Annotated in this window: 47 protein-coding genes and 2 pseudogenes (2 of these 49 running past the window's edge); 7 read left to right on the top strand and 42 right to left on the bottom strand. The window is 49.5% G+C overall.

The genetic code is table 11. The features are described 5' to 3' along the window. The 11 genes from AC0YNW_RS21605 to AC0YNW_RS21555 form a co-directional block, all read right to left on the bottom strand. Positions 1-1,815: the 5' portion of a hypothetical protein gene (locus tag AC0YNW_RS21605; RefSeq protein ID WP_475833709.1), read on the bottom strand. Its footprint begins 405 nt before the window's first position; the window shows 1,815 of its 2,220 coding nt (coding positions 1-1,815); its start codon is at positions 1,813-1,815; its stop codon lies off the left edge, out of view. A gap of 19 nt (positions 1,816-1,834) precedes the next feature. Then, positions 1,835-2,572 (bottom strand): TadE/TadG family type IV pilus assembly protein, encoded by a 738-nt coding sequence (locus AC0YNW_RS21600; protein WP_475833708.1) that lies wholly within the window; start codon positions 2,570-2,572, stop codon positions 1,835-1,837. Then, on the bottom strand, positions 2,544-2,732 hold the full coding sequence (locus AC0YNW_RS21595; RefSeq protein ID WP_475833707.1) for a Flp1 family type IVb pilin: 189 nt from the start codon (positions 2,730-2,732) through the stop codon (positions 2,544-2,546). Before AC0YNW_RS21595 ends, AC0YNW_RS21600 begins: the two co-directional genes overlap by 29 nt. 25 nt (positions 2,733-2,757) lie before the next feature. Continuing rightward, a complete protein-coding gene (locus AC0YNW_RS21590) occupies positions 2,758-3,633 on the bottom strand; it encodes a type II secretion system F family protein (RefSeq protein WP_475833706.1) in 876 nt (291 codons plus the stop codon). Between the two features lie 91 nt (positions 3,634-3,724). Next, a complete protein-coding gene (locus AC0YNW_RS21585; RefSeq protein ID WP_475833705.1) occupies positions 3,725-4,579 on the bottom strand; it encodes a type II secretion system F family protein in 855 nt (284 codons plus the stop codon). Beyond that, entirely contained in the window at positions 4,563-5,798 is a 1,236-nt protein-coding gene (locus AC0YNW_RS21580) for a CpaF family protein (RefSeq protein WP_475833704.1), read from the bottom strand. The genes AC0YNW_RS21585 and AC0YNW_RS21580 overlap by 17 nt, the downstream gene beginning before the upstream one ends. Next, positions 5,785-6,936 (bottom strand): nucleotide-binding protein, encoded by a 1,152-nt coding sequence (locus tag AC0YNW_RS21575; RefSeq protein WP_475833703.1) that lies wholly within the window; start codon positions 6,934-6,936, stop codon positions 5,785-5,787. The genes AC0YNW_RS21580 and AC0YNW_RS21575 overlap by 14 nt, the downstream gene beginning before the upstream one ends. Before the next feature lie 175 nt (positions 6,937-7,111). Then, positions 7,112-7,510, bottom strand: coding sequence for a nucleoside-diphosphate kinase (gene ndk, locus AC0YNW_RS21570; protein WP_387476637.1), 399 nt, complete (start codon positions 7,508-7,510; stop codon positions 7,112-7,114). A gap of 35 nt (positions 7,511-7,545) precedes the next feature. Continuing rightward, positions 7,546-8,346: a pyruvate, water dikinase regulatory protein gene (locus AC0YNW_RS21565; protein WP_387476639.1), complete on the bottom strand. Its 801-nt coding sequence runs from the start codon at positions 8,344-8,346 to the stop codon at positions 7,546-7,548. 5 nt (positions 8,347-8,351) lie between these two features. Continuing rightward, positions 8,352-9,056 (bottom strand): helix-turn-helix transcriptional regulator, encoded by a 705-nt coding sequence (locus AC0YNW_RS21560; protein WP_475833702.1) that lies wholly within the window; start codon positions 9,054-9,056, stop codon positions 8,352-8,354. Between the two features lie 192 nt (positions 9,057-9,248). Continuing rightward, entirely contained in the window at positions 9,249-11,033 is a 1,785-nt protein-coding gene (locus AC0YNW_RS21555) for a M3 family oligoendopeptidase (RefSeq protein WP_475833701.1), read from the bottom strand. 140 nt (positions 11,034-11,173) lie between these two features. On the opposite strand from AC0YNW_RS21555, the gene AC0YNW_RS21550 reads away from it, so the two are divergent. Both AC0YNW_RS21550 and AC0YNW_RS21545 read left to right on the top strand, forming a co-directional pair. Then, the gene (locus AC0YNW_RS21550; RefSeq protein ID WP_119798818.1) at positions 11,174-11,338 is read left to right on the top strand and encodes a YycC family protein; all 165 of its coding nucleotides are present in this window, start codon (positions 11,174-11,176) and stop codon (positions 11,336-11,338) included. Continuing rightward, a complete protein-coding gene (locus AC0YNW_RS21545) occupies positions 11,338-11,568 on the top strand; it encodes a hypothetical protein (RefSeq protein ID WP_475833748.1) in 231 nt (76 codons plus the stop codon). The genes AC0YNW_RS21550 and AC0YNW_RS21545 overlap by 1 nt, the downstream gene beginning before the upstream one ends. A gap of 18 nt (positions 11,569-11,586) precedes the next feature. Here the strand turns inward: AC0YNW_RS21545 and AC0YNW_RS21540 are convergent, their stop codons facing one another. Both AC0YNW_RS21540 and AC0YNW_RS21535 read right to left on the bottom strand, forming a co-directional pair. After that, a complete protein-coding gene (locus AC0YNW_RS21540; RefSeq protein ID WP_475833700.1) occupies positions 11,587-12,297 on the bottom strand; it encodes a DUF2225 domain-containing protein in 711 nt (236 codons plus the stop codon). 14 nt (positions 12,298-12,311) lie between these two features. Further along, a complete protein-coding gene (locus AC0YNW_RS21535; RefSeq protein ID WP_387476647.1) occupies positions 12,312-12,689 on the bottom strand; it encodes a globin domain-containing protein in 378 nt (125 codons plus the stop codon). Between the two features lie 398 nt (positions 12,690-13,087). Here AC0YNW_RS21535 and ylbJ point away from each other — a divergent pair, with 398 nt between their 5' ends. Both ylbJ and AC0YNW_RS21525 read left to right on the top strand, forming a co-directional pair. After that, complete coding sequence (ylbJ, locus tag AC0YNW_RS21530; RefSeq protein ID WP_475833699.1) at positions 13,088-14,185, top strand: sporulation integral membrane protein YlbJ; 1,098 nt, start codon at positions 13,088-13,090, stop codon at positions 14,183-14,185. 90 nt (positions 14,186-14,275) lie between these two features. Beyond that, on the top strand, positions 14,276-15,073 hold the full coding sequence (locus tag AC0YNW_RS21525; RefSeq protein WP_475833747.1) for an NAD kinase: 798 nt from the start codon (positions 14,276-14,278) through the stop codon (positions 15,071-15,073). Between the two features lie 37 nt (positions 15,074-15,110). Here the strand turns inward: AC0YNW_RS21525 and AC0YNW_RS21520 are convergent, their stop codons facing one another. The 4 genes and pseudogenes from AC0YNW_RS21520 to AC0YNW_RS21505 form a co-directional block, all read right to left on the bottom strand. Continuing rightward, on the bottom strand, positions 15,111-15,812 hold the full coding sequence (locus AC0YNW_RS21520; protein WP_475833698.1) for a YutD family protein: 702 nt from the start codon (positions 15,810-15,812) through the stop codon (positions 15,111-15,113). 28 nt (positions 15,813-15,840) lie between these two features. After that, the gene (lipA, locus tag AC0YNW_RS21515; RefSeq protein ID WP_475833697.1) at positions 15,841-16,797 is read right to left on the bottom strand and encodes a lipoyl synthase; all 957 of its coding nucleotides are present in this window, start codon (positions 16,795-16,797) and stop codon (positions 15,841-15,843) included. Between the two features lie 382 nt (positions 16,798-17,179). Further along, positions 17,180-17,431, bottom strand: coding sequence for a hypothetical protein (locus AC0YNW_RS21510; RefSeq protein ID WP_475833696.1), 252 nt, complete (start codon positions 17,429-17,431; stop codon positions 17,180-17,182). 11 nt (positions 17,432-17,442) lie between these two features. Beyond that, positions 17,443-18,209, bottom strand: a pseudogene (locus tag AC0YNW_RS21505) (recombinase family protein). A 207-nt stretch (positions 18,210-18,416) separates the two neighbouring features. On the opposite strand from AC0YNW_RS21505, the gene AC0YNW_RS21500 reads away from it, so the two are divergent. Beyond that, positions 18,417-18,629, top strand: coding sequence for a helix-turn-helix domain-containing protein (locus AC0YNW_RS21500; RefSeq protein WP_475833695.1), 213 nt, complete (start codon positions 18,417-18,419; stop codon positions 18,627-18,629). Positions 18,630-19,648: 1,019 nt separating this feature from the next. On the opposite strand, the gene AC0YNW_RS21495 is transcribed toward AC0YNW_RS21500, so the two are convergent. From AC0YNW_RS21495 to AC0YNW_RS21465, 7 genes are all read right to left on the bottom strand, one after another. Next, positions 19,649-20,014 carry an Imm8 family immunity protein gene (locus AC0YNW_RS21495; protein ID WP_475833694.1) on the bottom strand — a complete coding sequence of 122 codons (366 nt, stop codon included), beginning with the start codon at positions 20,012-20,014 and terminating at the stop codon, positions 19,649-19,651. Positions 20,015-20,288: 274 nt separating this feature from the next. Further along, positions 20,289-20,381, bottom strand: a complete 93-nt coding sequence (locus AC0YNW_RS21490) for a polymorphic toxin-type HINT domain-containing protein (RefSeq protein WP_475833693.1) — start codon at positions 20,379-20,381, stop codon at positions 20,289-20,291. A gap of 181 nt (positions 20,382-20,562) precedes the next feature. Continuing rightward, positions 20,563-20,721 carry a hypothetical protein gene (locus AC0YNW_RS21485; RefSeq protein ID WP_475833692.1) on the bottom strand — a complete coding sequence of 53 codons (159 nt, stop codon included), beginning with the start codon at positions 20,719-20,721 and terminating at the stop codon, positions 20,563-20,565. A gap of 34 nt (positions 20,722-20,755) precedes the next feature. After that, on the bottom strand, positions 20,756-20,947 hold the full coding sequence (locus tag AC0YNW_RS21480) for an RNA polymerase sigma factor (RefSeq protein WP_475833691.1): 192 nt from the start codon (positions 20,945-20,947) through the stop codon (positions 20,756-20,758). A 340-nt stretch (positions 20,948-21,287) separates the two neighbouring features. Further along, positions 21,288-21,746 (bottom strand): hypothetical protein, encoded by a 459-nt coding sequence (locus tag AC0YNW_RS21475; RefSeq protein ID WP_475833690.1) that lies wholly within the window; start codon positions 21,744-21,746, stop codon positions 21,288-21,290. A 10-nt stretch (positions 21,747-21,756) separates the two neighbouring features. Further along, a complete protein-coding gene (locus tag AC0YNW_RS21470) occupies positions 21,757-28,014 on the bottom strand; it encodes a S8 family serine peptidase (protein WP_475833689.1) in 6,258 nt (2,085 codons plus the stop codon). A gap of 22 nt (positions 28,015-28,036) precedes the next feature. Further along, positions 28,037-29,587, bottom strand: coding sequence for an RHS repeat domain-containing protein (locus tag AC0YNW_RS21465; protein ID WP_475833688.1), 1,551 nt, complete (start codon positions 29,585-29,587; stop codon positions 28,037-28,039). 284 nt (positions 29,588-29,871) lie between these two features. On the opposite strand from AC0YNW_RS21465, the gene AC0YNW_RS21460 reads away from it, so the two are divergent. Next, on the top strand, positions 29,872-30,903 hold the full coding sequence (locus AC0YNW_RS21460) for a M23 family metallopeptidase (RefSeq protein ID WP_475833746.1): 1,032 nt from the start codon (positions 29,872-29,874) through the stop codon (positions 30,901-30,903). Between the two features lie 122 nt (positions 30,904-31,025). Here AC0YNW_RS21460 and yunB read toward each other — a convergent pair whose 3' ends face one another. Continuing rightward, positions 31,026-32,099 (bottom strand): sporulation protein YunB, encoded by a 1,074-nt coding sequence (yunB, locus tag AC0YNW_RS21455; protein WP_475833687.1) that lies wholly within the window; start codon positions 32,097-32,099, stop codon positions 31,026-31,028. Positions 32,100-32,331: 232 nt separating this feature from the next. Between yunB and AC0YNW_RS21450 the strand changes: the two genes are divergently transcribed. After that, positions 32,332-32,547 (top strand): hypothetical protein, encoded by a 216-nt coding sequence (locus AC0YNW_RS21450; RefSeq protein WP_475833686.1) that lies wholly within the window; start codon positions 32,332-32,334, stop codon positions 32,545-32,547. A 64-nt stretch (positions 32,548-32,611) separates the two neighbouring features. Here the strand turns inward: AC0YNW_RS21450 and AC0YNW_RS21445 are convergent, their stop codons facing one another. The 17 genes and pseudogenes from AC0YNW_RS21445 to AC0YNW_RS21365 form a co-directional block, all read right to left on the bottom strand. Beyond that, positions 32,612-34,531, bottom strand: coding sequence for an FtsX-like permease family protein (locus tag AC0YNW_RS21445; RefSeq protein WP_475833685.1), 1,920 nt, complete (start codon positions 34,529-34,531; stop codon positions 32,612-32,614). Further along, positions 34,506-35,276 (bottom strand): ABC transporter ATP-binding protein, encoded by a 771-nt coding sequence (locus AC0YNW_RS21440; protein WP_387476669.1) that lies wholly within the window; start codon positions 35,274-35,276, stop codon positions 34,506-34,508. The genes AC0YNW_RS21445 and AC0YNW_RS21440 overlap by 26 nt, the downstream gene beginning before the upstream one ends. A 177-nt stretch (positions 35,277-35,453) precedes the next feature. Further along, positions 35,454-36,431: a sensor histidine kinase gene (locus tag AC0YNW_RS21435; protein ID WP_475833684.1), complete on the bottom strand. Its 978-nt coding sequence runs from the start codon at positions 36,429-36,431 to the stop codon at positions 35,454-35,456. After that, entirely contained in the window at positions 36,431-37,138 is a 708-nt protein-coding gene (locus AC0YNW_RS21430; protein WP_475833683.1) for a response regulator, read from the bottom strand. The genes AC0YNW_RS21435 and AC0YNW_RS21430 overlap by 1 nt, the downstream gene beginning before the upstream one ends. Before the next feature lie 45 nt (positions 37,139-37,183). After that, the gene (locus tag AC0YNW_RS21425) at positions 37,184-37,942 is read right to left on the bottom strand and encodes an ABC transporter permease (RefSeq protein WP_475833682.1); all 759 of its coding nucleotides are present in this window, start codon (positions 37,940-37,942) and stop codon (positions 37,184-37,186) included. Further along, positions 37,939-38,673, bottom strand: coding sequence for an ABC transporter ATP-binding protein (locus tag AC0YNW_RS21420; protein WP_475833681.1), 735 nt, complete (start codon positions 38,671-38,673; stop codon positions 37,939-37,941). Before AC0YNW_RS21420 ends, AC0YNW_RS21425 begins: the two co-directional genes overlap by 4 nt. A gap of 208 nt (positions 38,674-38,881) precedes the next feature. Continuing rightward, on the bottom strand, positions 38,882-41,626 hold the full coding sequence (locus AC0YNW_RS21415) for a discoidin domain-containing protein (protein WP_475833680.1): 2,745 nt from the start codon (positions 41,624-41,626) through the stop codon (positions 38,882-38,884). Positions 41,627-41,742: 116 nt separating this feature from the next. After that, on the bottom strand, positions 41,743-43,182 hold the full coding sequence (locus tag AC0YNW_RS21410) for an ABC transporter substrate-binding protein (protein WP_387476681.1): 1,440 nt from the start codon (positions 43,180-43,182) through the stop codon (positions 41,743-41,745). Between the two features lie 146 nt (positions 43,183-43,328). Then, positions 43,329-44,198, bottom strand: coding sequence for a carbohydrate ABC transporter permease (locus AC0YNW_RS21405; protein WP_387476683.1), 870 nt, complete (start codon positions 44,196-44,198; stop codon positions 43,329-43,331). Beyond that, positions 44,195-45,118 (bottom strand): carbohydrate ABC transporter permease, encoded by a 924-nt coding sequence (locus AC0YNW_RS21400; protein ID WP_387476685.1) that lies wholly within the window; start codon positions 45,116-45,118, stop codon positions 44,195-44,197. Before AC0YNW_RS21400 ends, AC0YNW_RS21405 begins: the two co-directional genes overlap by 4 nt. A 96-nt stretch (positions 45,119-45,214) precedes the next feature. Further along, entirely contained in the window at positions 45,215-46,543 is a 1,329-nt protein-coding gene (locus tag AC0YNW_RS21395) for a response regulator (protein WP_387476687.1), read from the bottom strand. Positions 46,544-46,579: 36 nt separating this feature from the next. Continuing rightward, positions 46,580-48,415 carry a sensor histidine kinase gene (locus tag AC0YNW_RS21390; protein WP_475833679.1) on the bottom strand — a complete coding sequence of 612 codons (1,836 nt, stop codon included), beginning with the start codon at positions 48,413-48,415 and terminating at the stop codon, positions 46,580-46,582. Between the two features lie 173 nt (positions 48,416-48,588). Then, positions 48,589-49,470, bottom strand: a complete 882-nt coding sequence (locus tag AC0YNW_RS21385) for an alpha/beta fold hydrolase (RefSeq protein WP_475833678.1) — start codon at positions 49,468-49,470, stop codon at positions 48,589-48,591. A 46-nt stretch (positions 49,471-49,516) separates the two neighbouring features. Then, a complete protein-coding gene (locus AC0YNW_RS21380) occupies positions 49,517-50,140 on the bottom strand; it encodes a TetR/AcrR family transcriptional regulator (RefSeq protein ID WP_475833677.1) in 624 nt (207 codons plus the stop codon). A 689-nt stretch (positions 50,141-50,829) separates the two neighbouring features. Beyond that, entirely contained in the window at positions 50,830-56,715 is a 5,886-nt protein-coding gene (locus AC0YNW_RS21375; protein ID WP_475833676.1) for a glycosyl hydrolase family 8, read from the bottom strand. Positions 56,716-56,956: 241 nt separating this feature from the next. Next, positions 56,957-57,457 (bottom strand): CBM96 family carbohydrate-binding protein, encoded by a 501-nt coding sequence (locus AC0YNW_RS21370; protein WP_475833745.1) that lies wholly within the window; start codon positions 57,455-57,457, stop codon positions 56,957-56,959. A 30-nt stretch (positions 57,458-57,487) separates the two neighbouring features. Next, positions 57,488-57,671, bottom strand: a pseudogene (locus AC0YNW_RS21365) (family 8 glycosyl hydrolase); its annotated part runs 1,055 nt beyond the window's last position; the annotation flags it as partial.

The following is a 57,671-nucleotide window of genomic DNA, read 5'->3' as shown; positions in this document are numbered from 1 at the left end:
AACCAAACCTTCCATCGTACGGATGGCAAGCCGCACAGAGAACAATTCGCCGTAGGCGGCAATCAGATTGCCCATCGGATCATGAAATCCGTAGAGCACATATTCCATCTCCTGATTGCCGAAAGAAGCCATCTGCGCCAGCCCGTCCGTGTCTCCGCTCTCTAGCAGCTTACGCAGCTGCTGGGGGGCAAAATAGGAAAGTCGATTGGCGGCATATTCGCCATAATAGAAGGAATCACGGCCATTCAGCAGCATGTCCGACATCCCCGAAAAAAGACTGTCCATCAAGCCGGACGATTCCTTGGCGGCATCTTCTGCATCTGCAGCCAGCATCTCTTTGCGAGGACCGACTGTCTCTCCTCCCTGCTCATTAAAAAGCAGATTTTGCTGGTAGCGCTCCTTCACCTTGGCGAACTCTTCCTGGTGTTCGGGCATGGCTGACGTTCCAGACAATCCGCCTAACATGTTTTTAGCTTGCTTCCATAATGATTTTGTTTTTGCCTTTTGCTCTGCCAATTTTCCCTTGACTGAGCTGTCAAGCACGCTATCCCGCCGCTGCTTCATCAACGTTCCTTGCGGTCCGTAGTGCTGCTCATAGGTTGAGACGACAGAGACGGCTTTGGCTGAACCGTTCTGCAAGGAGCTTTGCCGCGAAGAAGAGAGCGGCCATGACATAGCTGAGCTCCAAAGACTGATCAATTGATCGATCTCGCTTGCTGCGGCATAGCCGCGCGAGCTTTGCGTCAGCAGCTCCTGCTTGTAGCCGTTAAACCATTCAAGTGATCGAAGCAGCTTTTCTCCGCTTTTCCTCATTTCCTCCAAATCCCGGACCGTATCATCAGGAAGCGTATAGTCTCCTGAGCCGGTCACATCCGCGCCTGCAACCTCGTCATAGGCACCAACTGTCGCCTGTTTGGACTCTTCGACAATTCGCTCCATCTGGGTGTTCACTTCGCTTGCTTGCTCAATCTTGCGAAGTGACTTTTCCAGAAGGCTATCATGCTTCTCTCTCTTGCCTCCTCCCGTCCGAAGCTTGCTCTGCATCTGGGATACGCTGTGCCGATAGGACGCAATGGAATAGGAGTAGACCGGTTCTTCGTCTTCAGGTAACGATGCGTCATGCTCTACTTGCCGAACAAAACTTGCATAACGGTCCGCCAATCTCAAGGAAGTTACCGCGGAATTGCCTGTGGGACCGCTCCCTGCCGGAATAGCGGCTACGGCCTCATTGTCCATTAAGGTCGACACAGCTTGTTCCTGTAAGCTTAATGCCTTCTCCAGCAGCCCTTCCCGCTTCTCATACAGTTTTCGGAGATCCTCCAGCGTCTGAACGGCACCAGAGCTTTCCTTTAGCGCCTTCGAGAGTGAAGTGAATTTTGATAGAACCTCCAGCGTAAAATCAACCGGAGCTTTGTACTTCATCTCCTCGAGCACCTGCCTCGCGAATACGTCATGCTGACCTAGCGTATAGGCTGTCTGCACATTAGCTTCATCTAGTTGGCTAGCAATAAAATCGAGATGCGACCTGGTATCGAGGCCAGTATACTTGGCTCCGCTTCCTCCAAGCACCTCACTAAAAATTGTCTTGCCGTCCGTTCCTCCGCGCCCAAATAACCCATACCTCTCGTAAAGGGAATTGTCATAGGCTGACAATACGGAACGAATCCCCGCGCGGGCTTCATTCTCCGTCTTTAACTGGAAAGCTGCAATTCGCGCATAGTCGATCAAAACGGAAAAGAAGAGAAGCAGCGAAGCCAATATGATAACGGATAAGACCGTTACGACGCCGTTTTCTTTGATCAGCATCTTTTTCATCCGACAGAATTAAGCCTCCTCATGCTCCGTCCTTTCCTTTGCCGCCATATGAATTTAATAGGTCGCCCGCTCTGCTCTCCGCAGTAGATTTTCCCATAAAATGCGTCTTCAGCTTAGCGCCATAGTATCTTGCAAGATCAACGCTCCGAATAAATTCTACCGGATCAACGATTCCGCTTTTGGCTTTCCCGTCGGGTTCTCCCCTCGTCCAGCTGCTCTCAAAAGGGAGCAATTGAATCGGCTTGCGGAGGGCAGTCTCCACATACCGGCTTAGCCCATCTCTCGTATATTGAACGGTGCCGCTATAGCTTAATCCTGCTGCCGAAAGCCATCGGGCTGAATTGACCAGCTTGCGTATGGTTAGATCTCCGCTGTCGAAGTCACTTGATTCTTGGATCTCCTCAGGCAAAGAGACGCTTCTGCGGCTTTCATCCCCTCTCATGCCGAACAGGCTCGCCAAGGCGCCATCGGAGCCTAAACGGCGGTACAAGCCATCATACACAGGCTCGGTCAGGATACCGGTTCTGGCATCCCGATGGCTGTTGTCCCAACTGAAAGCGGCCCTTTCCGATATCGCAGAGACCGCATAATAGACAATGACTTTTTGATAGAGATACATACCCAACAACAGAAAAACTAGGACCATAGCGAGCAAAATCGGGAGTACCACCGACGCTTCAAGCGTAAAGCTGCCCTTCTCGTCGTAGTGCCACTGGCGGAAGCGGGATTTAACGATCAAAGATTTGTTGGGCTTCACTGTCTGCCTTCTTTAAGAGGGAATTAACCAGTTTAATAATCCAATCTTTGAAGATAAAAGCGATAATAATGACGACTGCGATAATCAAAATAATTTCCAATGTGCCAATCCCGTCTTCATTGCGCCAAAAGCCCTTCATACGATCTGCTATTGCTTTCATTCTCAACATCTCCCTTTTCATATGGTTAAGACATCACTAACACGGCTGGCGCTGCCACAATGATCATCATAATAAACATCACGCCGACTAGCGGAAAAACAAGCTTGGACGAGGCTTCCTCTCCGCTAATGCGGGCCATCCCCTTCCGCTTCTCCCACAGAGAATAAGACAGCTCTCTTACCGCGAGTACAAAATGCTCGCCGCCTTTCCGATAATTGAGCAGCATCACCGTTGTGAAAAGGGAGGCTTCTTGTACCGCGCAGCTGCGGTTAAATCTCTCCAGCACAATACTGAAGGATTGTCCATTGTTCATCGCAGCCACAGCCTCTGCCCATTGCTTGTCCAACGGGTGATTTAGGTTCTCTATGCCCTCCATACAACGTACGAATGCCCGTTGTACCGTCTCTCCGGCGCTCACTAGCAGCATCAGCTTGCTCATCCGGTCCGGCAATCCTGTAATAATCGCTTTTTTGCGCCGCTCCAGCCTCTTCCCGGCTTCAGCAAAGTTGCGAAAGGCTAGCGCGACAAATGCGAGCACACCAGCAAACATAATAAACCGCTCACCGATCATCCACGCGATCCAGCAGCTTCCCGCAAGCGCTGCATAGCCCGCTCCAGCCGCACCCGCAGCTTCGGCTTTTGTTCTCTCAATCGTCCAGGAAGCTCCATTCAAGATCATCAGCTTGGCATGATAGCTGTTAAGCATATGCTGAAAGGCTTCCCACTGGCATGCTTTCTCCCAGGCGCGCAGGAACGGCTCCTGAATCAATAGGGCGTTGAGAGCTCTGCTCCCTTTTCCCCCTCGCTTCTGCCTTAGCAATTGCGGGATGAGTCTGAGCCCAAACCTGCCGATCAGAAAAGCCCAACCCGACGTAAGCAACAAAGCCGAAATGAGTGACATAGTGTTCCTCCTCAAAAGTTTTGCAGGGCAAAACTTACTTCGTAAGCATGAGCTTAGTTTTGCGGAGCAAAACTTACTTCGTAAGCATCTGCTAAATATCGATTCGCATGATGCGGTCCATGAACCAAAAGCACATGAGCAGCAGAAGCAAAAGCACCGTCATAATGATGTGTCCCAAGCCGCTGTACAGAGGCAGCATATAGTCCGATGCCGCCAGTCCAAGAAAAGCCAGGAAAACAAAAGGCACTGCCATCATGATGCGAGACTCGAATCGCTTCTGGGCAAGGAGGATCTTAATGTCGCCTTCCACGGTTAGCTTGTCGCCAATAATGGTCGACGTGCGCCGCATTACCTCAAGCAGATCGCCCCCCGAACGTTTGCAAGTCGTCAAGGCATCTACGAATTGGGTTATCTCATCTATTCGCGCCCTGTCCGCCAAATCTCGGAGCGCACCCTCAAGCGGTTCGAAATTGTCCAGCCGATGAATCAAAATCTGGATCTCCTTCAACATATCCGTCCCTTCATCGGAATAAAGCAGCTTCATATCCTCCAATACGCCACGAAACGCGTTCTCCAAGGAACGTCCGGCAGCAAGCGATGAAGTTAATGAAAACAAGGCCTCCTTGAACTGCAGCTTCAGGCGATTCATGCGCCCCTCAAGCAATGATCTGCGCCTCCATCTAGGAGCCGCCGCTCCTAATAAGGACAAGATGAGCGACAGTAGAACGGATTGATAGAATAGATACGTCACGCCAAATAAGACTGCATAACCAACCGTGATCGAAAATATCAGTTCATTGCGGCTCAAATGATATTCCGTATACCGTGTGAGGCGCGACTGCTCAGGCGAAGCCTTCCAAACGCCTTGCCATCCCATCCACTCTGCCAAACGGTGAATGGTGCCTTTGCTTTTATGCACGTGAAGCGGCTTAACGGTCCCGCCCATTCGTCTTCTCCTTTCCAGCCATACGAAGCTTATCTGTTCGGCTCAGCTCGCCCACACGCTCCAGTGCGCCAATGATCCGACCATTGCTTTCCCCATCGTCTCGAAACCGGAACAAAGGATTCAGCTTCACTTCACCATCCTGGATTCCTGTCACTTCGGATATTTCGGCAACTCTCCGGGACCGGTCACGGTAACGAGACAGATGGATCATAATGTCGATAGCCGATGCTATCTGACCTCTAATCACGCTCAAAGGCAGCTCCGCCGCACTAAGTACCATCGTCTCCAGACGACTGATCATATCCCCGCAATTATTCGAGTGGCCTGTGGAGACGGAGCCCTCATGCCCCGTGTTCATGGCTTGCAGCATATCCAGCGCCTCCCCTCCCCGAACTTCGCCAACTATGATTCGATTAGGACGCATCCGGAGGGAGGATCGGATTAAATCGCGAATTGAAATTTCCCCTTTCCCCTCCGTATTCGCATTCCTGGTCTCCAGTGATACGAGATTGGGGACGGTGCGAATTTGCAGCTCTGCGGAATCCTCAATTGTAATAATGCGTTCATCTGAAGGGATGTACTGGGACAGCGCATTAAGAAATGTCGTTTTCCCCGTACCCGTGCCGCCGCTAATGAACATATTGTATTTGGCTTCTACCAGCTCTCTCAGAAATTCCGCCGCTTCCGCCGTCAACGATTGAAGCTCGATCAGCTTGTCCATCGTCATAGGCTTATCCGGGAATTTACGTATGGTCATGCAAGGTCCCTTCAAGGCAATCGGAGGCAGGACAATATTGACGCGCGAGCCGTCCTTCAGCCTTGCATCAACAATGGGCGAGGATTCATTAACGACCCGATTCACTCCGGCAACAACCGACTGGATGAGATCCTCAAGCCTCTCCTTGCTCTCGAACGCTCCCGGCATAAGCGTCAAGACGCCATGCCGCTCCACGTATACCTCCGTATGGCTGTTTATCATAATTTCGCTTACAGCAGGATCATCCATAAGCGGCTGCAGGACATCCATACCTCTGAAGGAGTGATAGAGTCTTCTGACAAGCTTGACCTTCTCGGCCGCCGTCATGGGATTGTGTTCGCACCACTTGAATACGGCCGCTTCCGTCTTGCCCATTAATTCCTCATCCGACATGGCGCCGCGAAAATCAATCTCATCCCGTATCTTGCCGCGCAGTGTATAGATCAGTTCATCCGACAGCATGGATACGGAATTCCTCGCTTCCGTCTAGCAGATGTGCGCATAGCCGGTCAGCCGCGGCGCGATACGAAGAGGAAGACCATACCGGATGAAGCTCTCCCTGTCTCCATTCCCTCACAAGCGGCAACGCTACAGGCGCAAGGGCCGCTTCCACAGCAGGCATCGGGTTGCCAAGCTCCGCATTCATGCCGTTATATACGACCTCTGAACGTGCCGCAATTCTCCCAAATGCCTCACCGAACTTCTGCCTGCCGTACTGCAGCATAAGCGATTGTTTCGCTAGCGCGGACCGTTCTTCCGATACGACCCATAAATTCCGGTCTGCGCGCATAAGCAATTCATAATGTAGTTCATCCAATCCGTCATCCATATCCACAACGACTCCGTTATAATGGCCGCTCTGCGCGATCGATTCGACCATTGCCGCCGCATCTGCAGGAAGCAGGGTTGCCCGGTCCTCCTGATTGCGGAAGCCTCGGAGATAATCGCATTTCAGCTGTGGATGAAACTTCCGATGCTGCGCAAGCCAAGCCGCATGAGACGTTGAGCCTGACTTGATCGCATACAACAGCTCTGACAGCCCCTCTCCGTCCCAAGCGGCGTCCCCGCCTGACTGAAGCCAGAGCTCGGAAGTATTCCATCTCTCCAAATTAAGATAAAGCATTCGCAGCCCGCGAGCGCTCGCAGCTCCTGCCAGATGAAGAGCAACCGTCGTCTTGCCCACGCCGCCCGAAGCGGAATGAACGCTTAGCACTAGCGCTCCCTTGCTATTCAAATTCGGAGTAAGCCCTCGCATAGGCTTATGCCCCATCGCCGCGAATTGATCCGTTATGCCTTGCAGCAGCAACGGCAGCGCTTGATATTGCAGCAGTTTCGGCTGGCCATCCGTCTCCCCCAATCTCGCAACCAGCGTAATAGAAGCAATATGGGACAGATCCGGCTGCAGCTCCCGAAGAAGATCCGGCTCCGCTGCGATAAGATCGATAGCATAGCCTTGTTTGACGAATTGCTTGCACGCATTCGGATGCGTAAAGGCCGACACCTGCCAGCGCTCACCGAAGGAATTGCCGCGAATGTAATCGGCAATTCTTCTCGTATACTCCTTCTCCTTGACCACAATTGCGAGCTGATATCTCTTCAATGCTCTTCCTCCTTCCAATCGAAATCCACGGCAATACAAGACACCGCACAGCATCAATGCACGCAAAAAAGCACCGCAAAGGGCGCAGTAAACTGCAGCCTTATACGGTGCTTCCGTGGTTTCTTATTGACTTGCTATAGAATTTACCATAACTTGTCTGAACCGTCAACCATTCTTAATGAAAATAGAGACCGATCTCTCTCTCCGCATTTTCACAGGAATCCGAGCCGTGGATAATGTTGCTTGCAACATCAGTCGCATAATCGCCTCTTATCGTTCCTGCAATCGCATCCGTCGGATTTGTCGCTCCGATAATGGAGCGGGCATTCTGAACGGCATCCTTGCCCTCCAGTACCATAGCGAATACCGGACCCGACGTGATGAAATCAACAAGCTCTCCAAAAAACGGCTTCGTATTGAGGTGCACATAGTGAGATTCTGCCAACTGGCGATCCAGCTGCGTCAGCTTCGCATCTTTAATCGTGAAGCCCTTCTCTTCAAATCTGGCAACAATCCGGCCGACCAAGCCACGCGATACCCCATCAGGTTTTACCATTACAAATGTTTTTTCCATGTTTGAACCCTCCGTCTATATATAGGTATAGCCAATTATTTGTTCAACCATTCCATAATGATACCCGCTGTTTCTTCGATTGCGCGATTCGTCACGTCGATCACCGGACAATTCAGACCTGCCATCACAGAAGCCGCATAATTCAGCTCTTCTTGAATTCGTTCCGGACTGGCATATTGTGCGGAGGCCGGCAGTCCCAGTGTCTTGAGCCGCTCAGAGCGGATCTCCAGCAAATGCTCCGGCTGCATGGTGAGACCTACAATTAAGCGACCAGGTCCTTGCTTCAGCTCTTCCGGGGGATTCACCTCTGGCATAAGCGGCAGATTAGCGACCTTGATTCCTTTGTGCGACAGGAAGACGCTAAGCGGCGTCTTCGACGTGCGCGACACGCCGATCAGAACAACCTGCGCCTGTACCAAACCTCTGGCATCCTTGCCGTCATCGTATTTGACAGCGAATTCAATCGCTTCGATACGACGATGATAAGCCTCATCGATAGAATGCAGAAGACCAGGCTCGCGGCTCGGGAAGCTGCCGAACGTATCGACAAACGCCTGCATCATCGGACCCATGACATCCACGGCCCGAACGCCGTGCCTTGCCGACTCTTCTCTCATCCATTCCCGAAGCTCCGGTTGTACGAGCGTATAACTAATAAAACTACCCGTTTCTGCCGCTTCGGCGACAATGCGAGCGATTTCATCTTCGGTCCGAAGATGGCTATACCGCTTGATCTTGACATCTTCAGACGAGAATTGCCTCAGCGTAGCTTTGGCAACCGCCTCTGCCGTCTCTCCGACCGCGTCGGAGCAGACATAAATATGTTGCTGTGTCATAATCCCTAGTCCCCCAATTCCTGAGCTGTCGCGATATCTGCCATAAGCGAGACGATGTTGGATTTAGACACCCATCCCGTTACAATCGGGTTCACTCCTGGCTCCTCTTCAGGCACAATGACCGGCAAGCAATCCACCTGCTGCTGCGACAGTTTGCTGATGGCCTCCATGACAGATTCGTCCGGAGTCAGCGTTACCACGTTGGGATATCGGGTCATCACCATACTGACGGGGATCGACGCGGCTCCCGTATTTCCTAACGTAATTTTGAGCAAGTCCTTAGGCGTAATGATACCTGCAAAACGCTTGTCCTCATTGACGACAATTAGCGTATTCGTATTCTCCATAAAGAGTGTAATGACAGCGTCGTGAACCGACAGCGTATCCGGAATATTAACCGGCACGCCTTGCACTTCCTTCACCTTCATGCGGTTGAACCGTTGAAGCGGCTCGTGGCTCGCCCGAAACGTATTGCCGAGGAAATAACCCACCTTCGGCTTCGCATCAAGCATGCCGAGCATGACGAGCAGAGACAGATCCGAACGAAGCGTCGGACGGCTCACGCCCAAATATTCGGCCAACTGCTCTCCCGTTACCGGCGAGTGCTTCTTGACCAGCTCAATGAGCTCCAATTGCCTTGAAGATAGCTGAATGATGGTCCCCTCTTTTCCTATGTGAGGATGTTCAAAAAGTTTACTTTTGAAGCTCATGTGCTGAAAACCGGACTTATTGAACACGAACTATATGACTCATAATCAATGTTTATATGAAAATATCTCCTTGAATAAGATATCACATTCAAATATATTGTACAATATATCCTTCAATCAACTGGATATAAGCTGCCCATATCACAAAAAAAAGCCCCGGCAGCGAATGATTCACTACCGGGGCACTACTATTTATTTCTCTTCCGTCATCTTCAAGAACAGCCGCACGTCTTCTTCCGTGAGGGCGACCGCGTCCTTCCAGAAATCCTGTTCCTCCAAATTGACGCCCAAATGCTTCTCCGCCAGTTGCTCGACCGTCAGACGTCCTGTGTCTCTTAGCAGCGCCACATATTTGGCCGCAAAATCAGGGCCTTCCTGCAATGCTTGTGCATATAGCCCCGAGCTGAACAGATAACCGAACGTATACGGGAAGTTGTAGAATGGCACATCCGTCAGATAGAAGTGCAGCTTGGATGTCCAGAACTGCGGATGGGCATCGCCTAGCAGATCCATGTAAGCCTCACGCTGCGCCTCTTCCATCAGCTTGTTCAACTCGTCAGCCGTCACCAAGCCTTCCTTCCGGCGCTCATAGAAGCGGGTCTCGAAGAGGAAGCGGGCCCGGATGTTCATAAAGAACGCAACAGCGCGCTGAATTTTGTCCTCCAGCAGGCCCAGCTTCTCCTCGTCATCCGCAGCCGCCTTCATGGCTCTGTCCGATACAATCATCTCGGCGAATGTCGATGCCGTCTCGGCCACGTTCATCGCATATTCCTGGGACATGGCTGGCAGATCGTTCATAACATGCTGGTGATAAGCATGGCCAAGCTCATGGGCAAGAGTCGAAATATTGGACGCGGTTCCCGAATACGTCATGAAGATGCGTGTTTGCCCGCTCTTAGGGAACGAGGTGCAAAATCCGCCTGGACGCTTGTCGGCGCGATCCTCCGCTTCTATCCAGCCCTGCTCGAACGCCTTCTCGGAAAACTCCGCAAGCGCAGGATCGAAAGCGCGGAACTGCTCGATGATGAAGCGAGCGCCCTCCTCGTATGGCACCGTACGCGCAGAAGAGCCGATCGGCGCTTCCACGTCATGCCAATCCAGCTTCTCAAGACCAAACAGCTTTGCTTTCCGTTCCAAATACGGAATAAGCGCCTTCTTGCCCTCTTCAATGGCGCCCCACATGGCGTCCAGCGTCGCCGCGCTCATCCGGTTGATCGCAAGCGGCTCTTGCAGGACGGAATCCCACCCGCGGTTCTCATACAGCTTCAGACGGAAGCCTGCAATACGATTAAGCGTGTCGGAGCTAAGATCGGTAAGCGAGGACCACACCCGCTCCCACTCTGCAAAGGCTTCCTGACGCACAGCGCGATCGCTGGACGACAGACGGTTGGACATTTGCCCGGCAGACAGCACCTTCTTCTCGTCAGTAGCTTCCTCGACTTGGAACTCAGCACGCGATACGATAACGTTGTAGTTGTCGCCCCAGCCATGATAGCCGTCGATCGCCAGATCGCCCGCCAGCGCTTCCAGCTCCGGCGCCATCTTCAGCTTCGCCTGTTCTCTCCGCTCGCTCAGATTGAAAGCAATCGCTCCCAGCGTTTCATCCTGGAGCAGCGCTTTCCAATCCGCATCTGAGATGCTTCTGAGCATGTTATCGTAACGGGTCATCGCCGCAGCGTATTTCGCCGAAATGGTCTTCACTCTGTCATTCAGTCCAACAGCCGCCTGGTCCCGTACATTCTGTGCGATTAGGCAGCCGACAAAAGAGTCCGATTGTCGCAGGCTCAGCAATACTTCCTGAGCAATTCCCGTCATTTTCTTTATCGATTGTACGTCATGTCCTGCTTCCTTCTTCAACAGCTCATTCAAGCGCGCAATCCCGCTCTCCATACCCGCAAGCTCCTGCGCGAACGCTTCGGAAGCCGAGCCTCCCGGGTAAATCGCATCCATATCCCATCGAATTGGATAATTGCTCATTAAGGTCACTCTCCTTCATAATTAACATGCGTAGTATGTAACGCAGCGATGAAAAAACCGAGCGGCATCCGCAAATGATTTGCGAGAAACCTGCCCGGCGGTGTATAACAGTAGTATATCCTGAATGGAGGAACAACACCATGTCTAAACCATTGCAAATATCGCCCGAGACCGCCATCAAGCTGTCCGAGCAACTTAATATCCCGCTAGAGCACCTGATGCACATGCCCAAGCATATTTTACTTCAGAAGCTGGCTGAGCTGGCCAAAAAAGAAGCTGATGCCGCCGGGGAGAAGCCGGAATGATGATTCCGTTCCAGAATGCATGGCCCTACGAGCGGATTATGGGAGATCTATATGTATCCAGCTGTCCCTTCTGCGATATGGACAACGTTCTGCTTCCCTTGAAGCCGTCGGAACTTCCCGACATCCAGGACGGCAAAAAGCGGCTCATGGTTTTCCCATGCTGCCGCAACAAAGTAACGATTATTGACGCCGATCAGGATTATCTCCTAACGGACGGGCCATTACGCTAAGGCTTTAGCTAAGCGGTCTTAGGCGCTGCCGACCTCTTGCGATGACGGCTCCGCCTGGCCTAGCCGCTTCTCCTCCGCTTCCTGCCGGATGAGCTGCCACTGCTCCCGGCTGGCGCGGATCATAGCGGCATCCATTATCTTTTTGTCATTGACGACACGAGAGAACCACTTCACCGCTTCATTCAGCTCGCCGATGCGCCTGTTCAATTCCCCGATCAAATACATCAGCTTTGCATTATTCACCGACACACCCTCAAGCTCGAATACGCGTATGTACGCCTCAAGCGCAAACTTCAAGAAACGCTGCTCTTCCGTTTCATTCTTCTCATAACGGTACAGCCACGCAATATGATGCAGCAGGCCAGCGATAACGCGATCCTTGGCTCCTGTAACCTGAGCCGTCAGCAGCCCCAGCTTGTAGCTTGCCATAGCCTGATCCGCCGTCCGCTCTCCGCTGAAGCTTTGCCCTTTCCAATTCAAGCCGATTCGATCGTAATAGTTTTTCTTCTGGTTGTCGCTAAGCTTATCAAGGCCGTTCTCTGTCGAAGCGAACCCGCAGCTTGGACAGATGCGAACCACATAATAATCCGGATTAACGCCATTATCATAATGGCCGCAAAAATCGGAATCCACGGCAGACGCCCTCTTGAAACTTGAGCGGACTCTAGTTGACTGGAATATTGTTTCACAGCAGATGCATGAGATTTTGGACTCGTACAGCGGCTCCATGGCTTCACGTCTCCTTAATTCGAATTGACGAAATGATTCGCAGGTCCAGACAAACGATCCAGCACGACGGCTTGCAGCTCTCGCTCAAGCCCTACCTCCTCCAGAGCTTTGCCCATGCATGCCAGCCAAGCGGCTGCGTGCTCCGGCGTTATCTTAAACGGCATATGCCGCGCTCTCATCATGGGATGCCCATGCAGATCCGAGAACAAGCTGGGACCTCCGAAAAATTGCGTCAGAAATTGATATTGCTTCTCCATGACAGGATCGATATCTTCAGGGAAGAGCGGTCCTATAAGCGGGTGCGCTTGTACCTTTGGATAGAACGACTCGACTATAGACCTGATTCCTTCGGCTCCCCCTACTGCTTCATAGATGCTTATATTCCTATTCATCGTCATTTCCAACTCCATTGTGTAGGTATTAAGAATTATATTTTGGCAATTCCTTAAGGTAAAAAAAATCGCCCGCTGTAAAAGACACGGGCGCTCATCGATAGACTGCTGCTGCAAGTTAGGCTTCATATTCCTCTTCGCTGGGCGAAGAGATCGATTCTTTGATGACATAGACAAAAGCGCAGACAAGGATGCCGGCGATAATACTCATGATCATCACTCCAACCGTGTATGATGATTCTATTGTACCATAAAGCGACCCCAATAACACCGATTTGTAAACGTTTTCTTTAATAATTCTCATTTTATATCTTCCGCTTGAGGTGATGGGAAGACCAGCTTGGACATATACGTAATAGGAGAGCCTGTACAGGTCATAATCGAAGGAGGCGGCCTGCATGCTGCGAGCTTTCCTGCATCCCTTATCGGTCACTGCGCTATCCGCGCTCTTTATCGCTCTTCTCATGGCCGTATACCCGGTTGAGACGCTCCAATCCTCGCTTCGCGGGCTATCTATCTGGTGGGAGGTACTGTTTCCCGCCCTTTTTCCGTTTTTCGTCATTTCCGAGCTGCTGCTCGGCTTCGGCATCGTTCATTTCTTCGGCAAGCTTCTGGACCCGCTCATGCGTCCCCTATTCCGTCTTCCCGGAATCGGGGGCTTTGTCGTGACCATGGGCTACATATCCGGTTACCCGGTCGGTGCAAGACTGACGGCACAGCTATGGGCACAGCGGCTTATAACGAGAGCCGAAGGAGAACGGCTGGTCGCGTTCACCACCACCTCCGACCCCATCTTTCTGATCGGCGCCGTATCCGTCGGTTTTTTCCAAAATGCTGCTGTGGCTCCCATTCTGGCTGCCGCTCACTATGGGGGCGGATTCCTGATCGGCCTGCTCATGAGATTCCATGATTCGCACAAGGAACCGCCTATAGATCGCACAGAGACAAGCACAGGCGACACGGCCTCCACCTCGGGCCATGTCAGACGCCGAATCTCGCGCAGCAGGCTTGGCCTCGCCCTGAAAGCCATGCATGAAGCGCGTCTGCTGGACGGACGGGGAATGGGCCGCTTGGTCCAGGATTCCATACAATCCGCGTTAAAGCTGATGATTGTCGTTGGCGGGCTTGTCGTATTTTTCTCCGTGGTGATGGAGATGCTCACCCATGCGGGATTCGTGGAGGCACTCGCGGAAGCGCTCCGGCTTCTGTTCGGCCTGATCGGTCTGCCGACTCCACTTGCCGATGCCGCTATCTTCGGCTTGTTCGAGGTTACCCTTGGCTCCCGTGCAGCGGGTACAGCCGGGACAGGACTTATGCATCAAGTCGCGATTGCCGCGTGGGTGCTGTCTTGGGGCGGGCTATCGGTGCATGCCCAAATTGCAAGCTTGCTAAGCCGTACGGATTTGCGCTATCGTCCCTTCATGATCGCAAGAATGCTGCATGGTTTGCTCGCGGTAGCGCTCGTCTATGCGCTATGGGGATGGCTTGGCCTTTAATGCGGTAACGCGATCGATTCATTGAATTTAGCGGCAATATCCGATATGATCATTGGTAATGATCGAATGTTCGGAAGGAGAATGATGACGTTGAAATACGCCGTTATCGACAGGGGCGACTCGCTGTCCCAGTCGTTAGCCCAACAATTCCATGCCCTGGCGGTTGACCGCGGGTTCACCCTGAATGAGACCCATCCTGAGATCGTCATATCCATTGGCGGAGACGGCACGCTGCTGCAGGCGTTCCACAAATATATAGATTGTATCGCCGACGTGTCTTTTGTCGGCATCCATACGGGCCACTTGGGCTTCTACGCAGATTGGAATGCTGATGAGCTGGAGGAGCTGGTCCGCCATATGGCGGAGGAGACGCCGCGCATGGTCCGATACCCGCTCGCCCAGATTGAAGTGGAGACAAGCTCGGAAACCTTGCATTATTTGGCACTGAATGAATTTACCCTAAAGGGCGTAGACGGCACGCTTGTCGCGCAAATCAACATTAATGACGAGATGTTCGAGATGTTCCGCGGCGACGGCATTGTCATCTCTACACCATCGGGCAGCACAGCCTATAACAAAAGCGTAGGGGGCGCTATCGTCCACCCTTCCATCGAATCGCTTCAGATCGCGGAGATCGCCTCTATCAACAACCGGGTTTTCCGGACACTGGGCTCTTCAGTGCTGCTGCCGAAGCATCATCATTGCGATATCATTTCCAAAAAAGAACAGCGCATTCAGCTTAGCATCGACCATGTGAACATTACCCATAGCGATATTCGTTCCATTCGCTGCAGCGTTGCCTCCCGCAAAGTCAGCTTTGCGAGACATCGCCCCTTCCCGTTCTGGGATCGCGTGAGAGAAGCATTCCTTGGCTACGATGTTCGATAAGCTGTTGTGATAAGACCAAAAAAAACGCCGTACGCTCTTATGAGCGTCCGGCGTCTTTATCTTTATTGGTTTGGTTTTGATTGGACGGATTGGCATTCCGCGATTGCTCCGATGCTGCAGCAGACTCGCTCGCTGCCGCTTTCACGGGCTTTTTCCCCTTATGATCGTGGTTGCCGCGATGGTTTTTGTTGCGAAAGTCCTTCCGACGGCCCTGTCCGTCGCCGCCTGAAGAGCGATTGCCGCCCTCTGCGCGCGAATTGCCGCTTCCTCCGCGATGGCGATGCGGATGCTGCTCTCTAGGAGCCGCTTTGGGCGCTTCCGCAGCGGAAGCTGTCTCTGCGGAAGCTGAGACCGCAGCGGACTCTACCGCCGCCCTCAGATCGCCTGCTTCAAGACGCACTGCATCTTCCCCATATTCCAAATCCAGGTCCATATCCTCTTCACTTGGCTCTCTGCGTGCGCCCTGCTTCTTCTCCAGGATGAAATAAGCGCAGCCAAAGTTGCAATATTCGTTAATGTAATCTGCAGCCGTTGCATAGGTGCTCTCTTTGTTGGCCTTCTGATGGCCATCACGGAAAAACCCCTTTAGCCGCAACTGGTTGTAGCCCCAATCCCCGATGATGTAATCATAGCGCTCAAGCACTTCGCTATATCGATTGCGAAAGGCTTCTGGATTCCAGCCGCTTCGGTTCTCATGAATAAGCTCGTACGATTTGCCTCCAATATGAATCAAAGCCATGGTTACACCTCACTTCAGCGTCGGTCAATTATTTGGCGCCAGCACTAGCGCTAGCGCAGGAGCCTGTCGATTCCAGGCCGTAATTCGGCGGAATCAGCTCTTCCGCAGCCATTGCCGCATGTGCGGAATCCGTCTGTTCATGCGCATGGTACGAGCTGCGCACAAGCGGACCCGATTCCACGTGACGGAAGCCGCGCATCTTGCCTTCTTCTTTCAGCTTCGCAAATTCGTCCGGATGAACATAACGCTTGATCGGCATATGTTTTGGAGTCGGCTGCAAGTATTGACCCAGAGTCAAAATGTTGCAGTCCGCTGCTCTCAAATCATCCATCGCTTGCAGAATTTCATCCCACTCTTCGCCTACGCCCAGCATGATGCTGGATTTCGTCGGAATTTTCGGCTTCATTTCTTTGGCGCGCTTCAGCAGCTCCAGGGAACGCTTGTATTTCGCCTTCGCGCGTACGCGGTCGGACAAGCGCTCAACGGTCTCGATGTTATGGTTCAAGATGTCCGGGTTCGCGTCCATCACGACCTGCAAAGCATCCCGGTTGCCCATGAAGTCTGGAATAAGCACTTCTACGCGGCAGAACGGCATGCGCTTGCGAATCGCCTTGATCGTAGCAGCGAAGATCGATGCTCCGCCATCAGCGAGATCATCGCGCGCAACGGATGTGACGACACAGTGCTGAAGTCCCATTTGCTCAGCAGCCTCGGCTACGCGCTCTGGCTCTTGAAGATCAAGCTCCGTCGGCAGGCCCGTCTTCACCGCACAGAAACGGCAAGCGCGCGTACAGATATCGCCAAGGATCATGAAGGTAGCTGTACGATTCGTCCAGCATTCGTAAATATTCGGGCAGCGCGCCTCTTCACAGACCGTATGTAGCGTCTTCGTGCGCATCATATCTTTAATTTCGGCATAGTTGCCGTTTGTTGTCAATTTTATGCGAAGCCAGTCCGGCTTTTCAAGCTTTTCGCGTTGTGTCATGTGTCGATCCCTGCTTTCACATTCAGTTATAAGTTTACGGCATTGCCAACATTATAACACGCTTTGTACAGAAAAAGTATGACCAGGCCCGCACGCATAGACGATTATCTATAGTTTATCGGAATGCGATCTATCGCAAATTGAGATGTGTTTGGCTAGAACCCATCCATTTAAACCATAAGAGGATGAAATGATGTAGTAACGGTACTTTACCTTATGGAGTTTGGCTGACAATTCATTCATTCTATCGAATATCATGGGCCATCCATAAGGCTATGTCTTACTAATAAATCATGGTTATGTTTATCCCCAAATCGCTTACAAAGTAAGTAGCGTGTCTGTGCTTCCTTTTTAAATTCCTTTTTAACGTTATAACAAAGCGTTAGTCATGTTTCATTTCATATGCTAGAAAAGCTTTCTCTAGTCGTAGATGTAGTAATTCAAATCGAACATCTATTTCTAATTGATTGATGCCCAGTAACACTTCTTTAACCATTAACTTATTGAACTGCTCACCATCCCGAAAGATGTAGTGTAATATCGCATATTGGCATTGCTCCAATGTTTCTAACCGCTTGTAAATCGTATCTTCCTGCTCGATGTAGCGATTATACGTGTTCATTTGTTCGCTCATATGTTCACCGCCTATATAATGGCTTGATGAAGCCCAACAACTTGAATACCGCCGTAGAGATAAATACCTTCGTAAAGAGGGCGTCGATCAAGAATGCGTTTGACCTGCACCTTCGTAAAATGCTTTTCTTGCTGAGTTGTAAAGAGTAGTTCATCTGATATGCTAACTGGGATAATGACCAATTAGGGAATAATTCCTTTAGTTCATACAAGCGTTGGACAGCAACCGCTTCATCCAAATTGATTTCGATTGCCTTCTGACCTTTCTTCGCCTTGTAGCTGAATGCCCCCGACCTGCGTAGCCGCCCACTTGTGCTTTCTCGTTACGTCCCCGGCTTAGTTTCATGGAGATTTTCAAGCGTTGGGTATGCTTCAAGCAGTTCCATTAGCCCATTAATCAGGAAATCAGCAGGGTCTTTCTTGTAAATACTGGTAGGTTGACTGTTCGATATACTTTTTACGTCTACGCCATACTTCTTGAACTCCCGATGAACCAACACCTTCACGATATCAGACCTCCATAAACGGCTTGTGTTGAGGACGACAACTGCATTCACATCTTGGAACGGGCAATAGAACAGCGTCTGAAAGCCAATTCTGTCCACCTCAAGAGCATCCTCGTCTATCTTAGCCCCACTGATACCCTCATCTGTAAGATGTTCTGCAAGTCCCATCCTTGCTCCCGACAATAGAAGCGGATTTCATCTTGCATAGGATAAGCTGTAACCATCCCTTGCTTGTCCGCTTGTTGACACTCTGACATAACCGATGACTTTTATGCTGTTTCCTGCCCCACCATTACGATAATCTTGATTATGGATAACCTGTTTAAATTTTGACTTACTCTTTTCTTGAAATGGTAAAACTGCTAAACTTGCATTGTTTAATATTAATGAATAGTGCATCCCTCATTCAGTGACTAAAAGTCACATTTGATTAATTTGATTATACAGTGACTAAAAGTCACTAGTCAAGGAGTTAGTTCTATGTTCAATCGAGAAATATTTGCAGAGCGTTTTAAAAACCTACGCCTCTTGAAGTCAGTCTCGCAGCAGGACATTGCCACATCTTTGGGAGTTGATAGAACTATCGTAAGTCATTGGGAACGAGGTACACGAATCCCTAGTTTAGAAGTCGCTTACAATTTGGCAGAATATTTTGACGTCAGCCTTGATTACCTAGTTGGACGTTCTGAGTGATTCCATCACCCTAAAGGGAAGACGGGACTCTTTACTTTAATCCATCAATAGATGACCGTTATCTCTTAATCCTCCATCCAAGAATCAACAATCCCCCTTGAAATTGCAGACCGCCAACAGCGTGTCTGCTGTTTCTTTTTCAAGTAATTCTTCTCTTGGTTCTTCTTTATTTGAATATTGTTTATGATTCTTATTAGTGAAACTGTAGGACGGTTCATTGCAGACTGTGTGTCCTTCTTTCAGACTCTCTATCATGCAAGACCGATTGTTATGTCAAATCGTGGGACACAATGACACAATGTCTACAGCCTTAACAGACTGTCTGACGGCTATTTGGACAGAGACTTGAACGCAATAATAGACACAGCGTTATTAACCGCTGACATCTAGTGAAATCGCTTGGCATACGCTGTTATCAGGGATTGTGCGGAACTGTCCAATGTTTTTTTTCAGCAAATTTGTCTATTGGAGAGCGTCTTTCATACAGTCCTTGGAGTCCGCGGTATACGCCTTGTAATCGTTGCCTTTGACTATCCCTAGATTCCATAGCGTCAGTTCTCTTTCGTTTACCTGCTTCCTCACACCGCTGATAAACTCATGTGTCTTCTCAGAAATCAGCAAGTTTGGATGGCAATGAAGATAATTCGGCAAGTAGTAGGTATTGTTCTTGCTGAACTGGCTTACCAGAATCATACTTTATCAGCCAACTCTGAAAAATGACGTTCTACAATCAGACTCCATTTATTTTTGGAAAACTGAGAGAAAACAAAGCTAATGTTATAGAATCCAATACGGGGGTATCTGATGATTTTGAGGGGGGAAGATAAAGCTTGCTTAAGTAGGTTATATTGTTAAAGCTTAAAGGAGTACTTACATCCGTATTTGGAGATATTTCATGTGAATCTGATGAGAGTAAAGTTTCATTTGAGACTGCCGCCCAATACATTCGGCACTGTTGGGGTAAAAGAAAAGACCTTACAGGCTTTTCCCTCAAGGTCCTAGGTATCAGTTATCCTTATTTAATCTTGCCTTGCTACTTCGTGTGTCTCATACTGGAAATTATCGTACTCCCAATCCAAATGACGATTAATAGCCTTTGTCACTTCATCCCACGTGGGACGAATACAACCCTCCAAAATCTTATTAATTTCTATTTCAACCAAAGACATGTCAAATTCATTGATAATAAATGTTGCTCTTCCATCTAAAATTTTATCTTCTTCTAAAATTGAAAGTAATCTTTTAGGTGTCATAATTCTGAAATAAAAATAGTCGACTCCCTCTGAATCAGCAGTTCCTATATCTGCATTTGCAGGAAGTACGAAATCATCTACTATCTCAGGCTCACCACGTAATATAATTCTTTTCAAAACAGGAACTATCAAAAAAATCACCTCAAATCAGTAATTATTCAATTTCGTCATGGTAATTCGTAAGTCTGTTACCTTTCTTATCAAACTTTTCAAAATTCGCTTCATATACACCTTTGCTATTCATTTGCCCAGTCCTTACAGACCTTAATCCATCTTTACTAGTATAGAGCATACCAACGTAATCAATCGCCGCATCATTTATTAAGTCGGCTGAAACTTTCGCACCTGGTAAACCATCGTTTTTCTTTGAGTTTCTGGCCAAATCTGCTAAGTCAGAAGCTGAACTTCAGAAATTATTAATATTATGAACCCATATTCTTAAATCACTAACAAAGTAAGTATGAAAATCAGCAACATTAAAGTTGTATACCTTAACCAACTCAGATGGGGAGGATATTTCGATTCCTCTTCCAGACGCTGCTTAAGCTTTTGATCCATGTGGCTCCCCTCCAAATCGGTCTCTCATTTGCTCCCGCCCCTTGAGGAGGCGCGACTTCAGTTAATTATGTTCAGCTCCATAATGTCGGCGATTTTCTTCTCGCTGTAGATATGAAGGTATTTCAAGATAAGCGGTATCCGGTACATATCCCGGAGAGATGCAGGGCATCGTACAGATCGACTTTGCCATCCAGCATGTTCGCTTCCACGGCCACTCGCTCCAACTGATCACCCATTGGCACGACCTTCTTCTCCCGCTCCATCACCCGGGTAGCACTCACGAAGCAGAATGCTGTAAAACCACGGCTTGAACAGCTAGGCTTTATCATATTGCCAGATGTTCCGGTAAACACGGAGGAAAGTCTCCTGCACCGCATCCTTCGCCCACTCCCGATTTTTCGCCACCAGCGCGGCCGTCCTCATCGCATAGTCGAAGTACTCGTCATACAGATTGTGGAACGCTTCCCTGTCGCTCTGAACGATCCGGCTGATCGTATCAAGCTCCACCTCATTCACCTCTTTCTTGCTGCTCTATAAGTATTACGCGGCAAGTTCGGAGAAAGTTTGCTCTTATGTATGAAAGTATTCATGAGGAAACAAAAAAACAGGTCAATCATGGTGCTATCTGACCACAGTCGACCTGTTCAATGTAACGAAATAGAGTTATTCAGATTGTAACTTTCATAAATTGATGTGCGTATAAACAAAATGCCGAATTCTCAATACTGGTATTACATGGATTAACCGCGCTATTGGTTACAATGGTTCAATCTATGCTGGGCAGCCCTCACCAAAGAAAAAATCTTAAAAGGCAAAAGCCAAACAAAGTATAGAGAGAGTTTGTCAGTCATCTAACTTGATAGACTGTTATGGCTTTATCTGATTCCCCCTTAAAGTTTTCACGTATTTCAACATTAAATTTAACATTAGGAAATAGTTCCTTAAACCGTAGCTTCCAAAAATGCTTAATAATTTCGCAGAACTCATTGTAAATATCATCATTATCCAATGACTCATCTCTTGCAAGTAAGAAAAAATCTGTCAAAGACCAAGTATTCACATGCTTTTCTATTTTTTCTTTGTCGAAATTAAATTCTTGTTCTAACGACTCGATATTCCCATTATAAAACTCCGAAATAATGTAGCATCCATTAACTTCTACTATCCTAGGAGACAACACTGCGGCAATTGATAAATAACTCTCAATACCACAAACATTAAAGGCATGATTTATCATGGTTTTCCCCATAGGGTTAGTAAACTCTTTCAGCAATTCCTCTCTAGATATACTTTCATAAATTCTCATGTTCATTCTCCTATTTTAAGAATTCTGATGGAACGCTGCCTTCCAACTTTATATCTCTTGGATAATAATTCCCATTAGGCGCTTTATCCCACACGGTCATTTTTACCCGTTCACTCGAAATATCATAAATTAATCTGCCATCAGCATCATAAACGAGGGTATGTCCTGCATCCGTTTTAACGTAACTGTTCGGAGTGCCATTCAGTGGTCTTCCTCCACCACTCCTTCCCCCCGCTTTAATCGTTCCTGTATTTTTCAAATTATCGAGCAAATTCCTATCAAGTTCGGAAGCATTAGTTACGTTTCGAGTTAGTTGACTACCCGTCGCCTTAACTTCTTGCTTAATTCCAAACCATTTGCCCATTTTTTCAATAAAAGTCATACCCTTTTTCTCTAGCTGCAAAGCCACAGTAGGAGCTTTTCCTAATGGAATAACCGATATGACAAGCTCTCCGGCACTAATAAGCTGTTTTATTGTATAGGGATCAGATTGTGCTACATCAATATAATCGCTTAGTGCCCCCATCGAATACGTATCAGCAACCCGATAAATACCATCCCCTATTTGCTTCCATGTTGAAGGGGGACTTTTAGGATCTCCATCACAGTTGTATGCCCCTTCGCAGGGTCTATTTCCACTCGGATCGATATATTTCAGTGGATTGTTGAGTACATACGTATATAAGTTCAAACTTAGCGGATTCATAATATCCCCTTTATACGTATCCTCATTGATAAACCTACCCAAGCTTGGATCGTACCAGCGGGCCCGAAGATATTGTAATCCAGTACTATGATCCCATAGCTCCCCGGAATATCGGAATGGATTAGGTACAGGGTCTGTCGCCTGGAGTGTATTTCCCCATATATCATACTTATAGCTATTCTGAACGGCTCCGGAAACTGATCGAAGCTCTATGACATCACCATGCCCGTTCTTCATGTAATAACTCTTGTTGCCCGAGCCATCCTCTCGCAATAATGGGCCATTACCCTGCAAATAACTCGCTTTCTCCGTCACTGTATTACCGCTTTGCACAATACCTTCTGCAACTAACTGCTGACCAGAATAATAATAACGTGTCGTTACATTATTTTCCTTGCGCTCCACCAATAAGCCGTCACCATCATATTTATATTCGACGACGGTTCCATTTTTCGTGGATTTAACAAGGCGATCCAACGAGTCGTACTCATAGGATACATTCCCCGCTGGAATATAAGCCCCGCTATCTGATGATAAGGTAAGCCTATTTCCTCGACTATCATACGTATAGCTTTCATTGAAGAGCGATGATGTTTTCAGCCGATTCATCGAATCGTATGTGAATGTATATGTCTCTTCAGGTTTATTCAAGACCTTTTCTACCTGTTTATTGATGTTGCCATTAACATCATAGCTGTAGGCGTATTTATTAAGTTGATTAGTACCGTTCAGATGCCAAACCTCGGTCATCTTCCCATTTGCATAATTATAATCATGAGTGAGCCCATTGACATATTTCATTTGATCAATCATATTGCCGTATACGTAACTAAATTCCACTTGCTTGGCATTGTTCCAATTCACTTGTTTAATTTGTTTCTCATCATTATAGAGATAGTTGACTCGATCGGAGAATGGCAATATGACATGTTCTAGATCCCCAGCTACATCATATCCATAATCTATTTTTTTGGTATCTGGATACTCGATATAATCCAAATATCCTGTATCCGGTTCATAGAAGTACTTTGTCGTTCGGGTACCATTATCTTGCATCGTCTTTCTCGTGCCATCCAGATTGTAGGTGAATCGAATGGTTTGATCCGGACCGCTCTTTTGTTCCAGCCAGTCCCTTTTATTGTTATACAGATAGTTGATTTGTTGACTCTTCTTATTGATGAAAGCAGAGATATTCCCGTTACCATCGTACGTATATTTCTCGACCTTATTCAACGGATCCGTCGTCTTTATTAATCTTCCTATCTCATCGTAGTCATGTTTAACGATTTTACCATCAGGATAAGTCATTTGAATCATGTTGCCAGATCGGTTATAACTATACTGAAACAGCTGGCTATCTGGAGCCTTCACGGACAACAATCTTCCTAGCGGATCGTACACATACGTTGTCAGTAAATTTTTCCCGTCCTGTTGGGTTAGCAATTGATTGACCCAATCATAGGTCCCCGTCCATTTTGTAGTGAACTGATTCCCCTGTCCATCCTCACGCTTGATGACCCGCCCATACGAATCACTTGTCTCCCTGACCTTATAGCCGGTTGGGTCGGTTATCACCGAAGTGGCAAGGAAATCATCAAACGCAATGGTAGTCTGCACCTTTCCGGATTTCGCAACCGTTAGAACCCGTCCCCAGCGATCATAGTTGAACGTCGTACGTAAACCGATTGCATCTTCGGCCCAGATCATTCGACTATTCGAATCATATTCATTTTTCACCTGCGGTCTCATAACACCTGCAACATAAATCCCTGATTCCATATGGAGGCCTAGAGGATTCCATTTGACATAGGATTTTCGTTTCAATTCATCTTCATGTGTGATTTGATTTTGAAGATCAAAGTATTGCTGTGTGATCGTCGAGCCGTCGGGTTGCGTTACTACCGTCAAACGATCTAGCTTATCATACGTATAAGTGGACGTGTTTTTATTCCCATCTGTAAAAACTTGAATCAAGCCGGTAGGTTTATAATATAATGCTTGGAGCTCTTGTTGACTCGCCACCCCGTTTACATCCTTATACAACTTTATGATTTTGGTTGGAAAAGCGCTATTATAACCATTGGCAGTGCTGTATTCAACCTTTATGGTATTAGTACGATTCGTCTCTTTATTCTGAATTTCAGTAACGTTACCATGGGCATCATAGGAATAAACCAAATGCTGCAAAATAGCTCCTGTCGCCGAATTCGCTCGAATCATCACCTCTTTCGGATCGCCTTGGGCCGTACGACTCACAATCTCCGTATATAAAGATTGAGCAGCACTAAAGCGTTGAATCGAGCTTTTTAACCGACGATTGGAATCATAGGTAAAGTCGTTGACAGCTCCCAACGCATTGGAATGCTTAGTAACGTTTTTGTAATTATCGTAGACATAATTTTCGGTTGCCCGATTTGCCGAGGATTGGCCTGCCGCATTCGTATAATACGTTGCAACTGAAAGCGGGTTCGTCCTTGTCTTCGTCATATCATAAGTCATATCCGTGACTTTACTTACGTTAGTAGTTAAATCTTTAATCGCTGACTTGGTATGGTAGAAAGCTGATCCTGTATCCGAGTTTATAAATTTTTTGTTGAAGGTATGTGTCGTTTCTAGCTGCTGATCGAACAATTTGGTCGAAAAATTGTGACTGCTTCCATGTTGACTTCCCATATCTCCTTGATAGACAAATGTGGAAAGATTAAAGTCCTTCGTTTGCCCGTTAGCAAAGGTCACGACATCTTTGCGTGAAGCTAACCTGTAAACGTCATTATACGATGTTGAACTTCCCCACTTTCTTCGAACATAGGTTGATTCATACGTATATTCTGTTCGTAAACCCGTTGGATGTACAATCTTGGTTAGTAAATTGTAATTATTGGCTTTGCTCCCTCCACTTGGCGCAAGCTGGAACGTAGCTTGTCTCGTTGCATAACTGTAAGTGGTTTGACGACCTGCCTGATCAATAACTTGATTCAATACTTCCCTGCCATCAAGAATTCCTTTGACGTAGGTGACCGTACTATTATTATATTTAATAAGCACTTTGTTTTGTGGGTATTCGATAACGATCGTATTTCCGATGGCATCGCTAACCGAAGTAAGTACCGTACCATATGTCGCTATTTCACTATATCCAAAACCAATATAATTATTGTTCTTGTCCTGAATATATATCGCGTTACCATCATTATCGAAATAAATATTGGTACCCAAAACCGACTTTAATACCCCGACTGACTTTCTACCCAAATACGTCATTGAGGTATCATAGGCATACGACAAATCGGACCACGGATAATTTACGAGCGCAGTTCCAGAAATTTCGTATGATCCCAAATCCGGCACATTCACATATTTTTTGCTTCCCTCGGTTTTCACATAAGGAATGTTCCATGTCCAACCTTGACCAATGGGGAATTTTTTATTTATCGGGTTTTCTTTAGTATGGTTCGTATAGCTAGTTTCTGGGTTGGAATAAATGCCCGAGGTTGCTCGATATACGGTTTTAAACGTCTCATAATTATCGTTATACCTACCGCTTGTTACGACGCTGTATAAATCATCGATTTCTGCACGGGTGTATCTGGACATCGTTCCCTCAGATGTTCTAGGGATCCATGAAGGTGCTTCAGAGATTGTGTACGAGTAATCGAACGAATATTTTGTTCGGTAATTATATGCATAGTACATATCGAAATGCTGTGCGCTACTCGTATCATAAGTACGTGTTAGACTAAATGAAAGCCCGTTTCTGCCCGGTAAATTAATATCTGTTTCTGTTATGCTTAGCGAGCCGGACAACATAGATACATTCTCATTGTATAACTCTATAGAGAAAGGGGCTTCGTCTATCTTCATTTGAGGAGCCACTATATTGGGTTCATTAGTACTTTGAATATTCATTGTACCGCTTGAGTTTTTCTCAGTATCCTCATTATTTTCTATTTCTTTGACATCTTCAATTGTGGAACTTGTTTTTTCCTTATCCTGTTGAGCTGTAGATTCTTCTAAGATTTTTTCAGGAAGAATACTCTTGTCTGTAATCTCATTAGGTGAGAAATTCTCCCTATCCGAATAGAAATCGTCTCCGAAAATGGACTCGTTTTCACTTTCAGCCGAATCCGATATGTTTACAGGAACCAGTGTTTCGCCATCACGATTGTTCAAACCACTGGATACTGTTGCTTTATAAGATGCTGTAAATAATTTTTCTTTTTCAAGATATTCATCATTTAGTCTCGCACGTTCTTGAATCACTGTCTGCTCAGAGTATGGATCAGAGGTTTCTTTCTGAATTCTAATCGCTTCTAACTCCAAATATTTTTTCAGAAGATAGCTTTTTTCTTCTGCTGTTCCTTCAAATTCTGGAACATTGCTTTCAACGGGCTCATCTTCGGGAAATGGAAGTGAAGGTAGCTCTTCTTCCACACTTTCCGGTGGATCTGTCGCTAGTATGAATTGTGCGAAACCATAGCCAAATAATTCGGCTGGCGTCAGCTTCAAAGTATTTAATCGCATCATTTCATTGATTTCGGATGAACCTAGTCCAGGAAAAGCCGCCATATACCTGGCTGTAATACTTGTGACATTCGCAGCCGCTATGCCTGTACCGTCATATTGTCCACCTTCTCCACTTATGCCATAGCCTACATAATCGAGATGAGTTCCTCTATTCGATTGGTGCATAAGCTGATACTCTTCATCCACTGCTCCTACTGCAATAACCGTATTATAACCGGCAGGGAATTCCAATTGATCGGAGGCTTGGTCACCGGCAGCCGCAATGAGTAAAATCCCTTTTTCACTTGCCATATACATAGTTTCAGCCAATGCTAGTGAATAATCTGAATGGTTAAAACTCATATTAACAATATTTATTTCATTATCTATAGACCATTCGATAGCCTCAATAATTTGACTGTATGAAGCAACACCTGATTGATCAAATATTTTAAGCGCATACAACAAAGATTCAGGGGAATTTTTCTTTATCACAGCAATGACACTTCCCCCATGCCCATGATTATCCCGGTATTTGTCTTCATCAGATATAAATGATGCTCCTCCTGCAACTTGTTCTTCAGAAGTTGCGCCTGTATCTAGCACAGCTATTTTAACAGGAGATGATGCGGCTGCATGATCCGCTAGTAGCTCCTCCTGAGTGCTAGTTAATATTGAATTATTTTGGACATTGATATTATCAGTCGTAATCTGATCTACCTTCTCGGTGTCGGGTAGTAATCGCTCGGTTTCCGCAATTGGAGAAGCAGTCAATTGAATGGCTTTATTCTTTTCGATGAATTCAACATTCTCATCCGCCGTTAAATATTGGTATTCTTCCTGAGATAAGGTCACATTAAGGATTGAAACATGCTTGAATGTTTTTATAATGCTCTCTGGGGTCAGGCTATCAATTCCCGCTTCGATATCTTTGAATTTAATTAAATATTGTTCTATTTGCTCCTGAGCTTGTTCCTCCATTCCCGGCTCAGCATATGTCTGAGGAACACTTGTAATAAGCATTAAAAAGCTCAGTGCAAAGATTAATACTTTCTTCATACGAATCCTCCTATTTTTTCTTTTATTTCTGTACAGATTTCATATTCCCGTTATCATCATAAGTAAAAGTAGCAATAATATTATTTTGAGAATCCTTAATGTAAATGAGCCGTCCATTAGAATCATACTCATATTTAATACTTAATAATTGATTATTTGTTAAAGTTGTAAAATTTACATCTTTAATTTTCCATCCATTATCATACCAAGTCATTCTAACGTAATACATATTTCCAGGTATTAAATTGTTAATCGTATAAGTACCATTCTCAGCTTTATCACTCACTATAGTTGTCCACTGAGCACTAGCAGAGTGATATAATTCGAGTTTATTTCCGTACACTACATTTGCAGGATACTTCACGTTAACAACGGCAAATGTGCTTTGGACATTGGTGACTTGTATCGTCGGCTGTCCTGTCGCAATTGTAGTAACTATTTTATCAACAACGATCCATACACCATTCTCCAAATATGTAAGTCTTCCTCTATAAGTATTTCCAATCAAGAGATTAGACGTAGTATAAGAACCATTTTTGGTGTAGTAAGTTCCGGATATATCAGTCCATTGGTTTGTTGTGAAATTGTACAGTTCCAGTCTATTCCCATAAGCATTGGGGTTAATATAGGCAACGTTCCAGGTTATTGAGTTTGTTGTTATGTTACTTGCTGAAATGGAAGGCAGGGTTGTGTTAGTAGTGGTAACAAGTGACTGGGATGGCATATTGGATTCAATCGATTGTTTCGGAGCGTTCTTCATCAACAACATAAATTCTAAGATTCTTAGTATGTTTACTTCATACTCGTTATTCTCTATATTACCGATTGGATTTGAGGTTACTTCAAGCAGATTATTAAGTTGTAGTTGGTTCATATTTGAATTCATGGATAGCATCATTAGCACAACGTCTAGACTTGATGTTCCAGCTACTAAATTATATTTTCTTGATACGACTTTATCTTTCTCGACAGAATAACTTTCAATCAGTGCTTTTTCAGAAACCTTTTGAGCAAAATCATCTTTATTAATTGTTATTGCTTTTTCGAGCTCATTTTTTTCAACAATCATAACGGAACTAATAAATAGGAGTCCTTTCTCACTGGCAGCACTCATAGCTTTCCGTTCTTCAGCAGAAAAATCCTCTTTGTTTGTAGGTAATTCCAATACTTTTATTTGATTTTCCAAAGACCAGTCAATAGCAGAAATTAAGAAGTCTCGACTATCAGATATAGTTATGATGTATTTCTCCACTTGCTTATTCTGTACTAAAGTCTTATTGGGAAAATACTTTTTCTTATCCTCCTGCTTAAGCATTTGAAGTGATTTTTCTATCGACTCTGCACGTAATTGTTCAACTACCATTTTTTTAGCGCTTTCTTTTCCCTGGATGGATGCCGTTTTAATCGTTTTTACCTCGTTTGCATTATCAATCACTTTCATATTTTCGCCGATGGCAATACTTTGCGAGCTATGAAAGTAGCTAGTAAATAAGAAAATAGTCATACTTAAGATGACCAGTTTTTTCTTAGAAATACCTGTAAAATAATCTGACCTTTGTTTCCTTTTAAACATCACCAAAATACATCCTCTCTTATTTTTATTATTTTCTATTATATTTGATAAAATATAACAATTTTAGTGTATACTCTAAAAGTATCACTTCCAATAGTTCTTAAGTAGGATAAGATGCTATTTCTACCTATATTTTTCTATAGGCAACATACGTTCTAAAATCAAAAACCACCTTATCCCAACCATAAAATCATTTTTTGGATAAAATCCACTCCACCCGCAAAACATACCTTTATGTCCGTCATGCTTCTGAAAGGGTGAGAAGATTGAAGGTATGGATTCCGATGACGGCCGCTGTGACGGCTTTGTCGCTTATTATAAGTCCGGGAGGCTCCGCAGCCGCCACAGGGAAGACGGTTGCGGCAGCGGCAAGCCGCATGGACGAATCAGGGGCCGCTCCCGTCAAGGATCAATACGATGTCCGGCGCGAGCTGTACGACAGCCTGAGCAGCGTAACGAACGTGGAGTGGTACTGGATCGCTGCGGTCGACCAGTATGAGCGGACAATATCGAAAGCAAAGCCGAAGGCCCGTCCTCAGCTCGGCCAGACGGTTGGCGTCTTCATCGAGCAGGAGCGGTGGGCTGGCGAGCTTAATCCCGACTCCGACGATATCTTCCCGCTATCCATCCAATGGTTCAACGGAATTGGACGCGACGGAGACGGCAACGGACTGGCGGAACGCAACAGTGATACCGATCTGCTGTTTTCCCTTGTCAGATTCGCATCTGCAAAAGGAACAAGCGAAATACGTTTTCCCATCGGTCTATGGGACTATTACCGCAACAGCCGTTCCGTGCAGCGGATTGAGCAGTTCGCATCCATCTATAAGAAATACGGCAAGCTTGATTTATTCCAGCATGCCTTTCCTTTACCAGTTGGCAACAATTACTCCTACAAGGATACATGGGGCGCCAAGCGTGGATGGGGCGGACGCCGCAGCCATGAAGGCACGGATCTGTTCGCCGGCCATGGCACGCCTGTAAGAAGCACCTGCTATGGCGTGATCGAGATTAAAGGCTGGAATCGGTTCGGAGGATGGCGGATCGGCATTCGTGACTTGAACAACCACTACCACTATTACGCTCATCTGTCCGGCTTCGATAAGAAGCTTGCGGTCGGCGATATTGTAGAGCCGGGACAAGTCGTCGGCTGGGTGGGCAGCTCCGGCTACGGGAAACCAGGCACCTCCGGCAAATTCCCGCCGCATCTTCATTACGGCATCTACAGCGACCGCGGGATGGTGGAGTGGGCGTTCGATCCATATCCGATGCTAAGGCGATGGGAGCAGCAAGAACGCCAGCGCCGAAGGAGCTAAGCCTTAGCCTGCTGCTGACTGCACTCCTCCCAAGCAGTAAATATATACGCTCCAACGCAACAATCCCGCAAAGGCTGGCAGCCTCTGCGGGATTGTATGCTGTTGAATCCGTCCCAAAAGTATTATTCGGATTGCATCTGAAGTAACGGGGAATGTCCGTCTTCGGCCTTCTTCTCTTCCTCCGTGCCCGGACTGGTAGACACCCCTGTCCCCGGCGAGATCGGAACTGAGATATTAGGCGCTTGCGGCGCGTTCTCCCCAACGGGATTGCCCGAGCTGTCGTAATAGTACATCGGCACATCGCCGACAACGAGCAAATATGAGATCGGGATTTCCGTCTCCACCAGCTCTGGTTCGGTATCGAATGGAATAATGATGGACACCTCTGCGACAACTTTAATGTAGACCTCAACCAGCACCATATTGATGGCTGCGTTGCGTTCTCTCGTGCTCAGCTCGACCTTGACCGCTCCGACCGGCTCGAATTTGACAGGGACGCGCGGACCGAAGGAGGAGATGATCGCACTATTGAGCGCATGACCGATCGGAATATGCTCCGGTATATCTTTCATTTCCTTCAGTGTGCTTTGCACCGTCTCAATCGTCTCGGAGGTAATGCTCATATGTTCCGTGTAATTCAGCATAAATCCCGATATCTTGCCATTTCCGTTCATCTTCCAATCAATCAGCTTCTCCGAATCGGATTTACGGGCGACCTGCTCCGTAATGGCTTTATTAATCGCTTGGGTGGCAACCTGCTTCACCCGAACCTTGGCAATATTCATAAGCGGAGGGCGCAAATTCCGTTCGATAAAAATAAACGATGGCACCGTGAACAACAGCATGAAGACCAGCATCAGCAGCAGCAAGCTGCGCTTGCGTACCCGGCGCCGCGGACGCGCCTCCTTGGGATTCGTCCCCCATGCGGACACCTGTGCCTTCCGGCTGCTGCGGCGGAATTGAAAGATCGGCTGCCGTCTGCCCCAGCCGCTGCCTTGGCCCCCCGAAGTCGGCTTTCCGCCCCACTTCATGCCAGTGAGCTTCGCTCCGCCAGAGCCCCACTTCGCTCCTCCGCCTGACTTAGCGGAGGTCGATTTGGACCGTGGACTCCCCCACGTCACCGTCTTCACTTTGCGAAAGCCTCCAAGGCCCCGAAACGGACCAAGCCGAAAGCCACGCCTTCCCCACTTTGCCATCTTCATCCCTCCGTCCGCTCGTCCTGCGCTCTTCCATACTTATGCGGAGTTTGGACAAAAAAGAAGGCGAGCCCGGGTACACGTTCCCGTTCTCCCTAATAGCTGCAGCGTCAGAAAAAGCGATTGTCTCCCCCGTTGTTCAGCCGATGTTGTTTGAATACACATCATGCGATAGACTATAGGTCATGGAACAATGACAGGCAATACGCCTTATCAGGAAGGGAGTTCGAACATGTCGCTTAACCGAAGGCTGCTGATGGACGCGGATTTTGAAGAAGCGCTGCAAAAAGGAACGCGTATCCGGGTATTTCAGGATAACCACATCGTCGATGCGACCTCCGTTATCGTACGGTTCGACGAGCATACCGTCGTGACCCAATCCACCGTAAGCGATCTGATGTATCATAAAAGATCAGCATGCGAGTTTTTTGATCTGCGAAAGCGATAAGCATGCATACAAAACGGACAGGCCATCCGCCTGCTGCATTGCGCAGCCTTCGGATGGCCTTTCTTCATGCAGCCAGCTTCCTGTGCATCCGGCTCAGATACCGCCAGCGGATCAGCAGAAAATAGAGAACTTGAATACCGAAGAATACGCCATAAATCATCAAACCGTTCGTCAGCATAGAGGTTCCCGTCAAGCTCGCCATGTTGATAAAAGCAATCGCGCTATGCGCCATGCCCAGCAGGAACGGCAGGAAGAACATAACCGTCAGCTGCCGCGTAACCAATCGTCCAAGCTCCTTCGGACTCAGTCCCAGCTTGCTTGTCATGCCAAGCTGCTTCTCATCGCGCTCCACATCCGCATACAGCCGGAAGTAGATGAAGCTAGCCGCAAAGGTGAAGAACACGACGCCGACCAATACACTAATGATAAGCAAAATGCCGTTAAGCTGCCGCTCATGATAATGGTCCATCGAAAGTGCTGAAAATCGGCCGGTTCCCGCAAAGTTAGCCTCCAAATCAGACTGAAGTTCTCTCGCCAGCTCCAGCGTTTCTTGCCATTGCGGCAAGACGTAATACATGACGGAGGCGGCAGCTGCGCCTTCCTGCTTCAGCCGGGCAACCTGTTGATCAGGCAGCACGATGACATCGCTTGATTGCGCGATAATGGCATCGCCCACTCGTTCCTTCAGCTTTGGCTGACCGCCGTTGTCTCCCAACACTTGTGCTGCGGCTTGCATCACCGATTCATTCTCAAACTTGCCGCTAAACCGGGCAACAATACCAGAGGAGATAAGCAGCTCATCCGCTTCCAGTTCATGCGTCTTGAACCCTCTAATGCCGGCAAGCTCGTTGAATTGAGACAACGACACGACGGAATATTCGCTGTTCTCCGCAGTTACAAGCTCAAGCTTCGATCTCTGAAACGAATATCCCTCTCCCCCTAATTCTTCATCGATACGGGCGACCGCTTCATCGGCACGTCCGTCATGCTCCGAATGATACCAATAGGTGAACGCATACGGATATTGCTTCTCCGTTCGCCCCGGGTCGCTTATGGATAAGCAGGCTCCAATCCCGGAGAAGGCGGCTGCCATAACCGTCGCCACCATGAAGAACATGACGGCATTATCTTTGACCCGGTAGGCCATGTCCGTGAACGACATCAGATTAATGCCGCGGAACAATAAGGACTTGCGCCGTTTGAGCGCCCGCAGTACATAGACGTTAAGCTGTGTGAACAAGAAATACGTGCCCAGCACCACACAGCCGATAGCCAAGGCAAGCAGCCACATGAAAAATGCCGACTTGTTGACAAAATAGAACACCATGCCGTACCCCGCCGCAATAAGCGCGATGGCAAGCAGCGACAGCCAGATCGACGCCTTCGGCTCCGGCTTCGGCTTCTCATCCCCCTTGATTAGCTCTAAGGCGCTGTTCTGCCGGCCTATTCGTATCGTCAGGATCGATACAACAAGGAACAGCAGGGCGAAGGCACCCGCTGTCATCCATACGGCTTGCAGCGGAAGATAGAAGCGCAGACCTTCCTCCAGCACAAGCAGCCGGGAGCTGGCCAAAAGGATCAGCTTTGTAAATAAAAGTCCCACGCCGATCCCGCAGCCGATAGCCGCCAGTCCGATCAGCATATTCTCGGCAAAGGTCAGCTTCATCCGCTGCTTCTCCGTCATGCCCAGCACAAGCAATATCCCGAATTCCTTCTTGCGGGCCTTCAAGAACGCGCCTGTAGAATAAAGCAAGAACAGGAACGAAAAGATAAAGATAAAATATTGCGAAACTTTAAGTCCCATGGTTGCCAAATACGAGGCTGTCGCGCTGCTAGAGGTAAGCTGGCCTTGCAGGTCGGGATGATAGAGCAGCACGGCATAGATAAAAAACGCCATGACGGAAAATGCGCTGCTTAGAAAATGGGCGGCATACGTCCGTTTCTTGCGGACAACATTCCTATACGCGAACTGTCGGAAATTCATGTCCATTCCCTCCAAGCAGCGATAATACATTCAGTATCTTTTGATAAAAGGCATTCCGGTTGTCACCGTAGTGAATCTCGGTATAGGTTCGGCCATCCTTAATAAAGACTACGCGGTCGCAATAGCTGGCTGCCATCGCATCATGGGTGACGAGGAGCATCGTTGCGCCTTCACCCTTGTTCATCGCCGACATTAGCTCCATCACATCGCGGGCCGACTTGGAATCCAGATTGCCCGTCGGTTCATCAGCCAGCACAAGCTTCGGCTGATGAATCAGCGCTCTTGCAATTGCGGTACGCTGCGCCTGGCCTCCCGAAATTTCATAGGTTCGCTTGTTCAGAATGCCTGCAATGCCCAGCTTCTCGGCAATCCGCTCCGCTCTTTGCAGCATATCGCTTACCTTGGTCCGGTCGAGCGTAAGCGGAAGGACGATGTTCTCCATGACCGTCATCGTATCCAGCAGATTAAAGGCTTGGAAGACGAATCCCAGCTCCCGCCTGCGGAATCTCGCCAGCCCCTCCGGCAGCAAACGGAACGGGTCCGTGCCGTTCAGCAGCACCTGTCCGGAAGTAGGCCGGTCAATGGTGGAGACGACATTGAGCAGCGTCGTCTTGCCGCTGCCCGACGGTCCCATAATGCCGACGAACTCTCCTTTGGCTACGGTTAACTCAATATCATTCAGCGCCCGGTATGGCACATTGCCGGGATAAATCTTGTTCATGCCCTTCACTTCCAATACGTCCATCGCGATCCACTCCTACTCTCTTGTATAACTTAAGTGTAGCCAGAATCGCGTCCGGAGCCTATGAACAACTCCTTCACCTACCTTACAATATTGCAAGGTTGCGTGACTTGCCGGGCGGTTGCCTGCCGAAAATAACAAAAAACGGATTCCTCCTGGAATCCGCCAAATCTTGTTCTGCTACGGGAAAATCAGCCGCATGACCGTTCCTTCGCCGACTCGGGATTCCACATCCAGGCGATATCCCATTCGATCCATGGCCGACTTTACCAAATATAATCCCATCCCGGTCGATTCCTTCAAGCTCCTGCCGTTCTCTCCGGTGAAATAAGGCTGGAAGATACGCTTAAGATCCGATTGCGGAATGCCCGCGCCCTGATCCCGAACCTCCACCACCGTGCCCCCTTCGTCGCGGTAGGCGGCAATCGTCACACCGCTGCCGCTCCCCGGCTCCGAGTAGTTGACCGCATTGGTGAGAAGCTGCTCCAGAATAAAGGAAAGCCACTTCCGGTCTGCATGAACAACCAGCTCCTCGTCCGCCTCCAGCCGGGGGAATACGCCGCTGCGGATAAAGAGTCTGCGGTTCTGCAGAATGACATCATTCGCCCATTCGCGAAGCGGAATGCGTTCCACTGCAAAGTCCTGCTCGAAGGTATCCAGACGGGACATATAGAGCACTGTCTCCAGCCCTTTCCGCAGCCGATCTGTTTCTTCCCTCATGCTTGCGCCACGCTCACTGTCGTCCTCCTGAAGCATCAGCTCCAGTACGGATAACGGCGTTTTCATCTGATGTACCCAGCGGTTGATGAAGGTAACATGACTCTCCCGATTGCGCTCTGCCTCCAGACGCAATTGATCGTAATTCTTGTACTGCTCAGCCAGCAGCTCCCGCATGGCCGCCGGCAAAGGCGCCGAGCCGGTTACGCTTGCCGTCTCTTCGACCGGCTGCTCATGCCGGCTTAGCATCTTGTAGAAGCTACCGTGGCTGGCGTAGCGATAGACCAAGTAGGCGCCGAATAAGCAAAGTCCCAGCACCGCCGCATATACCGCCACCTTCCAGCTCCGATAGCCGTCCAGATAGAATACGGCCGTCACAACACCGAGTTGCAATATGACGATGAGGATGAGCGGGATATGCTCTCTTAGAAACAGCCGCATTACTTGGCATCCCCCAGCCAACTCGGATTGAGCCGGTAGCCGGTGCCGCGCACCGTCTCCAGGGCATCTTGAATACCGAGGTCGGACAGCTTCTTGCGCAGGCGCGTTACGTTGACGCTAAGCGCATTGTCGTCCACATACGCATAATCATCCCACAGCTTCTCCAGCAGCGTCTCCCGTCCGACGAGCTTGCCGAAGCTCAGCAGCAGCGCTTCCATCAGCACGGTTTCCTTTTTGGTCAACTCGATCGATCGGCTGCCAATTCGCAGCTCCATCTTCTCCAGATGCAGCGCCAGACCCTCGCGCTCTATGACACGCTCCTCCGTCGAGGCGGCATAGTCGCCATAAGCGCGTCTAAGCTGGCTGCGAATCTTCGCCATCACCACTTCATAGTGGAACGGCTTGGTCATATAATCGTCGCCGCCGTTCTCAATCGCCATGACCTGATCCATCTCCCCGCTTCTCGCAGAGAGGAAAATAATCGGACACGTAGATACGGTTCGAATCTGTCTGCACCAATAATACCCGTCGAAGCTTGGCAAATTAATATCCATCAATACGAGATGCGGCTTAAGGCTCTGGAATTGCTGCAGAATCTGCCCGAAATCCTTGGCGACAACAGCCCTATGTCCGTATCGCTCGATATGCGACCCTAGCAGCTCTGCAATTTTCATATCGTCCTCGACGATGAGAATGGTATAGCTCATAGCTTCCTCCTCCAGCAGCCTGGGTAGCTTCGGGCCGCTCCAAAACTAACTTTTTTCGATCTTGCGAAGCCGCGCATCCGGCGTAAAAAACAGTTTTTGATAGAGCATGCTTAGAATCATGCTCGTCATTGCGGCAGAACCGGTATGCGAGAATAGAATCAGCAACTGATACCGTACCGCCTCCACCGGATCGGCTCCTGCGATGATCATCCCCGTCATCATGCCGGGCAGCTGCACCAAACCTACCGTCTTCAAGCTGTCGATCGTCGGGATCATGCTGAACTTGACCGCACGCTTCATGGGCCCTTGCAGTGCCTGCGTGCTGCTGGCTCCAAGCGACAGCAGCGTCTCGATCTCTCCGCGCGAAGCTTCAACCTCGCGCTTGATCGATGTTGTGAACAGGCCAGCGACAATCATCGCATTGCCGATCGTCATTCCGCTGAGCGGAATGATGTATTGCGGAGTCGGCTCAATCAGATTCAGCCCAATCAGGAACAGCATCATGAAAGCTTCCATAGCCGCAATCGTTAGTGCAATCCGCCAGAAGACACCCCTCAGGCCTGCTCCGCGTCTTGACGCATTCCAGGTTGCCACCGCTGTCATGACGACAATAATCAGAATAATAATGGCCATATGATCCGTCTTGAACACATATTGCAGTACATAGCCAATCGCCAGCAATTGAACGGCTGCCCGTATGCTTCCGATTGCAATGCTTTTCTCAAGGCCAAGCCTCTTCCAGAAGGATACGAACATCGTAATAAATACAAAGACGAGCGTACAGCTCAGCGCCAGCAGCGTCATCGCTCTCTCACGCTCCCTATAACCTCATTCTCCGCCGAATCGATGTAATGATCTCGGCTGCCATCCTCCGTTAAACGACCGTCCTCCAGCGTCCACATCCTGGAAGCCACCCTGACTGCCTGATCGGCTTGATGCGTCACCCAGATTAGCGCTGTTCCTTCTTCGCGATGCCAGTCCATCAAAACATCTTCCACTAATCTGGCACTAATGGAATCCAGGGAGGCGGTAACCTCATCCAGAAGCAGCACAGAAGGGCGAAGCAAGAGTGAACGAACAAGCGCCAGCCGCTGCTTCTCGCCCCCGGACAGGTCTTCCGCCGGCCCCTTCATGGGAAGATGGGCAAGCCCGCTTCGCTCTATCAGCCGCTCGGCAAGCGATTGCTCGTATTCCGTCCCATGAAGCCGGCTCACCGTACGCAAATTATCCTCGACGCTGCCCGGCAGCATAACAGCGTGCTGTGCGACGTAACAAACCTGGCTCCTCCACTTCGCTGGTTCCATACCGCTGCAAGAGGCGCCGCGTATAGACATCTCTCCCTCATCCGCCGAATCGAGGCAAGCCAATATCCGCAGCATCGTGCTCTTGCCTTGCCCCGAAGCGCCCATAATGGCGATGCTTTCCGACTCCCGGATTATGGCATCTATATGATTCAGCAATACACGTTCCCCAGTGCTCTCATAGGCCGAGGGAATTCGCTTGCTTAAGCCTCTTATTTCAAATAATGCCCTCAAATTTCTCATCTCCTGCTGCTATATTATCACAGGTAGGCTGCGGAACACATCAACCCGGATAGGAGACTCTCAACACGCGTACCTTCTAGCATTTATATAGATATGCACATAAAATCTGTAGAAGCCATGCCAAACAGCCCTTTGCCGGATCTCATCCGCAAAGGGCTGTTTCATGCTTCCTTATTCTCGCTTCAGGATTCTCTCTCGCTTAATACACTTCGAATTCGGACACTTGCGCTGCTGGCCATGCACTGTTCGACGTAATCGTCACTCTAATGTAACGGGTGTTCGCCGGTGCATCCAATACAATCTCTATCTCATTGCCCGTCTTCGGATCATACGTATACGGCGCCGAAGGCACTAATGTTGTGAACATGGTACCGTCTGGGCTGCCCAGCGCTTCAATATCCTGTGTCCGGGACTCCCACGCATCCTGCGGCGGCAGTCTCAGCTTGATCTTGCCGATAGCATGCTCTTCGCCCAGATCCACCGTTAAGGATTGCGGGAATTTCTTCGCCGTGCTCTCCCAATACGTGAACGGGTCGCCGTCAACGGTCAGCTTCGGATCGAATGCTTCCGCCGTAATCGACGTGCCGCTTACCGTCTTGCCAAGCGCGAAATTGATTTCCGCCTTCACTTTCGGGAATACCTCCGATGCTTGGCTGGCTTCCTTCGAGCCCATTAACTCGACATACCCGACTTTCTGTTCTTTAATCAACGCGATGAAATCGAAGATGGCATAATCGCCTTCCTCTTTCACAGGCAGATCAGCGATCCGGGTCCCGTTCGCCTCATAGGCAATGGCGGAGACATGCGGCCACTTGTCGCCTTTCTTCACCTTCAGCGTCGTATCGGAGCCGATCGGCTGATAGATTCGAATGGCATCCTTGCCCCGCATCTCAACCAGATCATGCTCGCCCTCGTCGAGATCAAGTCCGTTGTATCTTGTATAATTGCCCGCCCTGACGCTGCCGTCCTTCGCCTGCACATCGAAGCCGCCAACAGCAAGCGTCGTATGCTCATCCAGTACGTAAGCGTCCGTCTTGCTCCAATTGGCCGTCACTTGATGCGTGCCGAAGTCGGTACGGGTTGCCGTATCTGTCAGTTGCTCATAATTTCGGACGAGCTGATCAGCATAGCCGGCAAGCACATGCTTCTGGAAGACGCCGATCGCATCGACCCATGGGCTGGTAACCCCGTTGTAGAAGTCGGCACTCAGGTTATAGCCCATCGCCAAATTCCAGCGCAGCATATCCTGATCGTCGGTCATCGTCTCCCCGGCGAGATTATGATGATAGAACATGACCTTGTCTCTCATCAGCATGCCCGACAGCGGATAATATTCCGTATAAGGCGCGGTGTTTTTGCGGTAGCCAAGAATATCCCAGAGATAAGTCGATCCCATGAACCCAATGGAATCGTCCGCCAGCACATCCGTGCCGTCCTCGATATACATGCGATGCTTCAGCGCCTCAAAGTAATCGCGCACGCCCTTGAAATAAGCCGTCGACGGGTCGGTCCCTTCCGGAATCGACTTGTTGAACACGTAAGGCGAGTTGCGGATGCCCCATTGATCCTCGAATATGCCATCGAAGCCGGCATCCTCAATCAGCTTGCGATGTTCTTCCGCTGTCCGCTCGCGGAAGAACGGATGGCCTGTATGGGCGACATAGCCGCTATGCGGACCGTAGTCCTCCTTCGTCACGGTGCCGTTCTCCTTCTCGACCATAATGTCGGCGAGCGTCGTCCCTTCCGGCAATTGATCCAGCGTCGGCGAGCTTACGCCCCACCAGCTCATATTCGTATACGGAACGACAATATTGCCTCTCTCTTTCGCATTCTTCACGAATTGCTGGAACTTCGCGTTACCGCCCCACTTGGTATCGGGAGGAATAAAGTCCGGATAATTCTCGTCATGGCCTCCGGTCTGGAAGCCGACCAGATGAATCATGCCATTGTAATTCATCTTGTCGATAAATCCGGTCGTCAGATTGTCCCAATTCGCATCCTTGATCGCGGATATATCGGTCTTGTACAGAGGTAGTTCGAAGTACTTGGCCGCATCGTCGCCAAGCTTATCCTGAAGCGAACGGTACTCGCCAATCCCGTTCAGCTCCCGGTAGCTGGCAATAGAAGCTGTATAGTCGCCGCCAATCTCCAGCACGACGGTTGGACTGCTCCACTTCTGGCCTGCTTCTACCCAAGTCCGGTAATTGTGTACAAACGAGGTTTTGCCGGAATCGTTGATCTGATGCTTGTAGCCGATCTCCGTCAGCAGCGTCGTCTCGTCGCCCAGATCGTACATGGCCAGATTGCCCGCATTCGTGCGCATCGCCAGATACGAAGCGAACATGACGCCCGGATACTGGTCGGAGAAGGAATTGCTCTCCTGGAAGAAGGCATTCTTCAGCTTGGCGCCAGGCAGCATCGGCAGAATCGCATCCTGCACGCCGCCTTGGTCGATTTTCAGCTCGTAAGGGAAGCGGAACGACTTCACCTTCTGACTCGTCTTGTTCGCAAGCGCTGCCGTCATATAGATCCGGTCGTCATCCCCGAACCGAACATCGATGTCTACCTCCAGCGGACCGCTGTAATGCATCTGCATCTCGCCTTCACGCTTCTTCCATTCATAAGTGAAGGATTCTGCGCTTGAGCTTTGCACAGACGTATCATCGCCCAGAATCGCCCACCACAGCGTCTGGTTGCCGGCGGACAGCTGCTCCGAAGCTCCCTGCTGCTTCACATAAGCAATACCGCCGTTGTCCTTATAAAAAGCCATTTCGTACTGCTTGTTGCTCACAATGAGCAAGCCTTCCTCTTCATTCAGTAGCATCTTTGCCTTACCTCCGCCGCTCAGCAAGCCTGAGAAGAATAGAATGCAGACAATCGCGACTACAATGACAATGCCTATCCATAACGCCAGCCATCTTGAATTAAACGCCAGCTTCGACATGTAACCACCACCCGATTCCTATGCTAAGCCCCCCTCGATTAATCCAAGGAGAAGTAGAACGGGGCTGCCCCCGTAGATGCAGGCATCTACCCTGGGACAACCCCGCATGGTCATAATTAAGGTTGGATTGTATCGTAGAATTTCTCTTGCATGAACTTTGCTGTATTGTCGAGCTGGGTTTTCATATCTACGCCCTTCTTCGAGAATACTTCCTGGATAACATTCGTCATCGCGCCGTAGAAGTCTTGCGTATTATATGGCGATTCAGCCTTGCCGTCATCCATCAGTTTCATCGTTTCTTCACCGTATTGGTACACGTTGTCGTACTTGTTGAACAGAGCCGTTACTTTCGCGCCGTACTCAGCATCAGGCTTGAAGTATTGATAGACAGCCGGTACGTAGAATTTGTTTTCCTTCTGACGGTCTTGGATGTTTCTTTCCAGCGACTCCAAACCTTTGTCGGAGAAGTAGTCGAATGTTGCATAGTAGAATGCGATGGCTTGCTCATCTTTGCTAGCGTTCGGGTTGATAACCAGGAAGTCGCCGCCCAGAACGCCATAATGCTTGCCGCCTTTTTCGTATGCAGGGATCGGGTACACCAGAATGTCATTCGGCGTCATGCCGCCTTGGTTAAGCGCCTGGTCAACCGGACCGTCCGGACCTGCGATAACCATTGCCGTTCTGCCTTGTGCGAACGCGCCTACCGCATCGCCCCAGCCAAGCGCCCAGTCCTGAGGAATAGCGTTCGCTTCCCACTTCAGCTTGTCATAGTACTGGAGTGCTTTCATGCCGGCGTCGGAGTTGAACGTTGCCGTTACTTTGTCGCCTTCTACCTTAATGATGTCGCCGCCAGCCGTGAACAGGAAGTTGGTCCAGTTCCAGCCGGATTCGTTGCCTTTGCCCATCGGTGCGATACCGGAGATGCCGGCATTCGGATCGGAAGCTGCTTTTGCCGTATTCAACATGTCATCCCAAGTCCAGTTGAACGCAGGAATCGCAATGCTTTTGTCTTCCAGCATTTTTTTGTTAACGGTTACGCCCGTCGGATAGCCGCGTTGAGCGATGCCGTATACTTTTCCGTTAACTGTGAACAGGTCTTGCAGAACCGGGTTCATTTGATCCTTGTACGGGTAAGCGTTGAACAGGTCGGTAATATCTGCCGCCCAGCCCTTCTCCGCCAGGAACTTGCCCTCGGAAGCGTACGTGTTGAACAGCGTTGGCGCTTCGTTCGCACCCATCTTGATGCCGATTTCGTTCGGGTTGTACTGCCAGTCGCTCTTAATGACTTCTACGTTCGGGAACACTTCGTTGAAGCGTCTGATCTTGTCATCTTCCAGCGCGCGGTCTTCTACGCGATCAGGAGTCGGGTAATAGATACTGATGGATACTTTCTTCTGGGTGATATCGTCCTCGGCTGGAGGAGCACTGTTCGTATCCGAAGGAGTGCTGCTCGGGCTCGGGCTTGGCGATGTATTGCCGCCATTGCTCTTCCCGCATGCTGCCAGGATGAGGGTGAAGGCCAGAACTACCGTAATCATCATCGAAATCTTGCGCATTTGAAAATCCCCTTTTCCTCTCAAATTTAGCTTACACGCTCATCATAATGTAGGCGCATTCATTAGGGCGATGTGTATTCCTATTCGGATCATGTGCAGATTTACGTTCTGTCAAAATCACACACATCATGACAATTAATCAGTTTTCAACCTTTAACCCCGCCAAGGTAAAGCCCTCTTAATATAAACTTCTGGAAGAAGAGGAATATAATGATTGGCGGAATCATGACAATAGTCAGGATCGCAAAGCGAATATTCAAATCCAGTCGACGGGCGTTCAAGACAAAATCCCGAATGGCCGCAGACAGCGGCTTGTTCTCTTGACTCAAGATAAAGCTTGGCCAGAACCAGTCGTTCCAGGCAGTCGCGAACACGAAGATCGAGAGCGTCGCGAAGATCGGAATCGACAGCGGGAACGCAATCTGGAAGAACCCTCTAATCTCCGAAGCACCGTCAATCCGGGCCGACTCGAAGATCTCCACATGGATGCCGTCCATAAAGGTCTTCAGCAGGAGCAGGAAAAACGCATTGGCGCCTGCCGGCAGCCAGATCGCCGCGAATGAGCCCATCAGGCCGAGATCCTTCAGGTTGATAAAGTTCGGAATCATATACGTCGTCGCCGGGATGAACAGCGTCATCAGGAAGTAGTAATAGATGGCCGACTTCAGCGGAACCTGCATTTTCGACAGCGCATAAGCCGCAAGGCCAAGCACCATAACGGTGACGACCATATTACCGACAAAAATCATCATCGTGTTTTTGAAGTACATTGGAAGATCCATATAGTTCCATGCCTTGATATAGTTCTCGAAATGCCATTCCTTCGGGAAGAAGGTCGGCGGGAACGAGTTGACCTCGGTATTGGCCTTGAGGCCGTTCAGCATGGAGATCAGAATCGGATACACCATACAGCACATCATGATGACCACGAGCAGGTTCATCAGATAGTACATCCAGCGGGTGCCAGGCTTCTTCAAGTCATAGTTGGATATAATGGTGCGTTCTTGCGCCTTCATGATTTAACTCCCCCTCTGTTGTTGATCCGGTATTGAACGATCGCAAGTATGCTCAGCGCGAAGAACATAAGCACACCGAGGGCGGAGGCGACGCCGTAATCCTGTCTTACAAATGCATATCTTACAATGAGGAGGGCGTAGGTCAGCGTGGCATTGTTCGGTCCGCCTTCCAGCATCGCATATTGGGTCTGGAAGCCTTGCGACGTAGCGATCAATTGCAGCATGAGCAGCAGCATAATCTGGTTGCGGATCGCCGGCAGCGTAATATACCGGATGCGATGCCATATGCCTGCGCCGTCAATCTCAGCTGCCTCGTACCAATCACGAGGCACCGCGAGTATCGCAGCGAGATAGATCAGCATCGCGGAGCCGAAGCTTTGCCACGTCTCCATGATGACGATAGAAGCCATCGACCAGGCCCGGTCAACCATAAAGTTGATCTGATTCAGGCCGATGCTCTTCAGAACGGCGTTGATCGGGCCAACTGGGTCATACAGCCATCTCCATACGCCGTACAATACGACGAATGGAACGACATACGGCAAGTAAGCCGCTACTCTGGCGAATCCCTGGAATTTGCGCATCTCCGAGATCGCCAGCGCGAACAGGATCGGTACCCAGAACCCGATCGCGAGCGCGAGCCCCATATAATAGAGCGTATTTCTCACGGACGTCATAACATCCCGATCCGCGAAGATGGTCTTGTAATTGTCGAAGCCGATGAAGGTGTTGCCTTTGACAAAATCGACGTCGTAGAAGCTGTTCAACACCCCTTTAAAGATCGGAAGCCACAGAAAGAGCGTGAAGGTGACAATAGCCGGCAAGATGAAGATAAATCCCCATATATACCGTTTGTACCTTCCTGGTCGCTGCGTCTGCGGCTTTGTCTTGCTGATTGGAACAGCCGTTGTTTGCTCCATTGCGTGGTCCCTCATTCCTTTAGTTAATCTACTATTTATTGTAGATAAAGAGGGTATCCCAGAACATGTGCATATCTATTCGGATGATAGGCAATCTTACTTTTTCATCTCGCTTGGGCTGATTCCAAAATATTTTTTGAAGATTTTGCTAAAATGCTCCGGTGATTCGTAGCCGACCTGCTCCGAGATTTCATAGCGGCGCAGGTCAGTAGTCAGGATGAGCCGCTTGCTCTCCTCCATTCTCAGCTTAATGACGTATTCCCATAGATTGTAGCCTGTTTTTTTCTTGAACAAATAGCTTAAGTAGTTGGGGCTGACGTGGTTTTTTTGCGCAATTTCATTCAAGGTGAGCCCCTTCTGGGCATAGTTCTGATGAATGTACTTGCTGGAGCGCTCCACGATCATATTATTTTGCGCGGCAATCTCATCCTCCGTCGGTTCCTCCGCGGTCTGCACACCCCACTTGAAATCGCCGTAATAGAACACATAATGATCCTTGTATTCACGGCTCCACTGAATCGCCTTGTCCGCTTGCGCATGCACCTCGCCCAGAAATTCGCTGCCCTTCAGGATCTGGCTGATGCCGACGACGCAATGGAAACCCAGAAACTTATGGACGTTGAAGTGCAGGCTTCGACCGATCATCTCCAACTGATTGACCTTGTCAACGCTGGAGTCGCCATAACGCGCCTCATTCCATTGAATGACGATGCAGATCGCCTGATCCGGCGAATAGAAGGACTGGTGATCCCATTCCGCGTCCAGCAGTTCATTGGATATATTAAGCGCCGCATATTGAAGCAACAGCTCGTCTCTCTCCTGTAGCGCACGGCTGTCGGAAGCAAAATCCAGCTTCATTTTTACAACTGCATAATAAGGCCCTTTGAGGTTCGTCTCGTATTGCTTTCTCAGCTCTTCGACAACAGCCTCGCGGTCATGCGTGTCCGCAGCCAACATGCGGTTCATCAACGCTGTACGGCCCGGCAGCGGCTCCTCCATATGAAAGTGCTCTCTGAGGTCCGACATCAGCTCATCCTGGTCGCGCACCGTCTTATCCATATGAAGCAGCACATGGCGAACCGAGCTCATGAACTGTTCGCTATTGAGCGGCTTGATCAAATAATCCCGGGCTCCAAGCCGGATCGCAAGCTGAGCATACTGGAAGGTCTCATGAGCGGATATGACGATGACCTGCACCCATGGCTTGATAATTTTCGCCTGCTGCATGAGCTCGATGCCGCTCATTGAACCCATTTGAATATCGGTAACGAGCAAATCTATATTTTCCATGCGCAAATAATCCAGCGCTTCATAGCCGCTATGTGCATTGTAGATATGGCTGATATTTATGCCGGATGAGGATAAAAGCGCGGTCAGTCCTTCGCAAATAAGCGGCTCGTCATCCACGATCAGAATGTTGTACATCGTCTTCCTCCCTTTCCTGCACGAGCTATATGGAACTTAATCAAGCGGCTCCTCATAAGTCGCCGGCAATACAATAACAGCAGCTGTGCCTTCTTCCTCTCGCTTGCGATAGCTAAGCCCGAACGTATTGCCGAAGTGCAGCTGGATACGCTGATGAATATTGCGGATGCCGTACCCTAGTCTATGATCAACCTTCTCATCATTCAGCAGCTGGTCGATCGCGGCAATATTGGCTTCCTTGTAGCCGTTGTCCTCCACCTTAATCGTCACCCGCTCGCCTTCCAGCGCCGCCGATATCCGGATCTCGCCATCGTCTCCCATCAGCTTGACGCCGTGAATAATCGCGTTTTCGATCAGGGGCTGCAGCGAAATCTTCGGAATGCGAATCATTTTCACGGAATCTGGTATATTCCAGATGACCTTGAACTCGTAGGAATAACGCATCTGCTGAAGATTGACATATGCCTTGGCATGTTCAAGCTCCTCCTCAAGACGAATAAGCTCCCGCCCCCTGCTGAGGCCGATCTTCATCAGCTTCGACAGCTCCTTGATCATCTCTGCGGATTCCGTATTGCCCTCCAGCGTGCTTTTCCAATAAATGCTCTCCAGCGTGTTGTACAGCAAATGAGGATTAATCTGCTGATAGAGCAGCTGAAGCTGAGATTCCTTCGCCTTCAGGTCCATGTTGTACTTGTAATGAATCAGCGCATTCAGCCTGCGCGCCATATCATACATGGCCGACATCAGGACACCGACCTCGTCGCGTCGCCGCTTCGATGGCGTCTCCGGTACCAGCTTGCCCGGCTCATAGGTTCGGACGAACTGGGCCAGCTTCTGCAGCGGCGTCATGAGGGAACGCCAGAAGTAGACCATGATGACGGAGCCAAGCAGCATATAGGCCACCGTAATCAGCTGAATAATCCGCTTCAGCTCATTCTGCTGCTTGAGCAGCGATTGAACCGGAATCTGATAGACCAGCTTATGGCCGATCGCATCATTCTGGCTCGCAATATAGATGGAATCAGAGGTGATCATCTCATGGGTGCGGAACGGCTCCTCCAGAAATCCTTCCTTCTTGTGGCTTCTCATGCTTAGTCCATCAAGTAAGTCATCTGGCAGGTCCAGCAGCTTGCCGTTCTGCCCCGGGACCGTCGAGCTTAAGATGCGGTTGCCGGAATCGGCATACGAGATGACCCCGCTGGGCAGCGAGACGGAGCGAAGCGACTCTGCCAGCTTGATGTCCATTTTGGTAGCAATCAGCACACCCAGAAATTCCTTGCCATTGTTCACATTGCCGACCGCGCGTATATAAGCCAGCGTATTGATTTTGGCAAGTCCAAAGTTGTATTCAATAATATCCATATAACCCGAGCCTCGCTTGCTTATCGCATAATCAAACCAGGCCGGTTTTGTTTTATCAGAGAAAAAATAAACGCCTGTCTGCATAATCTGACGCTTCGGCGCAAAAAAGTAGTAATCATTGGGATCATAAATATAAAGGGAGTAATAGACGGCTTCGCCGCCATTGATAGGGATGGAATAGCTATTCAGCATGCGATCGACGCTATCGAATTTTCTGACCCGTTCAATTACTGCATCATTGCCGCTTGGAACGAGCCTTTGCGTAGTCGGATTCTGAATAATGGTAGCTGTCACCTTGTTGACTGTTTCGATATCCCGATTAATAATGGTATGATTTTGCTTGATTAACTCCACATATGCGTTCGTCACATGATTCTTAAGCAGATTCTCTGCCTGAAAGTTGCCATACCAGTGCAGAAGGAAGACAGGACTGACCATCGCAAGAAACAACAAGACGAGCTGCTGCTTCATGTTCAGTCTTGTAAGCGGGTTAATCGGGTTTCCGCGCATGACGGCTCCTCCTGTCAGTCTAGGTCGTTCGAATGTCCTATTGTTCAAATTAGAGTCATATCAGTACTATAGCAAAAAAACAGCGCTTACAGTGTAGTTAATTCTACGCTCTTCCACCCCTTGCGGGGTCCGAATCGTAGAAATACACCTAAGCGCTTTTATCCACCCTTTTCCTACTCCGCCAGAAAGCGGAACATCTCTTCGTGTACCTCCCTCGGCCGTTCGTGATTAATGCCATGTCCAGTCTGCTCCATGATCCGGTGAGCGTATTGCCCCCGTCTGATCAAGTCCACAGTACGTTTCGATACGATGCGATACTGGTCACCCAGCAGAAAGAACAGCTTGTCCTTCACCGCCGCTCCCTTCGCCTCATCATACGTCTCCACCTTATGCGGGAACATCGCCCCCTGGTTATGCGACTTCATCATCAGCACCAGATGATTGGCCAGCTTGGGATGCCGATCGAACACATCCGATTGCGGCGCGCTCAGCCGTCTGACGATGCGATGCATGTTGCGTTCCGTAGGCATCAGAATTTCAGGGAACATGAGCAGCAATGTGGAGATCATGGACTTGATGGGACTGGTCACGATTCCTCCCTCCAGACACATCGTTTTCCGAATTCGCTCAGGATGCACAGTCGTATAATGATAGGCCATGTATGCGCCATTCGAGACACCCGCCATATATACCTGATCCAGCTCAAAAAAATCAATAACCTCGCTCAGCCATTCCGTCTGGCGGAAGGACTCCTTCGTATACTGCTCGTTAGGCACGCTCTTCCCCGGTCCGCCAAGCGTATCAACCGCAATGCAGAAGTACCGCTTCGACAACTCCTTCATATTAAGCGCCCACATCACCGCCGAGTTGTCACCCACGCCGTGCAGCAGCACAAGCGGTGGATTTCCCTTGTCTCCCGCAGTGAGGCAATGCGTGCTTCCCCATTTCGAGGGAACTTCATGTGACACAGTCTCCACGCCCCACATCGCAATCAACTCGTCATAGGATGCAAGCATCTTCCGGCGAGCCTGTTCGGATTTGAACACCTTCATCATTCGTGGCCTCTTCCTTTCGCTGCGCTAGCCGCATATTGTAACGAAGCTATTTCCTCATAAAAGCCAACACCACGTCCACGTCCGGGAATGGAAGCTCGCCCGTTGTCTGGATGCGAGAGATGCCTAGCCCTTGGATGAACGAAAAATAAGCCATCGCCAGCATAAGCGGGTCGCCGTCTGCAATCTCGCCCATCCGCTGTCCTTCCATGACCATCGGCACAAAATGCTTGAACGGCTCGCCCATCTTTTCCTTGGCCATCCGCTTCGCCTCTTCAGGGATGGCGTCTGCCGCAGTCGTCTGCAGCAGATTCAGCCGCCAATGCTGCATAGCAAGACTGTCCGGCGCAAGGAACGCCTCCGTCAGCCATGTAATCCGCTGCATCGGAGTCCCCTCCAGGCGGGCAGCGAATTCGACAGCTCTGCCCGCTCCATCCGCAGCCTGCTCCACGATTCGGGTGAATATCTCATCTTTGGATTTAAAATAATTGTAGACGTAACCCTGACTAAAGCCGGCACACTCGGCAATATCCTTAATCTTGGTCCCGGCAAAGCCCTTGCGCGAGAACACATCGACCGCATGCAGCATAATTTGCCGGACACCATGCTCTTTGGCGCCGTCTTCGAAGCTGCGCTTGAAAAACTGCTGGAGCTGCTCGCTCTGAATAGACATGAAGATGCTCCTCTCATCGAGTATTGATATTAGACATTTAAGACAGTTAGAGAATATGAATGAACGTTCATTCATATTCTACTATAATATGGATCTTAATAGCTAGAACTATTTTCCTATACCTATTTAACAGCTCCCTAGACAACTCCCCTCCAACAAGAAAGGTCGGTGTACCACGAGGGAAGCAACGGATAAGTCATTCCCAAACGTTGAATGAAAAAGCCTTCAAAACCACCGGAAAGTGGGTTTGAAGGCTTCTCTCTTGCTTGAAATCTTGTCTACCATAGGGGCTGTAAAATCATAAATGACCTTTGAGACAGCTCCTGTTTTTGTTGGTTTATGAGTCGCAAGTTATTGTTTGTCAGCAGCTCCGGGGTAGCTCTAAGCCGTGTTTTACAGCTTACAGATGCTCGAGGCGCGGCCACGAATGCTCTAAGCCGATTTTCTCGGCTTGCAGACGCTCGGGGCGCAGCACATGGATGCTCTAAGCCGAGATTCTCGGCTTGCAGATGCTCGGGACGCGGCCACGAATGCTCTAAGCCGGGTTTCTCGGCTTGCAGCTCAGCTTTCCTCTCGGCTCACACTGAGACTGTCTCAAAAAGTATCGTTAGATGACTGAGGGACGCCCCTTCTTACAACTAATGGCACAACCATTCGCTTTTAGGACAGTCTCCTCAGTTTCGTGTGAATTATTTCTTATTAAGCAGATCAAACACTTTCAAGATGACCTTAGCCGCTTCAGCTCTGGTTGTTTTGTCATCTGCGGCAAATTTGCCGTTGCCTTTCCCCTCCATAATGCCCTGCTTCTGCATAGCATCAATGGCCCATTTCGCCCAGCTTGGCATGCTGGCATTGTCGGCGAACGAGGTTTGCGCGTTCGCTTGCTCCGCCGCATGTAATGCCCTGGCGATCATGACGGCCATCTCGGCGCGAGAGATGAGCGCTTTCGGACGGAAGGTGCCGTCCTCATAGCCTTGAATGATGCCGGCCTTCACAGCCAGCTGCACCGATTCTTTAGCCCAGCCGCTGATGGAAGTCTCGTCGGCGAATCCAGGCGCCGCCTGATCTTCCTTAAGTCCTAAGGCTTTTACAATCAGATGTGCGAATTCTTCTCTCGTAATCTGACCTTCCGGTCGGAAGGTACCGTCCGGATATCCCGTAATCAGACCAAGCGCAACCGCACGTTCGATGGTTTGCTTCGCCCAATGTCCGGCAATATCGGCCAGTACAGGCGTATTCGGATCGACAGGATTGGTCGGTCCTTCTCCTTCCTCGCCAGGATCCGTATTTCCTCCCGGCTCTGTACCTGTGCCCGGATTTGGTTCGATGCTTGCGACAAGCGTCTTGACCAGACGCAGGTTGCTGGCCTTCGATTGATTGCCCGCTGCGTCATAGGCAATAACCAAGTACGCATATTGCGTGTTCGATTTCAGCCTCGTATCTCTGAACTTCGTATCGGTCGTCGTTGCGATCTCCACATCATCACGATAGATCTTGTAGCCCGCTACTCCGAGATTATCCGTAGACGGCAGCCAGCTCAGCTCAATCGTCGAGGATGATGTAGCTCTGGCCTGATCAATGACCGCTGCGGTCGGCGCTTCCGTGTCCACAATTGTAGGCGTCCACCAGTTGCCGGATGTTACGATCATGCTGAGCAAACGAATGTTATTGCTGAAATATACCGTATCCTCCGTAGAAGGCGATACATTGTAATCCCACAGGTCATTCAACCACTTCTGATTGGATGCATCCAGCATCGCTCCGACCATGAACGGCGCGGTAAAGGTCAGGTCAGTCCATTCCGCAAGCTCTTTTGTTCCATCCAAGGTATACCCGCTCTTGATGTTGGATGGTTTATCTCCCGATTTCTTGCGAATCCATTCTGTCATTTTGTTCAGTTGGTCTTTGGCTCTGCTTTCCCTTGTAATAAGGAAGTCCGTGCCGAGGCGCCATGGCGTTCTCGCAGAGTTGTAATAGTAATCGCCGTCATTCTCCGATTCCAGGAATCCAGGCGGCGCCGGAATGAAGGCCTCGCCATCGCGAATGACGAAATCCGGGATAAGTCCCGTCTCCTTACTATGCGATTGATAAAGCCCGTTCAGGATGCTGTACGTACTGTCAATGACTTGATCCCAGCGCTTATCGCCCGTTACCACACGGAAATCTTTCAAGTGCTGCAGCATCCAGTCCGATGGCCTTGTTGCGCTTCCCCACTTGCCCGAGGTTGCCCAATCCGCCAGACGCAGCGTCCAATCGGACTTGTTCACTTCGCTGTCCATAATGGCGTTAATCAGCGTTTTTGCTTCTTCAAGATAATTAATATCTCCCTTGCTGCCCCACTGGCTATGGGCCAATAGCAAGGCATACGCGATATCCAAATCCCCGTCGGTTGCGGAATCCACGCCGCTGACGCTTAGAATTTCCGAGCCTGTATCGCCTTGCTTCCAAGCCATGAGCGCAGGATTGATTTCGCTCGGATGGGCTTTGAAGTAGTGGAACATGGCGTCAAAATCAGCCTTCGATTCTTCATCGTTCTGAGCCATTAATGCCAGAATCAACATGCCATAGCCATGCGCTTCCGATACCGTAATCGGCATGAAGGTAATGTCGCCTTCCGTCTCTTCTTCAAACCAGCTACCATCCGCATACCACACATACTTTTCAGTGGTTGTCGTATTGTACGGATTCGTCTTCAAGTATTTCGCTTTCCATTCCTTGAACAGCTTCAGCACAGTTGCATCCATCTGCTCTTGCGTCACATGATTCGGCTTGATGCTGCCTTCCGCATAAGCGGTGTGCTGAGGGAACGGCTTGAACGGACCTTCGCCATCTTTGCCGGAGAGTGTTTTAACTTCCGCACTATTGCTGGCGAGCGATTCAATATTTTCCGGGCTAAAGGCTTTGACGCTATAACGATAGGTCTTGCCCGGTGTCAGTCCGTTATCGATATAGGATGTGATGTTCCCCGCTACTGTAGCGATCTTCACTGCATCCCGGTACACCTGGTAGCCGCTAACCTCCACATTGCCGGAAGAAGCTGTCCATGACAGGTTCACCTGATATTCCGAGACCGCAGTTCCCTTCAGCCCAGTAGGCGCGGATGGCGGCTCTTCGTCCACGGGACCTTCGATGGTCGTCACCTCGACCGCGTCGGAGTTTATTCTAGCCCCAACAGCTTTGACGATAAAGTCGTATTTTTTGGCCGGGTTCAGCCCCTTCACCTCAAAGCTGTACGACTTCTGGCCAGCCTTAGCAGGAATATATTCGCTCCAATGCGTCAGCACCTTATCGTTCTTCTCGTAGATTCGGAATCCTCTGACCGGCTCATCGCTGGTCGATGGCGTGTTCCAGGTCAATGTTGCCGTTGTACCGTCGAGCTTCAACTCTACCGACTCTGGCACAGCCGGCTTCACGTCGGTTCTCTTAATGCCGTACTTGTCGTATTCCAACAAGCCGTTGCCTACCGTGCCCGCCTTCCCTTCATCGTCAACGGCAGCCGTATACGACTTGAAGGACAGCACCTCTTGCGTGATCGAGACATCGGTAAACATCTTTTTGGATGGTTGTTCATTCACATCCGCGAAGAAATGATCGTATAGAACCGGATTGCCGTTTTCGTCCAGCTTCACAATCGCATTCCAATTCTCGTCGAACTCATACTGATACTCCGCTTTCTGATAAAACTTATTACCCAGTGCATTCGGCATCAAATAGATCGTGCCTTTAGGATTAACCGCATTACCGTTAGCATCGAATGTGAGCGCAGAACGCGGCACCACCTCGTTGCCGTACATCTGGAAGGAACGCATATACATATGGTCATGCGCCTCGAATACCATATCGATGCCCAGCTCATCGAATACCGGAATCAGATGCTGACGGTAGAATTGTACGCGGGCGTCTTCGTACTTCGAAGAATTGTCGCCGGAGGCGTACGGGCTCTTATGGAAGGTGACAAACTTCCATTTCTTATCGGACTTCGCTACCGTATTGCGCATCCAATCCAGCTGAGCGCGGAATTCCGGATCTTCCCAATCAATGCTTTTGCCGTCGGAAGCCAGCCCGCCCTCGAATTGCGAATTGAATACCATATACAAGGCGTCGCCGTATTCGAACGAATAGACGGAGCCCTCATGCGTGCCTTCTACTACCTGCTGCGGCACATTGAAGTGATGATAGAAATTGTTGCTGTCGGTTGTGACATCGCCGTCGTAGTCATTCACCTCATGGCCGCCAAGTACAGGCACATACGGCACTTTCAGCAAGGTGTCCTCGGCTACGCTCAGCATCCATTGCCATTGCGTCTCCAGGTCGCCATTGTCCACCAGATCCCCGGCTACGATAATAAACTTCGGATCGCCGATGAAATCGGCAGCCTTCTTGAACGTATCGGCCCATGGCTCGAAATTGGTCAGCGTGGACGCTTGCGAATCCGCGCCTACAATGAACCGGTAATCCTGATGCTCGGCCGCATCCGTCGTGAATGTGCCGATCTTGCTCCAGGAGCCTGCCTCGCCGTTGCCGAGACGGAACTTGTACGTCGTCCCCGGCTTGAGGCCGTCCGCAATCGCCTTATGGCTGTAGAATTTCGTCTTCGCATTGGTCGCCCGATCTGCGGCGATCATATACGTCTCTACGACATCCTCTGTTCCTTCGAATACAAACGTGCCGTCCACAGGGAAGTTGCCCCCTTGAACCTTGCTCGCTTCAGCAACCTCGGCAACGGTGCCCGTCGAAGAATCCGTATACCAGGCAAATCCGATGCTGGTGCGCGGGTCGCCGTTAAATGACATCGTCATAAGCTTCGGCTTAAGCGGCGACTCCGCCACTTGGAAGCTCCATACAAAGTCTTGATTTAACGGAACGCCATCAGTGCCCTTTATCATTTCTTTAGGAATCGTTACGGTATACGTCTCTCCGTAAGTAAGTGCAGGCGCCGTTATGTTCAGCGTATCCCGCTTGGCGCTGTCAACCGCAGCCGCTACATCCTTCACAGCCGCTTGCTTGGAATCCGCCAAGCGTACCTGACCGTTGCCTGTTACGGCAATCTCCTTGCTGAATTGAACGCTAAGAGGTGTCGCCGGGTCCACATTTATGGCCTTATGCGCTGGCGTTGCAAAAATCGCAAGCGTTGGGATTACGACTTCCCCACCGTTCGAATCCCCTTTGATCGCCACATTGCTAATGTAGCTGGAGCCCGATGCTCCCACAGCCGCATTGCTCGCCGTGTTGGTCGGCGTCGTGGACGTGACGACCCAGCGGATGTAAAGCATATCGCGGTCGTCCGCCTCTGCTGGCAGAGGCTGTTCAATGAGCTGAGCAGTTGAGGCATAGCTGCCGTTCACAAGCTTCAGCTGCGTCTGCGGCACGTCCTTCCATTCTGTACCGTCAACGCTGTATTGCAGTTTGAAATCAGCAGGACCCGATCCCGATGAGCGCTGCTTGGACGATACTTTAATCCCCTCATGCCCTTTTGTCGGGAGAGCCGCCACCCAATATTTCGACCCGGTTCCGTTGTCCCAGCCCTGGTATTGCACGCTGTTCTCCGATGAAGAGTTGGTCACCGCTTCAAAGCTTGGTCCGCCAACGGCGCGAAGTGTGGCCGCGCTGCTGTATACGCCTTCCGTAGACTTATGGATGCCGGCTTGGCCTTCCTCAGCACGGAAGCTGGACCATGCAGCAAGCGTATCCGCCGCTTTATCCTTTGTCTTCACGATAACGGCAGCGCTTTTGGCCGACTCGTTATCTCTGGCATCATAAGCGCTAATCTCGTAGGAGTAAGAAGTCGCCAGCTTCAATCCAGAATCGGTGTACGTCGTGCCCGATGTATCGCCTACTTTCACATTGTCGCGATAAATAGAGTAGCCGGTTACGGCTTCATTATCAGTGGATGCATCCCATGACAAGGCAATCGACTGATGGGTCAAAGCCGTTCCTTTGACATTAGCGGGAACGGACGGTGCTTCTTCATCCACGATGATGACAGCGCCATCTACTGCCTTTCCTTTCAGAACGACATCATGCAGTGTGCTGACGCCCCATTCCCCGATTACTCCCCGATCCGGATTAGCTACATGGGTGGATGAGATCACCCAGCGGATGTAGACTTGATCCTGATTAGCAAGGTAGGCAGGCAGCGCTTCATCGACCAGTCTGCACTTGTCGCTGGAGCATGTGCTGGACGGAGGCAGCTCCAAATCCTTGATTTTCGTCCAAGTTGTCTGATCTGTGCTGACCTCCACTGCAAAGTCCTTCGGCCCGGAATTGCCCGACCGCTGCCACGAGGACAATGTCAGATTTTCAAAGTTTTTGGTAGACACGGCAACCAGCCAATACTTGGTTCCTACCCCGTCCCGCCATTCTACATATCCAGGCTGACCCGGATCATATTTTGCACCGCCTGTAATGCTCAGCTCTGCATCTGCACGGTTGACGCCTCCGCTTGCCGGGCGGGCCGGATCGGCGCCTAGCGCCGCCCCCGTCCATTCTGCTATCGTATACACTTCATCCGCAGCGGGAGCCGCGTAAGCCCGGTTCATGCCGAAGCCCGCACCGCCTATTGTTCCTGCAAACATGATAAACACCATGATAATAGCTATTGCGCGTGATATTCTATGAGCGGATCTCATGGGTATAAACAAGATGATTCCTCCTCTTCTCATGGGGTTCAAATGCTGCGTACCCGTGTGCCCTCGTATTCTGTTGATGCCTTGCTTCTAGGACAACTATAGCTCCCAACTATTACAGCAGTGTCAACCAAATATAGAGATGTTGTAAAGGGGGAGTGCTGCATGCTGGCAAACGTGATGCCAGCTCTTAGCCTCCATTAATAAGGAGAACCGGACGTTTGGATGCAGTGGAGTTTTCTTTGGTCGCCAGAACCGCTCCGGCATCATGATCAATCCCCACTATACGGAACGAAACGGTGTCGCTCGATTGCGAATTGACGAATGAAGTTACATCCAGGTAGATGTAGCCGGCCGTTCCGGTTGCCGTAGCCGAACCTTGGGATACGCCTGCTTCTGTCGGCTGATTCGCAAAGGTGATCGAAGCTTCAGACCAAGTGTTATTATTAATGCCGAATGCCCGGATCGGCACGGAAGCAGCATTGCTATGCACGCTCTCCACATACAGCCTGATCTTGGCCGAAGTAATCGGACCGGTCACCGAGGATTTGATAAACTTCAAATAGCCTTGTCTTGCAAAAGAGAGATTCGGATCGTTCTTCTTCACGGTCATCGAGGTTTCCGTGCTGTAATTGATCGTGCTGTACGTGCCGCCTCTTACATACGTGTCCGATACGACAGGCAAGGTCACGCCGCTGGTCGAGCCGCCGCCCTGCGCAGTAGGCTTCCACCAGTTGCCTGAGATGTAGAGCAGGTTAAGCATATTGTACGAGTCGCTGAAATAGCTGGACTTCGCATTTTTCATATAATCCCAGCCTGCATTCACCCATGCCTGGTTGCCGCTGCTAGCTGTAGCTCCGGAGATGAATGGAGAAGTGAATACAGCGGAGCTGTATGTGTTAAGC

This window comes from Paenibacillus sp. J31R120, from assembly GCF_056269225.1.
The sequence above is the reverse complement of the archived record's forward strand: the minus strand, read 5'-3'. Positions and strand labels throughout refer to the sequence as shown.

What these genes read in the sequence shown, in the direction of transcription:
- AC0YNW_RS21595 (WP_475833707.1), bottom strand. Translation starts at nt 2,732, where the DNA reads ATGAAAGCAATAGCAGATCGTATGAAGGGCTTTTGGCGCAATGAAGAC.
- AC0YNW_RS21590 (WP_475833706.1), bottom strand. Translation starts at nt 3,633, where the DNA reads ATGTCACTCATTTCGGCTTTGTTGCTTACGTCGGGTTGGGCTTTTCTG.
- AC0YNW_RS21585 (WP_475833705.1), bottom strand. Translation starts at nt 4,579, where the DNA reads ATGGGCGGGACCGTTAAGCCGCTTCACGTGCATAAAAGCAAAGGCACC.
- AC0YNW_RS21580 (WP_475833704.1), bottom strand. Translation starts at nt 5,798, where the DNA reads ATGCTGTCGGATGAACTGATCTATACACTGCGCGGCAAGATACGGGAT.
- ndk (WP_387476637.1), bottom strand. Translation starts at nt 7,510, where the DNA reads ATGGAAAAAACATTTGTAATGGTAAAACCTGATGGGGTATCGCGTGGC.
- AC0YNW_RS21565 (WP_387476639.1), bottom strand. Translation starts at nt 8,346, where the DNA reads ATGACACAGCAACATATTTATGTCTGCTCCGACGCGGTCGGAGAGACG.
- AC0YNW_RS21560 (WP_475833702.1), bottom strand. Translation starts at nt 9,056, where the DNA reads ATGAGCTTCAAAAGTAAACTTTTTGAACATCCTCACATAGGAAAAGAG.
- AC0YNW_RS21555 (WP_475833701.1), bottom strand. Translation starts at nt 11,033, where the DNA reads ATGAGCAATTATCCAATTCGATGGGATATGGATGCGATTTACCCGGGA.
- AC0YNW_RS21550 (WP_119798818.1), top strand. Translation starts at nt 11,174, where the DNA reads ATGTCTAAACCATTGCAAATATCGCCCGAGACCGCCATCAAGCTGTCC.
- AC0YNW_RS21545 (WP_475833748.1), top strand. Translation starts at nt 11,338, where the DNA reads ATGATTCCGTTCCAGAATGCATGGCCCTACGAGCGGATTATGGGAGAT.
- AC0YNW_RS21540 (WP_475833700.1), bottom strand. Translation starts at nt 12,297, where the DNA reads ATGGAGCCGCTGTACGAGTCCAAAATCTCATGCATCTGCTGTGAAACA.
- AC0YNW_RS21535 (WP_387476647.1), bottom strand. Translation starts at nt 12,689, where the DNA reads ATGAATAGGAATATAAGCATCTATGAAGCAGTAGGGGGAGCCGAAGGA.
- ylbJ (WP_475833699.1), top strand. Translation starts at nt 13,088, where the DNA reads ATGCTGCGAGCTTTCCTGCATCCCTTATCGGTCACTGCGCTATCCGCG.
- AC0YNW_RS21520 (WP_475833698.1), bottom strand. Translation starts at nt 15,812, where the DNA reads ATGGCTTTGATTCATATTGGAGGCAAATCGTACGAGCTTATTCATGAG.
- lipA (WP_475833697.1), bottom strand. Translation starts at nt 16,797, where the DNA reads ATGACACAACGCGAAAAGCTTGAAAAGCCGGACTGGCTTCGCATAAAA.
- AC0YNW_RS21510 (WP_475833696.1), bottom strand. Translation starts at nt 17,431, where the DNA reads ATGAGCGAACAAATGAACACGTATAATCGCTACATCGAGCAGGAAGAT.
- AC0YNW_RS21500 (WP_475833695.1), top strand. Translation starts at nt 18,417, where the DNA reads ATGTTCAATCGAGAAATATTTGCAGAGCGTTTTAAAAACCTACGCCTC.
- AC0YNW_RS21475 (WP_475833690.1), bottom strand. Translation starts at nt 21,746, where the DNA reads ATGAGAATTTATGAAAGTATATCTAGAGAGGAATTGCTGAAAGAGTTT.
- AC0YNW_RS21470 (WP_475833689.1), bottom strand. Translation starts at nt 28,014, where the DNA reads ATGAAGAAAGTATTAATCTTTGCACTGAGCTTTTTAATGCTTATTACA.
- AC0YNW_RS21465 (WP_475833688.1), bottom strand. Translation starts at nt 29,587, where the DNA reads ATGTTTAAAAGGAAACAAAGGTCAGATTATTTTACAGGTATTTCTAAG.
- AC0YNW_RS21460 (WP_475833746.1), top strand. Translation starts at nt 29,872, where the DNA reads ATGACGGCCGCTGTGACGGCTTTGTCGCTTATTATAAGTCCGGGAGGC.
- yunB (WP_475833687.1), bottom strand. Translation starts at nt 32,099, where the DNA reads ATGGCAAAGTGGGGAAGGCGTGGCTTTCGGCTTGGTCCGTTTCGGGGC.
- AC0YNW_RS21450 (WP_475833686.1), top strand. Translation starts at nt 32,332, where the DNA reads ATGTCGCTTAACCGAAGGCTGCTGATGGACGCGGATTTTGAAGAAGCG.
- AC0YNW_RS21445 (WP_475833685.1), bottom strand. Translation starts at nt 34,531, where the DNA reads ATGAATTTCCGACAGTTCGCGTATAGGAATGTTGTCCGCAAGAAACGG.
- AC0YNW_RS21440 (WP_387476669.1), bottom strand. Translation starts at nt 35,276, where the DNA reads ATGGACGTATTGGAAGTGAAGGGCATGAACAAGATTTATCCCGGCAAT.
- AC0YNW_RS21435 (WP_475833684.1), bottom strand. Translation starts at nt 36,431, where the DNA reads ATGCGGCTGTTTCTAAGAGAGCATATCCCGCTCATCCTCATCGTCATA.
- AC0YNW_RS21430 (WP_475833683.1), bottom strand. Translation starts at nt 37,138, where the DNA reads ATGAGCTATACCATTCTCATCGTCGAGGACGATATGAAAATTGCAGAG.
- AC0YNW_RS21425 (WP_475833682.1), bottom strand. Translation starts at nt 37,942, where the DNA reads ATGACGCTGCTGGCGCTGAGCTGTACGCTCGTCTTTGTATTTATTACG.
- AC0YNW_RS21415 (WP_475833680.1), bottom strand. Translation starts at nt 41,626, where the DNA reads ATGTCGAAGCTGGCGTTTAATTCAAGATGGCTGGCGTTATGGATAGGC.
- AC0YNW_RS21410 (WP_387476681.1), bottom strand. Translation starts at nt 43,182, where the DNA reads ATGCGCAAGATTTCGATGATGATTACGGTAGTTCTGGCCTTCACCCTC.
- AC0YNW_RS21405 (WP_387476683.1), bottom strand. Translation starts at nt 44,198, where the DNA reads ATGAAGGCGCAAGAACGCACCATTATATCCAACTATGACTTGAAGAAG.
- AC0YNW_RS21400 (WP_387476685.1), bottom strand. Translation starts at nt 45,118, where the DNA reads ATGGAGCAAACAACGGCTGTTCCAATCAGCAAGACAAAGCCGCAGACG.
- AC0YNW_RS21395 (WP_387476687.1), bottom strand. Translation starts at nt 46,543, where the DNA reads ATGTACAACATTCTGATCGTGGATGACGAGCCGCTTATTTGCGAAGGA.
- AC0YNW_RS21390 (WP_475833679.1), bottom strand. Translation starts at nt 48,415, where the DNA reads ATGCGCGGAAACCCGATTAACCCGCTTACAAGACTGAACATGAAGCAG.
- AC0YNW_RS21385 (WP_475833678.1), bottom strand. Translation starts at nt 49,470, where the DNA reads ATGATGAAGGTGTTCAAATCCGAACAGGCTCGCCGGAAGATGCTTGCA.
- AC0YNW_RS21380 (WP_475833677.1), bottom strand. Translation starts at nt 50,140, where the DNA reads ATGTCTATTCAGAGCGAGCAGCTCCAGCAGTTTTTCAAGCGCAGCTTC.
- AC0YNW_RS21375 (WP_475833676.1), bottom strand. Translation starts at nt 56,715, where the DNA reads ATGTTTGCAGGAACAATAGGCGGTGCGGGCTTCGGCATGAACCGGGCT.